65 protein-coding genes and 1 tRNA gene (2 of these 66 only partly in view) are annotated in these 56,412 nt (G+C 55.2%); 63 read left to right on the forward strand and 3 right to left on the reverse strand.

The features are described 5' to 3' along the window. Positions 1-781, forward strand: the 3' portion of a protein-coding gene (gene rsmI / locus ACO5Z0_RS04765; RefSeq protein WP_485649417.1) for a 16S rRNA (cytidine(1402)-2'-O)-methyltransferase. It extends 89 nt beyond the left edge of the window; only the last 781 of its 870 coding nucleotides appear in the window; the start codon falls outside the window, past its left edge; its stop codon occupies positions 779-781. A gap of 116 nt (positions 782-897) precedes the next feature. Here the strand turns inward: rsmI and ACO5Z0_RS04770 are convergent, their stop codons facing one another. After that, positions 898-1,149, reverse strand: a complete 252-nt coding sequence (locus ACO5Z0_RS04770; RefSeq protein ID WP_442672226.1) for an AbrB/MazE/SpoVT family DNA-binding domain-containing protein — start codon at positions 1,147-1,149, stop codon at positions 898-900. 337 nt (positions 1,150-1,486) lie between these two features. Between ACO5Z0_RS04770 and metG the strand changes: the two genes are divergently transcribed. The 3 genes from metG to ACO5Z0_RS04785 all read left to right on the forward strand — a co-directional run bounded on the left by metG (position 1,487) and on the right by ACO5Z0_RS04785 (position 5,162). Next, positions 1,487-3,448 carry a methionine--tRNA ligase gene (metG, locus tag ACO5Z0_RS04775; RefSeq protein WP_485649418.1) on the forward strand — a complete coding sequence of 654 codons (1,962 nt, stop codon included), beginning with the start codon at positions 1,487-1,489 and terminating at the stop codon, positions 3,446-3,448. Next, on the forward strand, positions 3,448-4,218 hold the full coding sequence (locus ACO5Z0_RS04780) for a TatD family hydrolase (protein ID WP_485649481.1): 771 nt from the start codon (positions 3,448-3,450) through the stop codon (positions 4,216-4,218). The genes metG and ACO5Z0_RS04780 overlap by 1 nt, the downstream gene beginning before the upstream one ends. Before the next feature lie 209 nt (positions 4,219-4,427). After that, positions 4,428-5,162 carry a G5 and 3D domain-containing protein gene (locus ACO5Z0_RS04785; protein ID WP_485649482.1) on the forward strand — a complete coding sequence of 245 codons (735 nt, stop codon included), beginning with the start codon at positions 4,428-4,430 and terminating at the stop codon, positions 5,160-5,162. 81 nt (positions 5,163-5,243) lie between these two features. On the opposite strand, the gene ACO5Z0_RS04790 is transcribed toward ACO5Z0_RS04785, so the two are convergent. Together ACO5Z0_RS04790 and ACO5Z0_RS04795 are read right to left on the reverse strand one after the other, a co-directional pair. Continuing rightward, positions 5,244-5,660 carry a hypothetical protein gene (locus ACO5Z0_RS04790; RefSeq protein ID WP_485649419.1) on the reverse strand — a complete coding sequence of 139 codons (417 nt, stop codon included), beginning with the start codon at positions 5,658-5,660 and terminating at the stop codon, positions 5,244-5,246. A 13-nt stretch (positions 5,661-5,673) separates the two neighbouring features. Then, complete coding sequence (locus ACO5Z0_RS04795; protein WP_485649420.1) at positions 5,674-6,507, reverse strand: Rpn family recombination-promoting nuclease/putative transposase; 834 nt, start codon at positions 6,505-6,507, stop codon at positions 5,674-5,676. Between the two features lie 126 nt (positions 6,508-6,633). Between ACO5Z0_RS04795 and ACO5Z0_RS04800 the strand changes: the two genes are divergently transcribed. The 59 genes from ACO5Z0_RS04800 to clpX all read left to right on the forward strand — a co-directional run. After that, positions 6,634-6,783: a hypothetical protein gene (locus ACO5Z0_RS04800; protein WP_485649421.1), complete on the forward strand. Its 150-nt coding sequence runs from the start codon at positions 6,634-6,636 to the stop codon at positions 6,781-6,783. After that, on the forward strand, positions 6,750-8,096 hold the full coding sequence (locus tag ACO5Z0_RS04805; protein WP_485649422.1) for an amino acid permease: 1,347 nt from the start codon (positions 6,750-6,752) through the stop codon (positions 8,094-8,096). Before ACO5Z0_RS04800 ends, ACO5Z0_RS04805 begins: the two co-directional genes overlap by 34 nt. A gap of 148 nt (positions 8,097-8,244) precedes the next feature. Then, a complete protein-coding gene (locus tag ACO5Z0_RS04810) occupies positions 8,245-11,232 on the forward strand; it encodes a glycosyltransferase (protein ID WP_485649423.1) in 2,988 nt (995 codons plus the stop codon). A gap of 27 nt (positions 11,233-11,259) precedes the next feature. After that, a complete protein-coding gene (locus tag ACO5Z0_RS04815) occupies positions 11,260-14,226 on the forward strand; it encodes a glycosyltransferase (protein ID WP_485649424.1) in 2,967 nt (988 codons plus the stop codon). 118 nt (positions 14,227-14,344) lie between these two features. After that, a complete protein-coding gene (gene rfbF, locus ACO5Z0_RS04820; RefSeq protein ID WP_485649425.1) occupies positions 14,345-15,118 on the forward strand; it encodes a glucose-1-phosphate cytidylyltransferase in 774 nt (257 codons plus the stop codon). Positions 15,119-15,142: 24 nt separating this feature from the next. After that, positions 15,143-16,243 carry an FkbM family methyltransferase gene (locus ACO5Z0_RS04825; protein ID WP_485649426.1) on the forward strand — a complete coding sequence of 367 codons (1,101 nt, stop codon included), beginning with the start codon at positions 15,143-15,145 and terminating at the stop codon, positions 16,241-16,243. 27 nt (positions 16,244-16,270) lie between these two features. Beyond that, positions 16,271-18,487 (forward strand): glycosyltransferase, encoded by a 2,217-nt coding sequence (locus tag ACO5Z0_RS04830; protein WP_485649427.1) that lies wholly within the window; start codon positions 16,271-16,273, stop codon positions 18,485-18,487. A gap of 13 nt (positions 18,488-18,500) precedes the next feature. Then, positions 18,501-20,636, forward strand: coding sequence for a glycosyltransferase (locus tag ACO5Z0_RS04835; RefSeq protein WP_485649428.1), 2,136 nt, complete (start codon positions 18,501-18,503; stop codon positions 20,634-20,636). 42 nt (positions 20,637-20,678) lie between these two features. Then, positions 20,679-21,647 carry an FkbM family methyltransferase gene (locus ACO5Z0_RS04840; RefSeq protein WP_485649429.1) on the forward strand — a complete coding sequence of 323 codons (969 nt, stop codon included), beginning with the start codon at positions 20,679-20,681 and terminating at the stop codon, positions 21,645-21,647. A 44-nt stretch (positions 21,648-21,691) separates the two neighbouring features. Further along, a complete protein-coding gene (locus ACO5Z0_RS04845; protein ID WP_485649430.1) occupies positions 21,692-23,308 on the forward strand; it encodes an aldolase catalytic domain-containing protein in 1,617 nt (538 codons plus the stop codon). Continuing rightward, positions 23,308-24,048: an SDR family NAD(P)-dependent oxidoreductase gene (locus ACO5Z0_RS04850; protein ID WP_485649431.1), complete on the forward strand. Its 741-nt coding sequence runs from the start codon at positions 23,308-23,310 to the stop codon at positions 24,046-24,048. Before ACO5Z0_RS04845 ends, ACO5Z0_RS04850 begins: the two co-directional genes overlap by 1 nt. 12 nt (positions 24,049-24,060) lie before the next feature. Then, positions 24,061-25,872 carry a thiamine pyrophosphate-binding protein gene (locus tag ACO5Z0_RS04855; RefSeq protein ID WP_485649432.1) on the forward strand — a complete coding sequence of 604 codons (1,812 nt, stop codon included), beginning with the start codon at positions 24,061-24,063 and terminating at the stop codon, positions 25,870-25,872. Then, positions 25,869-26,330 carry a VOC family protein gene (locus ACO5Z0_RS04860; protein ID WP_485649433.1) on the forward strand — a complete coding sequence of 154 codons (462 nt, stop codon included), beginning with the start codon at positions 25,869-25,871 and terminating at the stop codon, positions 26,328-26,330. The genes ACO5Z0_RS04855 and ACO5Z0_RS04860 overlap by 4 nt, the downstream gene beginning before the upstream one ends. Before the next feature lie 15 nt (positions 26,331-26,345). After that, positions 26,346-27,416 (forward strand): AroB-related putative sugar phosphate phospholyase (cyclizing), encoded by a 1,071-nt coding sequence (locus tag ACO5Z0_RS04865; RefSeq protein WP_485649434.1) that lies wholly within the window; start codon positions 26,346-26,348, stop codon positions 27,414-27,416. Continuing rightward, positions 27,409-28,494: a radical SAM/SPASM domain-containing protein gene (locus ACO5Z0_RS04870; protein WP_485649435.1), complete on the forward strand. Its 1,086-nt coding sequence runs from the start codon at positions 27,409-27,411 to the stop codon at positions 28,492-28,494. Before ACO5Z0_RS04865 ends, ACO5Z0_RS04870 begins: the two co-directional genes overlap by 8 nt. Continuing rightward, entirely contained in the window at positions 28,469-29,575 is a 1,107-nt protein-coding gene (locus tag ACO5Z0_RS04875; RefSeq protein WP_485649436.1) for an NAD-dependent epimerase/dehydratase family protein, read from the forward strand. The genes ACO5Z0_RS04870 and ACO5Z0_RS04875 overlap by 26 nt, the downstream gene beginning before the upstream one ends. 131 nt (positions 29,576-29,706) lie before the next feature. Next, positions 29,707-29,782 (forward strand) — tRNA-Thr (locus tag ACO5Z0_RS04880). Positions 29,783-29,869: 87 nt separating this feature from the next. Then, positions 29,870-30,751, forward strand: a complete 882-nt coding sequence (locus ACO5Z0_RS04885) for an Rpn family recombination-promoting nuclease/putative transposase (RefSeq protein ID WP_485649437.1) — start codon at positions 29,870-29,872, stop codon at positions 30,749-30,751. Between the two features lie 252 nt (positions 30,752-31,003). Further along, a complete protein-coding gene (locus tag ACO5Z0_RS04890; protein WP_442673311.1) occupies positions 31,004-31,249 on the forward strand; it encodes a L7Ae/L30e/S12e/Gadd45 family ribosomal protein in 246 nt (81 codons plus the stop codon). Between the two features lie 111 nt (positions 31,250-31,360). After that, positions 31,361-31,738: a 30S ribosomal protein S12 gene (gene rpsL / locus ACO5Z0_RS04895; RefSeq protein ID WP_006191709.1), complete on the forward strand. Its 378-nt coding sequence runs from the start codon at positions 31,361-31,363 to the stop codon at positions 31,736-31,738. A 43-nt stretch (positions 31,739-31,781) separates the two neighbouring features. Next, on the forward strand, positions 31,782-32,252 hold the full coding sequence (gene rpsG, locus ACO5Z0_RS04900) for a 30S ribosomal protein S7 (protein WP_006191712.1): 471 nt from the start codon (positions 31,782-31,784) through the stop codon (positions 32,250-32,252). 39 nt (positions 32,253-32,291) lie between these two features. Further along, the gene (gene fusA / locus ACO5Z0_RS04905) at positions 32,292-34,370 is read left to right on the forward strand and encodes an elongation factor G (RefSeq protein WP_442676770.1); all 2,079 of its coding nucleotides are present in this window, start codon (positions 32,292-32,294) and stop codon (positions 34,368-34,370) included. Positions 34,371-34,389: 19 nt separating this feature from the next. Next, entirely contained in the window at positions 34,390-35,577 is a 1,188-nt protein-coding gene (gene tuf / locus ACO5Z0_RS04910; protein WP_442676771.1) for an elongation factor Tu, read from the forward strand. 215 nt (positions 35,578-35,792) lie between these two features. Beyond that, a complete protein-coding gene (rpsJ, locus tag ACO5Z0_RS04915) occupies positions 35,793-36,104 on the forward strand; it encodes a 30S ribosomal protein S10 (protein ID WP_442673314.1) in 312 nt (103 codons plus the stop codon). A gap of 15 nt (positions 36,105-36,119) precedes the next feature. Then, positions 36,120-36,779 carry a 50S ribosomal protein L3 gene (gene rplC, locus ACO5Z0_RS04920; protein ID WP_442673315.1) on the forward strand — a complete coding sequence of 220 codons (660 nt, stop codon included), beginning with the start codon at positions 36,120-36,122 and terminating at the stop codon, positions 36,777-36,779. A gap of 23 nt (positions 36,780-36,802) precedes the next feature. Further along, positions 36,803-37,426 carry a 50S ribosomal protein L4 gene (gene rplD / locus ACO5Z0_RS04925; RefSeq protein ID WP_442673316.1) on the forward strand — a complete coding sequence of 208 codons (624 nt, stop codon included), beginning with the start codon at positions 36,803-36,805 and terminating at the stop codon, positions 37,424-37,426. Continuing rightward, positions 37,426-37,707, forward strand: coding sequence for a 50S ribosomal protein L23 (rplW, locus tag ACO5Z0_RS04930; RefSeq protein ID WP_442673317.1), 282 nt, complete (start codon positions 37,426-37,428; stop codon positions 37,705-37,707). Before rplD ends, rplW begins: the two co-directional genes overlap by 1 nt. A 25-nt stretch (positions 37,708-37,732) precedes the next feature. Continuing rightward, on the forward strand, positions 37,733-38,557 hold the full coding sequence (gene rplB / locus ACO5Z0_RS04935) for a 50S ribosomal protein L2 (protein WP_442673318.1): 825 nt from the start codon (positions 37,733-37,735) through the stop codon (positions 38,555-38,557). A gap of 52 nt (positions 38,558-38,609) precedes the next feature. Next, entirely contained in the window at positions 38,610-38,891 is a 282-nt protein-coding gene (gene rpsS / locus ACO5Z0_RS04940) for a 30S ribosomal protein S19 (RefSeq protein WP_009645084.1), read from the forward strand. Between the two features lie 23 nt (positions 38,892-38,914). Then, entirely contained in the window at positions 38,915-39,247 is a 333-nt protein-coding gene (rplV, locus tag ACO5Z0_RS04945; RefSeq protein WP_442673319.1) for a 50S ribosomal protein L22, read from the forward strand. A gap of 16 nt (positions 39,248-39,263) precedes the next feature. Continuing rightward, on the forward strand, positions 39,264-39,935 hold the full coding sequence (gene rpsC / locus ACO5Z0_RS04950) for a 30S ribosomal protein S3 (RefSeq protein ID WP_442676423.1): 672 nt from the start codon (positions 39,264-39,266) through the stop codon (positions 39,933-39,935). Continuing rightward, positions 39,935-40,384, forward strand: a complete 450-nt coding sequence (rplP, locus tag ACO5Z0_RS04955; protein WP_006191729.1) for a 50S ribosomal protein L16 — start codon at positions 39,935-39,937, stop codon at positions 40,382-40,384. The genes rpsC and rplP overlap by 1 nt, the downstream gene beginning before the upstream one ends. Next, positions 40,374-40,592, forward strand: coding sequence for a 50S ribosomal protein L29 (rpmC, locus tag ACO5Z0_RS04960; protein WP_442673374.1), 219 nt, complete (start codon positions 40,374-40,376; stop codon positions 40,590-40,592). The genes rplP and rpmC overlap by 11 nt, the downstream gene beginning before the upstream one ends. Before the next feature lie 28 nt (positions 40,593-40,620). Further along, positions 40,621-40,878 (forward strand): 30S ribosomal protein S17, encoded by a 258-nt coding sequence (gene rpsQ, locus ACO5Z0_RS04965; RefSeq protein WP_006191734.1) that lies wholly within the window; start codon positions 40,621-40,623, stop codon positions 40,876-40,878. Between the two features lie 33 nt (positions 40,879-40,911). Then, a complete protein-coding gene (gene rplN / locus ACO5Z0_RS04970) occupies positions 40,912-41,280 on the forward strand; it encodes a 50S ribosomal protein L14 (RefSeq protein WP_013740884.1) in 369 nt (122 codons plus the stop codon). A gap of 14 nt (positions 41,281-41,294) precedes the next feature. Further along, positions 41,295-41,627 carry a 50S ribosomal protein L24 gene (gene rplX / locus ACO5Z0_RS04975; protein ID WP_442676422.1) on the forward strand — a complete coding sequence of 111 codons (333 nt, stop codon included), beginning with the start codon at positions 41,295-41,297 and terminating at the stop codon, positions 41,625-41,627. Positions 41,628-41,648: 21 nt separating this feature from the next. Beyond that, positions 41,649-42,188, forward strand: a complete 540-nt coding sequence (rplE, locus tag ACO5Z0_RS04980; protein WP_442676421.1) for a 50S ribosomal protein L5 — start codon at positions 41,649-41,651, stop codon at positions 42,186-42,188. 17 nt (positions 42,189-42,205) lie between these two features. Next, positions 42,206-42,391: a type Z 30S ribosomal protein S14 gene (locus tag ACO5Z0_RS04985; RefSeq protein WP_009645105.1), complete on the forward strand. Its 186-nt coding sequence runs from the start codon at positions 42,206-42,208 to the stop codon at positions 42,389-42,391. 201 nt (positions 42,392-42,592) lie between these two features. Further along, positions 42,593-42,991 (forward strand): 30S ribosomal protein S8, encoded by a 399-nt coding sequence (gene rpsH / locus ACO5Z0_RS04990; RefSeq protein ID WP_442673371.1) that lies wholly within the window; start codon positions 42,593-42,595, stop codon positions 42,989-42,991. A gap of 18 nt (positions 42,992-43,009) precedes the next feature. Then, a complete protein-coding gene (gene rplF, locus ACO5Z0_RS04995) occupies positions 43,010-43,561 on the forward strand; it encodes a 50S ribosomal protein L6 (RefSeq protein ID WP_442673370.1) in 552 nt (183 codons plus the stop codon). A 28-nt stretch (positions 43,562-43,589) separates the two neighbouring features. Further along, positions 43,590-43,949 carry a 50S ribosomal protein L18 gene (gene rplR / locus ACO5Z0_RS05000; protein ID WP_009645159.1) on the forward strand — a complete coding sequence of 120 codons (360 nt, stop codon included), beginning with the start codon at positions 43,590-43,592 and terminating at the stop codon, positions 43,947-43,949. Positions 43,950-43,968: 19 nt separating this feature from the next. Then, positions 43,969-44,499, forward strand: a complete 531-nt coding sequence (rpsE, locus tag ACO5Z0_RS05005; RefSeq protein ID WP_006191759.1) for a 30S ribosomal protein S5 — start codon at positions 43,969-43,971, stop codon at positions 44,497-44,499. 12 nt (positions 44,500-44,511) lie between these two features. Beyond that, complete coding sequence (rpmD, locus tag ACO5Z0_RS05010; RefSeq protein WP_006191760.1) at positions 44,512-44,691, forward strand: 50S ribosomal protein L30; 180 nt, start codon at positions 44,512-44,514, stop codon at positions 44,689-44,691. Between the two features lie 25 nt (positions 44,692-44,716). Further along, positions 44,717-45,157 carry a 50S ribosomal protein L15 gene (rplO, locus tag ACO5Z0_RS05015; protein ID WP_442676420.1) on the forward strand — a complete coding sequence of 147 codons (441 nt, stop codon included), beginning with the start codon at positions 44,717-44,719 and terminating at the stop codon, positions 45,155-45,157. Further along, a complete protein-coding gene (gene secY / locus ACO5Z0_RS05020) occupies positions 45,158-46,414 on the forward strand; it encodes a preprotein translocase subunit SecY (RefSeq protein WP_442673368.1) in 1,257 nt (418 codons plus the stop codon). 13 nt (positions 46,415-46,427) lie between these two features. Next, positions 46,428-47,072 carry an adenylate kinase gene (locus ACO5Z0_RS05025; RefSeq protein ID WP_442673376.1) on the forward strand — a complete coding sequence of 215 codons (645 nt, stop codon included), beginning with the start codon at positions 46,428-46,430 and terminating at the stop codon, positions 47,070-47,072. A gap of 173 nt (positions 47,073-47,245) precedes the next feature. Then, positions 47,246-47,464, forward strand: coding sequence for a translation initiation factor IF-1 (infA, locus tag ACO5Z0_RS05030; RefSeq protein ID WP_009645081.1), 219 nt, complete (start codon positions 47,246-47,248; stop codon positions 47,462-47,464). 45 nt (positions 47,465-47,509) lie between these two features. After that, a complete protein-coding gene (gene rpmJ, locus ACO5Z0_RS05035; protein ID WP_005842139.1) occupies positions 47,510-47,623 on the forward strand; it encodes a 50S ribosomal protein L36 in 114 nt (37 codons plus the stop codon). 14 nt (positions 47,624-47,637) lie between these two features. Continuing rightward, on the forward strand, positions 47,638-48,012 hold the full coding sequence (gene rpsM / locus ACO5Z0_RS05040) for a 30S ribosomal protein S13 (RefSeq protein ID WP_006191768.1): 375 nt from the start codon (positions 47,638-47,640) through the stop codon (positions 48,010-48,012). A 16-nt stretch (positions 48,013-48,028) separates the two neighbouring features. Beyond that, positions 48,029-48,421, forward strand: a complete 393-nt coding sequence (gene rpsK, locus ACO5Z0_RS05045; protein WP_314619575.1) for a 30S ribosomal protein S11 — start codon at positions 48,029-48,031, stop codon at positions 48,419-48,421. 18 nt (positions 48,422-48,439) lie between these two features. Next, positions 48,440-49,033 (forward strand): 30S ribosomal protein S4, encoded by a 594-nt coding sequence (gene rpsD / locus ACO5Z0_RS05050; RefSeq protein WP_442673367.1) that lies wholly within the window; start codon positions 48,440-48,442, stop codon positions 49,031-49,033. A 63-nt stretch (positions 49,034-49,096) separates the two neighbouring features. Beyond that, on the forward strand, positions 49,097-50,056 hold the full coding sequence (locus tag ACO5Z0_RS05055; protein WP_442673366.1) for a DNA-directed RNA polymerase subunit alpha: 960 nt from the start codon (positions 49,097-49,099) through the stop codon (positions 50,054-50,056). A 14-nt stretch (positions 50,057-50,070) separates the two neighbouring features. Continuing rightward, the gene (gene rplQ, locus ACO5Z0_RS05060) at positions 50,071-50,409 is read left to right on the forward strand and encodes a 50S ribosomal protein L17 (RefSeq protein ID WP_442673365.1); all 339 of its coding nucleotides are present in this window, start codon (positions 50,071-50,073) and stop codon (positions 50,407-50,409) included. Positions 50,410-50,613: 204 nt separating this feature from the next. Then, on the forward strand, positions 50,614-52,011 hold the full coding sequence (locus ACO5Z0_RS05065; protein WP_442674087.1) for an NAD(P)/FAD-dependent oxidoreductase: 1,398 nt from the start codon (positions 50,614-50,616) through the stop codon (positions 52,009-52,011). Positions 52,012-52,108: 97 nt separating this feature from the next. Beyond that, on the forward strand, positions 52,109-52,954 hold the full coding sequence (locus ACO5Z0_RS05070) for a response regulator (protein ID WP_485649438.1): 846 nt from the start codon (positions 52,109-52,111) through the stop codon (positions 52,952-52,954). A gap of 4 nt (positions 52,955-52,958) precedes the next feature. After that, complete coding sequence (locus tag ACO5Z0_RS05075) at positions 52,959-53,423, forward strand: chemotaxis protein CheX (protein ID WP_442674086.1); 465 nt, start codon at positions 52,959-52,961, stop codon at positions 53,421-53,423. Between the two features lie 494 nt (positions 53,424-53,917). Continuing rightward, entirely contained in the window at positions 53,918-55,207 is a 1,290-nt protein-coding gene (gene tig / locus ACO5Z0_RS05080) for a trigger factor (protein ID WP_485649439.1), read from the forward strand. 51 nt (positions 55,208-55,258) lie between these two features. Beyond that, positions 55,259-55,867, forward strand: coding sequence for an ATP-dependent Clp endopeptidase proteolytic subunit ClpP (clpP, locus tag ACO5Z0_RS05085; protein ID WP_485649483.1), 609 nt, complete (start codon positions 55,259-55,261; stop codon positions 55,865-55,867). An 11-nt stretch (positions 55,868-55,878) separates the two neighbouring features. Further along, positions 55,879-56,412: the start of an ATP-dependent Clp protease ATP-binding subunit ClpX gene (gene clpX, locus ACO5Z0_RS05090; protein WP_442672967.1), read on the forward strand. It continues 738 nt past the right edge of the window; 534 of the gene's 1,272 nt are visible here — the first part of the coding sequence; it begins with the start codon at positions 55,879-55,881; its stop codon lies off the right edge, out of view.

Genomic DNA, 56,412 nt, shown 5'->3' on the forward strand with positions numbered 1-56,412 from the left:
GACGTTTCGCGCGGTGCGCATCTTGCAGGAAGCGCCGCTGATTGCGGCGGAAGATACGCGTCATACGCGAAAACTCCTTGCACGCTATGATATTCACACGCGCCTTACGAGCTATCATGAACATAATAAACTGGAGAAGGGCCCTCGGCTTGTGGACTTTCTTGTCGAAGGGCACGATCTCGTATGCGTCAGCGATGCGGGATTGCCCGGCATTGCCGATCCCGGCGGGCATCTTGCGGAACTCGCCATTGCTGCAGGCGTTCAGGTATCACCCTTGCCCGGAGCGAATGCCGCACTCTCAGCGCTTATATGCTCGGGACTCGATGCGCGACGCTTCACGTTCATCGGCTTTTTGCCGCGTACGGCGGCAAAAAGCCGTGAACTGCTGGCTGAAATTGCTGCACGGCAGGAAACCTTGATCTTTTATGAGGCGCCGCACCATCTGAAAAATACACTGAAAGCTCTGATTGCAGCCTTTGGCGCTTCACGTTCGGCTGTTGCCGCCCGCGAGTTGACGAAGCGCTACGAAGAATTTCGCCGCGGCACGCTTTCCGACATCCTCGCTCACTACAGCGAGGAAGAGCCGCGCGGCGAGTTTGTTCTCATCGTTGCAGGCGCCGAAGAGAGCGCCGTGAAAGAAAACGCGCTGACAGAAACGCCGAAGGAGCTTGTCACATACTTTATGGAAGAGGGAAGAACGAAGAAGGAAGCCCTGCGGGAGACGGCGAAACGTCTCAACATGAGCCGCCGCGATGTGTATCAGATATTGTTGGAAGAATAAAGCCCGTCCATTCCCCCCGTTTAGAGGGGATGGACGGGCTTTGATCTCTGCGTTCCATTTTGCATCGGGGGGCACAGCACGACAGGGAAACGGCTCTTCGTGCAGCGGAGGTGATTTTACGCTCCCTCCTTTAATTCCACCGCGCACTTTTTGCAGACGTTGCGACCTTTGAAAGGTATGACGTCATCGGCGCGACCGCAAAAAACGCATGCGCATGTCGGCTCATATTTTCTGAGCACGATGCGATCCTCGTCGGTGTAGATCTCCAAGGCGTCGCGTTCTGCGATACTGAGCGTGCGGCGCAGCTCGATCGGTATGACGACACGTCCCAGCTCGTCTACTTTTCTGACGATTCCTGTGGCTTTCATCGCTATCTCCTCCTTAGAAGCAGGCCAGCCAACTGCGGGGAAATAGTCATTCAACGTGCGAAAGCAGGGTTGAGTGATTATTTACATCTTTACAACACTCATATAGGAAAAACATTATTTAACTAAATCTGTATAGTTTTTCCTACTCCTTAGTATAGCACGACTTGGCAAATGTTTCAAGTGGGATAATTAAGAAAAAATAATAAATTGTTTGCGGGGGGGTGCAATGTTTTCCTCACAAGAAACATTATTGCTTGTACTTGCACTTGAGGAAGGATTTATTCTATAATAAGAAAAGTATGTGAATGCGGTATCATGCCGTCAAGGAGGCTTTTTCATGACAAGGAAATCATTCTATATAACGACGCCGATCTACTATCCGAGTGCGAAACTGCATATCGGACATGCGTACTGCACGACGATCGCCGATGCCGTCGCACGTTTCAAGCGATTGACCGAGCACGACGTCTTTTTCCTCACGGGAAGCGATGAGCACGGGCAGAAGATTCAGCAGAAAGCGCAAGAGGGCGGCGTGACGCCGATCGCTTACGTTGACAAGATCGTTGCAGGCTTTCAGGGGCTTTGGCAAAAGCTCCGCATCTCAAATGACGATTTTCTGCGCACGACTGAGAAGCGGCATGAGCGCGTCGTGCAGGAGATCTTTCGCCGCATTTACGAGAAAGGCGACATTTACAAGGGCAAGTACAAGGGGCTCTACTGTACGCCGTGCGAGAGCTATTGGACGGAGCGCCAGCTTGCAGACGGCAAGTGCCCCGACTGCGGTCGTGCAGTGGCAGAGGTCGAAGAGGATGCGTACTTTTTCAAGATGTCGCGCTACGCTGATCGCGTTTTGGCGTACATCGAGGAGCATCCCGACTTCATTCAGCCCGTGTCGCGCCGCAACGAGATGATCAACTTCATCAAACAGGGGCTTGAGGATCTGTGCATTTCGCGCACGTCGTTCGACTGGGGCATCCCCGTGCCGATGGCACCCGATCATGTCATCTACGTCTGGTTCGACGCCTTGACGAACTATCTGACGCCGATCGGCTTCCTCGACGATCCTGAGAAATTCGAGAAATACTGGCCCGCCGACATTCACCTCGTCGGCAAGGAGATCGTACGCTTTCACTCGATCATCTGGCCGTGTATCCTTATGGCGCTCGACCTGCCGCTGCCGAAGATGGTCTATGGTCATGGCTGGCTCATCGTCGACGGCGATAAGATGTCGAAATCGAAAGGCAACGTCGTCGATCCCGTACAGCTCATTGACGAATTCGGCGCCGACGCCATCCGCTACTTCCTGCTGCGTGAGATCAACCTCGGACAAGACGGCAACTTTTCGCGCGATGCACTCATTGGGCGCATCAACGCCGACCTCGCGAACGACCTCGGCAACCTCCTGCACCGCACGCTGAACATGATCGGCAAGTTTCAGGGCGGCGTCGTAGAAAAAGCGCTTGGTGAGAGCGAGATTGACCGTGCGTTCCTTGCTGAGGCGGAGAATACGATTGTCGCCTACGAGCGCGAGATGGAAGAGATGAAGCTGCAGAGCGCCATCAAGACGACGTGGGCGTTTATCAGCCGTGCGAACAAATACATTGACGAAACGATGCCGTGGACGCTCGCCAAGGATGCGGCGAAGAAGCAGACGCTTACGAACACGCTTTACAACCTCGCCGAGAGCCTGCGCCGTATCAGCGTTCTCATCGAGCCGTTTATGCCCGAGACAGCAGAGAAGATCTGGCGTCAGCTTGGCATCGAAGAGGAGTTCGCTGCCGTGCGTTTTGCCGATGTCCGCACATGGGGCGGTTTTGCCGCAGGGACGCAGGTAAAGACTCCCGAGCAGCTCTTCCCGCGCATTGACGTGGAAGCGGAGGAAAAGCCTGCGGAAGATAGGAAGAAAAGCCCTATGGAGAAGCCTCAAACGTCGCAGAGAAAGCAAAAGGAGCAAGCTGCGAAGAAAGCGGAAGCGAGCGACGGCATCGTTACGTTTGACGAGTTCAGTCGCGTCGATCTGCGCTCTGCCGAAATCCTTACGGCAGAGCGCGTGCCCGATACGGAAAAGCTCATGCGCCTTACGGTGAGCCTTGGCGCAGAAGAGCGCGAAATCGTTTCGGGCATCGCCGAGTTTTATGCGGCAGACGAGCTTGTCGGCAAAAAGGTCGTTCTCGTCGCAAACTTGAAGCCTGCGAAGATTCGCGGCATCCGATCGCACGGCATGATATTGTGTACGTCGAGCGAGGATGGGCTGCGGCTCGTCGAGCCTGCCGCACCCGCAGGGAGCAAGGTGAAATGATGGAGCTTATCGATACGCATGCACATCTTGACGGCGAAAAATTCGATGAAGATCGCGCCGCCGTCATCGACCGAGCCGTGAAAAGCGGCGTCATAAAGATCATCACGATGGGCGACAGCCTCGAATCCTCGGCGAGGAGCGCCGCGCTCACCGAGGAATTTGCGCCTGTCTATGCGGCGGTCGGCATCCATCCCGAAGAGGCGCAGCCGATGACGACGGCGACGGACGATCAGCTTGCCGCATGGGCAGTACAGGAAAAGGTCGTCGCCATCGGTGAGATCGGTCTCGACTACTACTGGGAAAAGGACGAGGAGAAGCGTGCGCTGCAGCGCAGCATCTTCGTGCGCCAACTCGATCTCGCGCGTCAGCTGCATCTGCCCGTCTGCATCCATGACCGCGAGGCGCACGGCGACATGCTGAAGATTCTCAAGACGGAAGGCAAGGGGCTTCGCGGCGTGCTGCACTGCTATTCAGGCAGTTGGGAGATGGCAGCGGAGCTGTTGAAGGGCGAATGGTACTTTGGTGTTGACGGTCCCTTGACGTACAAAAACGCCGCGAAATTGCCCGAGATCGTGCAGCGGCTGCCGGCGGAGCGTATTCTTATTGAGACCGATTCCCCATACCTTTCTCCTATGCCGTTTCGTGGCAAACGCAATGAATCGGCGCATCTTGTTTACATCGCGAAAAAGGCGGCGCAGCTGCGCGGCGAAAGCCTCGAAGCCTTTGCACGGGCAACGCGCGAGAATACGCGCGATCTCTACGGAATTTGAAAGAAAATTACATTTAATGTTATGCTAATAAATAAGTGGTGAACGCCTGTCACAAAAGGGCTTTCACCACTTCTCTTTTCCCTAAATATGGTGTTTAATTCCATCTAAGTGGGGCATATATTGACAAAGCGGGAAAAAGGTGCTAGAATAAGCGTGTCGTTAATTTTCTAAGGGGGGATTGAATGACTTTACGGAAACTAGCACTTTGCATGGTGCTGATTCTCGGAGTCGTATTCACGACAGGCTTTACGGATGCAATGAGGAGTGTCCTCATTGACGTTGACGGAAAGACCTTGGAGGTAAGCACCAGATACTCAAGCCCGGAGCTGATCTTGCATCAGGCAGGCGTTGAGATTAGGCACAAGGATGAGTTTCAGTTAAAGAAATCGGACAAAGAAGAGAAAATTATCGTGCAGCGTGCCGTGCCGGTCGTCATCGAGTTTGAGGGCGACAGGCAGAAGGTTTATACGACTCGTGAGCATGTGGGCGAAGTGCTCAAAGACTACGGATACGTTGGCGACCGCTTTTCGGCGGAGCTTGACGGGGCAACAAAACTTGAAAAGAATCTCAGCATTAAGATACACGATTTGGTCGCAGAACAAGAGAGAGAAGAAGCAGCAAGACGTGCCCAGTCTGTAGAAACATCGCGCGGCGCTATGCGCTATGTGCGTGAGTACGATATGGAAGCGACGGCGTACCTGCCGACCGATGGCGGCGGCAACGGCATCACAGCTTCCGGTATGCTCGCAGAGCGAGGTGTTGTAGCCGTGGATACGGACGTGATTCCTTTGGGAACGCGCCTTTACATCCCAGGTTACGGTATGGCCATCGCAGGGGATACGGGCGGAGCTATTTATGGCGAGCGCATCGACCTGTGTATGGAGTCCTACGGTGAGGCGATGGAATTCGGTCGCCGTTGGGTCAAGGTGTATGTGTTGGAATAACGACATAGAAAAAGAGGACGGTTGCGAAAACGACCGTCCTCTTTTCGTTGTCTATGGGGCTATCGCAAGCGTCTGCACATGTCAGAGCTTTTCGATATACGGGTCTTCGTGGAAGGCTTCAGCATGTTGGATCAGCCCTTTGAGCCGTTCGATGTTTTTCTTATGCAGAACGATGGCGAACTCGATGCGCGTCCGTTCCTCTTCCGTGAAGTCGCCCTTTTCATGTGATTTTTCAATGCGCTTGAGCCGTTCTTCTACGTCGGCAAGCTCGTCGGCGAGGAGTTTTTTGTCGTGCATGGCAAGTCCATAGACGGTGCGTAGCCCCTGTCGCACCTCGTATGCATAGCCATCTTCGTGTGTGACGGCCTCAAGCTCCTTAGCGATCTCGTAGATGATGTCGTAAGGGTTGTCCGCGCCGTTAATCATGCCGAGCATCTTCATTTTGATGTTTTCAAAGAGCGTGTAGTCGATATTTTCGTGGTGGATTTCTTCTGCCATAGCTGCCCCTCTTTCAGTCTCTGACAAGCGCTATATATTTCGCACGCTCGTCAGCGGGAATCTGCAGTACATCCATCGCTTTTTCCAGTGAGATTCCCATATTTTTCATCATATTGCGGATAGAGGAGACCACTCCCTCAGTTCTGCCTTTAACGATGCCGTGGTTTTCTCCTTCCTTGAAGCCAGCCTTTCTTTCTTCCATCATTTTCATCGCGAAAGTCATATAGCTCACCCTCTTTTCATTTTCTCGCTTGATTCTCTGAATCGCCTCGTCGATTTCCTGTACGAGCGGATCGTCGCATGCGTACCCGTTTACATAGTCGAGGAACGCTTTGACGCTTTCATCCACATCGTTCAACGTGCCTTTGGTGTTCAAAAAGATTTTTGTCGCGTCGTCGCAAAGCTCGATGGATCGCTCCTCTAGGCAGAGATTGCGGAAGGTGTAGATGTGCCGATTCTTACCAAAAGGATCAAAGGAACAGATGAAGATGATGATTGTTTTATTCAAGTCGTCATAGTCTGCGCCCTCTGCCAGTAGGTCGGCGTCGATCATCGACTGGTAGTAGCGCGTGCGTTTGCAAAGGTTCATTCCTTCGAGCATACGAACCTGCATTTCGATGTTGTAAACCGTCTCTGCATCATCGCGTACATAGACGTCCAAGCGGATGCCTTTGCCCTGATAGCGAGCGTTCATGGATTTTTCCGTCTCGAGATAGCGGATATCTTTGATTTCTACGCGAAGAATTCCTTGGAGCAGGTTCAGGCATATCGGTTTGATGCTCATGATGAGTTTGAACATATAATCGTCTTGAATCGTCAATTCTTCCCACGGCTTTATGCGATACATCCGCGTCACCTCTCAAATCGCTTCTTTTCTATATTCTACGGGGTTTTACGCCTTCTTGCAAGGCGGTTTTTCGTTTTTATTTACAGAGCAGGATACACCGTCTATAATGAAAGGAGCAATTTTGTTATGAAAGTCCGAGAAGTCAAGCCGAAGGCGCAGGCTGATTGGGTAACTTTCCGTAAGGTCGGCGCACTTTTGACCACGAAGGGGACGTTTGTGCGTGTAGTTTTTGAGGTGATATCATGCAAGGTCGAAAAGAAATGCAGCGCGGCTTGAAGAACCGTCATCTGCAAATGATCGCGCTCGGCGGCGCCATCGGCACGGGGCTGTTCTATGGCTCGGCATCGACGATCAAGCTCGCGGGGCCTGCCGTCATGCTCGCCTATCTGACGGGCGGCGTCGTCATTTTCCTTATCATGCGTATGCTCGGCGAGATGGCGGTCGAGGAGCCTGTGTCCGGCTCGTTCAGTCATTATGCCGCGAAGTATTGGGGGGCGTTTCCGGGCTTTTTTTCGGGCTGGAATTATTGGTTCAACTATGTCATCGTCAGCATGGCGGAGCTTTCCGTCATTGGGATTTACATGAATTATTGGCTGCCCGATCTGCCGCAGTGGCTCTCGGCGCTCGCCACGCTCGTCGTCATCACGTCGCTGAATCTCGCCGCCGTCAGGGCGTACGGTGAGATGGAATTTTGGTTTGCGATCGTCAAGGTCGCCGCCATCGTGCTGATGATTATTCTGGGGCTGTATCTCATCTTTTCCCAACCGGCGCCGTTTCCGATGAACTTCTCCAATCTTTGGATGCACGGCGGCTTCTTCCCGAACGGCGTATGGGGCATGATGCTTTCGATCACCGTCGTCATGTTTTCTTTCGGCGGCATTGAGCTGATCGGTATCACGGCGGGGGAAGCCGCCGATCCCGACCGCTCGATTCCGTGCGCCATCAATCAGGTGATCTGGCGCATTTTGATCTTCTACGTCGGCGCTATGGCGGTGCTTATGGCTCTTTGGCGCTGGGATGAGGTCGGCATGGAGGCAAGCCCTTTCGTGCAGATCTTCTCGAATGTCGGTATTCCCGCCGCCGCGCACATCTTGAACTTCGTCGTATTGACCGCCGCCGTCTCCGTCTACAACTCGGCGATCTACAGCAACTCGCGTATGCTCTACGGACTGGCTGCGGGCGGCGATGCGCCGAAGGCTCTCATGCGTCTCTCGCGTCAAGGCGTGCCTGTCGTCGGCATATTGATCTCCTCGGGTGTGACGCTTCTCGCCGTACTTTTGAATTACTTGTTCCCCGGGCGGGTGTTCATGCTCTTTCTCTCCATTGCTATGGCGTCCGTCATCATCAGCTGGGGTACGATCGTCATTACACATTGGAAATTCCGCTGTCTTTATGCGCGGGAAGGCCGCCGTGCGAAATTTCGTGCGCCGCTTTTTCCCGTCGTCAACTATATCTGCCTTGCGTTCCTCGTCATGATGTATTTCTTGATGACGCAGATTCCTGACATGCAGTTCGCCGCCTTCGTTCTGCCCGTCTGGCTCTTCGTGCTGTGGCTCGGCTATCGCAGGAGAAAGCGCGGCGATAGATAGAAAAAATTGGTTTTTATTATGCCTTTATGATATGATTAAAAGAAAATGCTGAAAAGTCGGAGAAGATGAGGTGAAGCGCCATTGTTCAAAATGCTCAGTATTTGGATGATCGGGGAATCGTTTTTCAAAAATGATGGGAGAGAAGCGCATGTGCCATAAGACGAGCATCATCATCTTGAGCTATAATACGTTGGAGCTTTTGCAGCTCTGCATCGCGAGTATACGCGAGTTTACGGAGGCGGGGACGTATGAGATCATCGTCGTCGAGAACGCATCGAAGGACGGCTCGATCGAGTGGCTGAAGGCGCAGACGGGGCTTACCTGTATTTACAACGAAGAGAATCAAGGCTTTCCCGGGGGCTGCAATCAAGGTCTGGAAATCGCGGCAGGAACGGAGCTTTTGCTCCTCAACAGCGATACCGTCGTCACGAAGGATTGGCTGAAGAATCTGCGCTTCGCCCTTTACAGCAGCCCGAAGGTCGGCGCTGTGAGCTGTGTGACGAACCATTGCTCGAATAATCAGCGCATCGACGTATCTTATGAAAGCATCGAAGCGATGCTCGCCTTTGCGGCAGATTACAACCGCTCGAATCCAGCCCTTTGGGAGAAGCGGACGAAGCTCGTGGGCTTTTGCTTTCTGTTCAAGCGAGAGGTGTTTGAGCGCGTGGGCTTCCTCGATGTCCGCTTCAATCCCGGCAACTATGAGGATGACGACTACTCGCTGCGCATCCTGCAGGCGGGCTATGATCTGCTTCTCTGCCGAGACACCTTTATTCATCATTACGGCGGAGCATCCTTTGAAAAGAAGCTCGCTGTACGAAATGCAGCAGAAATGAAAGAGCGCTATAATGCGGCTTTGATGAGAAATCACAAAATATTTTTTGAAAAGTGGCAGGCGCCTGAGGATTATTGGGAAATGGCTCCGGAAGAGCTGCTTCCTTATCTGCGGCGGCAAGCGCCGGAAGATGTCTCAGCCGCTTCGGCGGCGCAGACGATCGCCGTTCTCGTGCGCAGGACAAATGAGGAACGCTATGCGCTCTGCCTGAAATCCCTCTATGCGGCAAATATCCCCGCAGGCTACGCTTTGGAGATTTTCCCGCTGTCGATAGAGCGATCCTATGCGGCGCAGGTGAATGAAGTCCTTGCCCGCACAACGGCGAAGATCAAAATCTTTATGAGTGATGACGTCTGCCTGATCTCGCCTATGGCGATTGAGCAGTTGTTGGGGATATTCGAAGAGAACTCCGTCGGCATGGCGGGGATTCTCGGCAGCCGCTCACTCCCTGTGAACGGCAATCTCTTGGATGCGCCGGATCTTTGGGGCGGCGTCTGCATGCCGATGCAGGGGGATTTGGAAGAGATCCGCTTCGGAAGTCGCAGCGACGGGGCATTCGTGGAGGATGTGCGCTTTCTCTGCCCGTCTTTTTTCGCGACGCAGATCGATCTTGCTTGGGATGAGAGCTATGAAGGGCAGTATTATGCCGTGCTCGCGCATTGTCGTGCCGTGGAAGAGCGCGGCAGGAGAATCGTCGCGCCTTTGCCGCAGGAGATTTGGTGCGCCTATCAGATGGGGAATATATCCTTTGACGCGGACGAGGAAGATCGTTGTCGATTCTTCGCCGCATTTCATCCTTATTTGGGCAAATCGGCGCCTGTCAAAACGCAGCTTTCTCTCTATGCGTGCGGCAAAGATGCTGAGATCGAGGGCTGGCGCAGCTTTTGCCATCCCGAAGGAATCGCCGTCGGCAGTCGGACGAAGATTCATCGGACGGCACGGTGCGGTCTGCGCTTTGATAACTTTGAAGGAGAGCCGCGCATCGCTGTCGGCGAAGACTGCACGATCGGCGCATATTCTGCGCTGACGGCGGCGCATAGCATCACGCTCAAAAATCTTGTGACCGTCGGGGCGAATGTTCGCATCGCAGACTATATGTATGAAGAGGAGACGCTGGGACTTGGCGCAGATGATCGTAGGATCGCGGGACATGCGCATGGCGTCTCTGTCGGCTGTGCGGCGCAGATTGGCGCGAACACCGTTATCGAAGGCGGCGTCTCTGTCGGCTGCGGCGCATGTGTACGCGCGGGGAGCGTCGTGCGCACGAGCATCCCCGCCTATTGCATCGCTGAGGGGAATCCCGCGCATGTCATAAAGGCATTTTCCCCGCGCAGGGGAAAGTGGCTGGAGACGCCCGATGAAGCGGCGCTCGCGAGCCTTTTGGAAGAGCGTCGGCAGACGCCGCCGCTTCTGACCTTTGCCGTCATCACATATAACCGCAGTTCGTATCTTGGGAAGTCCCTCAAAAGCGTGCTGCGGCAAGTCGAGGATGATCCGCTCGTCGAAGTCCTCGTCTCGGACAATGCTTCGACGGACGATACGAGGGCGCTCGTGCTGGATCTGCAAAAGCGTTATAAGAATTTGCGCTATCACCGCAACGAGAAGAATGTCGCCGCCGAGGGAAACATCCATCGCGCGATCGAAGCGAGCCGAGGCGAATATGTGCTTGTGGCAGGCGATGACGACTACTTCCTCGACGGCGCTCTGCGTGTCCTTCTTGATAATATCCGCAAATATCGCGGCGTCGCGCTGCTTCATTTGAAGAAGGAAGCTGTGCCGCGCTGGGTGCGGCGCGGCAAGGGCGCTTTGGAATACCTCTCGTATGTCGGCTTTCTGATGACATGGATCAGCGGCGTCGTCATGCGGCGCGAACTCTATTTTGCCATCGAGGAGCCGCATAAGTACGATCATACGCGCCTGCCGCAGGTCTATTTGCAGTTGGAGATGCTGAAGCAGAATCCGGAATTTGCCGTGTGCTACGGACTTGTTTTGGAAGCGGATTCGGGCGATCACAAGGTATCGGGCTTCAATTTCGGTGAAGTGTTCATCAAAAACTATCTCGATGTATTGACGGCATCGGCAGATATTCCGTCGTATCTCTTGTCGCAGGAAAAGAAGCGGCTGGCGGAAGATATGATCTACGATCGCCTTCAAAAAATCACGAAGTATCATTACGGCTTGGCACTCGATGGAATCTTTGACATCGTGCGCGACTATTACGGTGAGGAGCCGTACTATGAAGAGATCGTGTCCGAGATGAAGAAGATTTTGCGAGATGGCGGGGCGGGAGAGTCGGCGTAGCAGAAGAAAGTGTTGGGAGAGAAAAGCATGAGCCATAAGACGAGCATCATCATCTTGAGTTACAATACCTTGGAGCTTTTGCAGCTTTGTATCGAGAGCATTCGTACATATACCGAGGCGGGGACGTACGAGATCATCGTCGTCGAAAATGCTTCCGAGGACGGCTCGGCTGCGTGGCTGAGGGCGCAAAAAGACCTTGTCTGCATCTATAACGAAGAGAATCAAGGCTTCCCCAAAGGCTGCAATCAAGGCTTAAAAATTGCTTCGGGAACGGAGCTTCTGCTTTTGAACAGCGACGTCATCGTAACGAAGGATTGGCTCGAAAACATGCGCCGCGCACTCTACAGCGCATCCTCGGTCGGCGCCGTGAGCTGCGTCACGAACAGCTGCTCCAACCGCCAGCAGATCGAGGTACCCTACAAAACCATAGAGGACATGCAGGCATTCGCTGCGGGCTACAATATTTCGAATCCCGCGCTCTGGGAAAAGCGAACGACGCTCGTGGGCTTCTGCTATCTCTTCAAGAGAGAGGTTTTTGAAAAGGTTGGCTTTTTGGATGAACGCTTCAGTCCCGGCAACTTTGAGGACGACGATTACTCACTGCGCATCTTGCAGCAGGGATATGATCTCCTCGTTTGCCGTGATACCTTCATTCATCATTTTGGACATGCGAGCTTCATGAAGGGGTATGGCGAGCAGGACTTGGAGGAAAAGCTCAAGCGCTCCAATGCACTGGTCGAGCGAAATCATGCGCTGCTTCAAGACAAGTGGCATATACCGGAAATGTATAAGCGCATGGACGCAGAGGAGCTGCGCCGCCTTCTGCAGGGACAAAACGGCGCACGCGAGGCGACCTCCGGACGCCCGCTGCCAAAAGAAAAGAAAATTGCGGTGCTTCTGCACAAGAGCCGCGAAGGACGCTATGAGATCTGCATGGAATCCCTCAGGAACATGAACTGGCCGGACGGATACGAAGCGGAACTCTTCGTGATCACGCAAGACAGACCCTATGCGGTGCAAGTCAACGAAATCATGACGGCAGCCGACGCCAAATACAAGATCTACATCAACGACGATCTATGCCTTGTCCATCCGCAGATGATCGAAGAAATGCTGAACCTCTTTCAAGATGACAGCATCGGCATGATCGGCATCTTGGGCAGCACATCGCTGCCCGTCAGCGGCAGCGTGATGGACTCGCCGTACAAGAGCGGCGCCGTCTATATACCGTCGGAAAAAGACCTCTCCGAACTGCGCTTCAATGAGACATCCGAAGCCGCAAACGTGCGCTTCCTGCTGCCGTCGCTCTTTGCGACCCAGCGAGACGTCCCGTGGGACGAAGCGTACGAAAAGCAATACTATGCCGTACTGGCATATTGCCGCGGCATGGAAGAGAGCGGCGTCCGCATCGTCGTGCCGCATCCGCAGGAAATATGGTGCACCTATCAGGAAAAAAGCATCGCATTCGACGCCAATGAAGCCGATCGGAAAACATACTTCAGCCGCCATCATCCCTATCTCGACGGCACGGAGCCGAAGGAAAAGAACACCCTCTATGCGTGCGGCGAAGAAAGCGAAGTTCCTTCGTGGCAGAAATTCACGCATCCCGAGAGCGTCTCCGTCGGCAAAGGAACGCAGATTCATGAGACTGCGCTCTGCCGGCTCGCTGCCGAGAACTTCGCCGGAAAACCGCGCATCGTCATCGGCGATCACGCAGCCATCGGCGCAGGAAGCACCATCACAGCAGCGCAATACATCGAGCTGGAAAACGCCGTGAGCATCGCAGAAAACGTCCATATCAAAGACTACCGCTTAGACGAAAGCGGCGTCGGTCTCTCTCCTGCCGACCGCGAGCTTGTTGTCGAAGGAAGCGGCGTCCATATCGAGCGCGGCGCACGTCTGGAAGAAAACGTCCTCGTCAAGGGAGCCGTGCGCATCGGACGCGGCAGCATCGTGCGTGCAGGAAGCTGCGTGCAGTCGGACATCCCAGCCTACTGCATCGCTGAGGGAAGCCCCGCGCAGGTCACCGCCGTCTTTTCGCCGAAGGCGGGGAAGTGGCTGCCCGCAGCAGGCGACAAGGCGAGGAAGAAACTGCTCGCAGAAAGGGAGAAAACGCCGCCTTTGCTGACCTTCGCCTTCATCACCTACAACCGCAGCCAATACCTGAAGAAATCGCTTCGCTGCGTGCTGCGTCAGATCGGCAACGATGCGCTGGCAGAAATCCTCGTCTCGGACAACGCATCGACAGACGATACGCGAACTTTCGTCGAAGAGATGCAAAAGACGTACAAGAATCTGCGCTACCACTGCAACGAGAAGAACGTCGGCGCGGAAGGGAACATCCATAGAGCCATCCGAGAAAGCAAGGGCGAGTACGTCCTTGTTGCAGGCGACGATGATTACTTTGTTGACGGCTCGCTCCATGCGCTTATTACGAACATTGTCCGCTATCGCGGCGTCGCGCTGTTTTATCTGGGCAATGCGAAGATTCCGCGCCGCGTATATACAGGCGCAGGCTGCCTGCAATATATCGGGCTTGTCAGCTACTATATGGCTTGGATCACCAGCGTCGTCATGCGGCGCGAACTCTACGCGCATATCTCGGAGCCGCAAAAGCATGATGCTTCGCACATACCGCAAGTCTACCTGCAAATGGAAATGCTGAAGCAAAGACCGAATTTCGCCGTGCTGCACGGAGCTTTTTTTGCAGAGGGCTGCGGAGATCATCAGCCGAAGGGCTATAATTTTGCAGAAGTATTCATCAAGAATTACTTTGACATCCTGACGGAGGCGGTGGACATCCCGCCGGCGCAGCTTGCGGCGGAAAAGAAACGGGTTTTGGAACAGTCGATTCTTCCGTGGTGCAGGAAAATCAAAGAAGATCATCTCGGATTGTCGTTGGACGGGCTTTTTGATATTGTCGCGGCATATTACGGCGAAGAGCCGTATTATGAACAACTCGTCGATCTGCTCAAGGAAATTCTGCGGGAATAGCTGCCGGCTTTAAGCGCAGGCGGTGCAGCGACGATAAAAATGCAGCGCATGATTCTGCTGCTTGCCTGCGGCAGACGATGGCTTCATCGACAGTGTGATCCATAAAGGAGTTGAAAATTTGAAAACAGTTCTTTTGGCGGGTGGCTTCGGCACGCGCATCACGGAGGAGTCGGAAAGACGACCCAAGCCTATGGTGGAGATCGGCGGTATGCCGATTCTCTGGCATATCATGAAGGGATACAGTCATTTCGGGTTCAATGAATTTGTTATATGCGCGGGTTACAAGCAGCACATGATAAAGGAGTGGTTTGCCGATTACTTCCTGCACACGTCAGATATCACGTTTGACTTTACGCAGGAAAACCGCATGATTGTGCACAACCAGCACACGGAGCCGTGGAAGGTCACGATCGTCGATACGGGACTCGATACTTTGACAGGCGGTCGTATCCGGCGCATCCGCAAGTATGTGGAGAATGAAACCTTCATGATGACCTATGGCGACGGCGTGGCGGACGTCGATATCGGAGAGCTTGTGCGCTTTCATAAGTCGCACGGCAAGGCGGCGACCTTGACGGCGATCATGCAGAAGCAGCAGAAGGGCGTCTTAGACATCGGCTTTGACAACTCCGTTCATGCGTTCCGTGAAAAGGCGATGGAGGACAGCGCACCGATCAACGCGGGGTACATGGTGCTTGAGCCATCGGTCTTTGACTTCATCGACGGCGATTCGACCGTGTTTGAGCAGAAGCCGCTGGAAGAGCTGGCGAAGAGAAGCGAACTCAAGTGCTATCTGCACAGCGGCTTCTGGCAGTGCATGGATACGCTGCGCGAAAAACTCCTGCTCGAAAAGCTCTGGCAGAATGACAAGGCGCCGTGGAAGCTCTGGTGAGGCGCGGGTCGTGGAGGTCGGTTCATGAGTAAAGGGCAAAAAACGATGCTGATGTGGGGGGCGGGCAATGTCTGCCGACACTTTTTGCAGCATTTGAAAAAGAATCTTCCCGTGCGGGGAATCGTTGACAGCCGGCAGGAATTGTCGAGCGGCACGATCTGCGGCATACCGATTTATGCGCCCGTGCGAGATGATGCGGCGAAAGAATTGAAGATACGACATGATGGGGGAGCACACGTTTGCCCCCCCCCGAAAGACACGCTGTTCGTCATAACGACATACGTTTATTATGTTACGGTGAAGAACTATTTGGAATCGTTGGGATTTGAGACAGCTTTCGCCTATGATTTTCGCGAGTATACGGATGTCGACTGGTCGGCTGTATGCCGCATACACTACGATGTTCCGTGGGAGAAAGACGACGCGAAGATCCGAGAGGCGCGAAGCATTTTTGCGGATGCGGCGTCCGTAAAGATTTTTGATGCGCTTTTGGAAAAGCGCAAGAAACGCATCTATGATTGCACCGATATCCGAAGCGCATATCCACAGTATCTGGAGATGGATCTCCTTCCTTTTGGACGAGAGGAGACGATCGTTGACTGCGGCGCTTTTCGGGGCGATGGACTGCGGCTCTTCGAGGAGCATCTGTCCTCGTGGAAGATGTTCCACTGCTTCGAGCCGGATGCGGATAATTTTCAAATTCTGCAAGAGGTTTGCAAGGGCTATGCACATACGACGCCGCATTGTGCCGCCGTCGGCGTCCATGACGGACCGGCGTATTTTTCGCAAGGGGCAAATGCCGGCGGTGAACTGAAGATGCAGGGAGAGGTCGGACAGAAGATCGAGGTCTGTCGGCTGGATTCGCTGCATCTGCCGGAAGTGACGTACATCACGGCGGACATTGAAGGATCGGAGATGGCTATGCTCGAAGGCGCACGGCAGACGATCGAAAGGCACTGCCCGAAGCTGGCGATATGCGCCTACCACAAGGCGGCGGACTTATGGGAGATCCCGCTGTGGCTCAAGAGGGTGAATCCCGCCTATAGGATTTGTCTGCGTCATTATGGAGAAACCGCCGTCGATACGGTCGCCTATGCGCTGCCGCCGCAGCAGCCGGTACATTAGCGAAAGGTTTGTTTGGGAGAGGGAAGTATGCGTCATAAGACGAGCATCATTATTCTGAGTTACAATACCTTGGAAATGCTGCAGCTCTGCATCGCGAGCATACGCGAATACACCGCCGCAGGGACGTATGAGATCATCGTCGTCGAAAATGCCTCGAAGGATGGCTCTGCCGAGTGGCTCAAGGAGCAGAGCGGTCTTAGGTGTATTTACAACGAGGAAAATCAAGGCTTTCCGAAAGGCTGCAATCAAGGCTTGGAAATCGCGGTGGGGACGGAGCTTCTGCTTTTGAACAGCGATACGATCGTGGCTGAGAATTGGCTGCATAATCTGCGCTGTGCTCTTTACAGTGATGCGAAGATCGGCGCCGTGAGCTGTGTGACGAATCATTGTTCAAACAACCAGCAGATCGAGGTTCCTTATCGAACGCTAGAAGAAATGCAGGCATTTGCAGCGAATTACAATGTGTCGAACCCTGTGCTTTGGGAAAGGAGGACGACGCTCGTAGGCTTCTGTTATCTCTTCAAGAGGGAAGTGTTTGAGAAAGTAGGCTTTCTTGACGAACAGTTCAGTCCGGGGAATTTTGAAGATGATGATTATTCCCTTCGTATTTTGCAGAAGGGATACGATCTCCTCGTCTGCCGTGATACCTTCATCCATCATTTCGGACATGCGAGTTTCCTGAACGGATACGGGGAGCAAGAGGCGGCGGAAAAAGCGAGACGTTCAAACGCCTTGATCGAGCGAAACAGTGCGCTGCTCCTGCAAAAGTGGCGGATTCCCACGACGTATAAAGTCATGAATCCGGAAGAGCTGCGCCCTCTTTTGCAGCGTCAAGCCGAATCGAACCTTGGCGAAGGAATCACCGTCGGCAAGGGGACGCACATTCATGAAACGGTGCGCTGTCGCTTCCTTGCGCCCCGCTTTGCCGGCGAGCCGCATATCGTCGTCGGCGATCACGCAGAGATCGGCGCGGGCAGCACGCTCACGGCGGCGCAATGTATTGAGATCGGAAATGCCGTAAGCATAGCAGAGAATGTCCACATCAAGGATTATGTCCTTGAGGAAAGCGGCGTCGGGCTTTCTTGCGCCGACTGCGAGGTCATCGCAGGGGAAAACGGCGTCCATATCGAACGAGGTGTGCGCATTGAGGAGAATGTCCTCATCCGAGGCAGCGTGCGCATCGGGCGCGGCAGCCTCGTGCGCGCGGGAAGCCTCGTGCAGACGGATATTCCCGCCTACTGCATAGCCGAGGGGCGCCCCGCACGCATCACGTCCGTATTCTCCCCGCAAGCGGGGAAATGGCTGCCCGCTGCCGGGGGCAAGATGCTCAAGCGGCTGCTCTCGGAAAGAGAAAAAACACCGCCCCTGCTGACATACGCTTTCATCACCTACAATCGCAGCCGCTATCTCAAGAAGTCGCTTCGCTGCGTATTGCAGCAGATCGGCAACGACGAACTCACGGAAATCCTCGTTTCGGACAATGCTTCGACGGATGATACGAGAGCTTTCGTTGAGGAGATGCAAAAGACGTATAAGAATCTGCGGTATCACTGCAATGAGGAGAATGTCGGCGCCGAGGGAAATATTCATAGAGCCATCGAGAAGAGCCGAGGCGAATATGTGCTCGTCGCGGGAGACGATGATTATTTTATTGATGGCGCACTGCATGTTGTCTTAAACAATATTGTCCGCTATAGGGGCGTCGGTCTGTTCTATTTAGGCAATGAAAATATTCCCCTTCGCGTATATGAAGGAAAGGGAAGCTCAGATTGGCTTCGTCTCGTGAGTTATTATATGGCATGGATTACCAGTGTTGTCATGAGGCGCGAGCTGTATGCGCAGATCCCTAAGCCGCATCGGTATGATGATACGCGTTTGCCTCAAGTGTATTTGGAATTGGAGATGCTGAAGCAAAGACCAAAATTTGCCGTGCTTCATGGAGCTTTTTTTGCAGATGAATCAGGCGATCATTCTCCGAAGGGTTATAACTTTGCTGAAGTTTTCATCAAGAATTACTTCGACATATTAACTGCGACGGTGGAAATTCTTCCAGCGCAGCTCTCGGCAGAGAAAAAATGGGTCATGGAAAAGTCGATTCTTCCGTGGTGCAGGAGAATTAAAGAGAACGGTCTGGAGTTGTCGCTGGATGGAATATTTGACATCGTCCGCGAATATTATGGCGAGGAGCCGTATTATCCGCAAATTGTCGAAAGTCTCGAAAGCATTCTGCGCGGTGTGCGTTGAGGAGGAAATCGTCTTGAAGAACGAAAAAAAGATCGCGTTCCTTGTACGCAAGTCGGATGAAGTGCGCTGCGCCGCTGCCTTGGAATCCTTGCAGGCGCTCCGCCTGCCGACGGGATATGAGGCGGAGCTTTTCACGCTGGCGGCAGAGGAGCCGTATGCGGCGCAGGCGAACAAGGCGCTGACTCTTTCCGATGCGAAGTTCAAGATTTATCTCAACGATGACATCCGACTCGCAGAGCCGGATGTGCTTGGAGAACTTCTGCAAATTTTTGAAGATGAAAGCATCGGCATGGTCGGCTTTCTTGGCAGCGCTTCGCTTCCTGCGAGCGGCAATCTCATGGAATCGCCGTATGTATGCGGCGCAGCGTATGTTCCGTCGGAAGAAGGGCGCAGAGATTTGCGCTTCGGGCGGGGGACGGTCGGAGAATGCAGGACGGTGCGCTTCCTTGCACCGTCGTTTTTTGCGACGCAGCGGGATCTCTCTTGGGATACGTGTTATCAAAGGCAATATTACGCTTTGCTGGCGCATTGCAGGCGGTTTGAGCGAGAAGGGGACCGCATCGTCGTGCCGCTCGCGAAAGAGCCGTGGTGCGCCTATCAGGAGCGTGCGATATCCTTCGATGCCGATGAGAGCGAGCGCAGGAAGTTTTTTGCGGCGCATCATGCCTATTTGACGGATGATGTTCCGGACGAGACGCAGATTTTGTATGCGTGCGGCGCCGGCTCTTCTGTCGAAGGGTGGCGGGAGTTTTCTGCGCCCGAGGCGGTCTCTGTCGGCGCGGGGGTGAAGATTCATCGGACGGCGCTTTGCCGCATGGCGTACGAGGATTTTGCCGGTGAGCCGCGCATCGTTATCGGCGATGCATGTGAGATTGACGCCTACAGCACGTTGACGGCGGCAAGGCGCATCGTGTTGGAGAATTTTGTAACGCTTGCTCCGAATGTTCATCTTATAGAGAAGGTCCATTCGGGGGGGGCGTTTGCACTTTCGTCGTGCGGCAGATCTTTAGACGAGCGCGGTATGCGCATCGGGCGAGCGACGAAGATTGCGGCAAACGCCGTCGTCAAGGGAGCCGTGCATATCGGGCGCGGGTCGTTGGTAGAGGAAAATGCCGTCGTCGTCTCCGACATCCCCGACTATTGTGTGGCTGCGGGCAATCCGGCGCGCGTGGTGCAGGCGTTTTCCGTGCAAGCGGGGAAGTGGCTTCCTGTCAAGGACGAGGCGGCGTTGGAAGAGATCGTCGAGGAGAGACGAAAAGCGCCGCCTTTGCTGACGTATGCCGTCATCACCTACAACCGCAGCGAGTATCTTGCCAAGTCGCTCGCATGTGTGCTTGAACAGGTCGGCAATGACGACCTCGTTGAAGTCCTCGTCTCTGACAATGCTTCAACGGACGCGACGAAAGATGTCGTGCGCAGGCTGCAGAAAAAGTATCGGAATCTGCGCTATCACTGCAATGAAAAAAATGTCGGGGCGGAGAAGAATATCCATTGCGCCCTGCGGGAGAGCGCGGGAGAATATGTGACGGTGGCGGGCGATGATGACTACTCCTTCGACGGCTCTTTGCAGGATCTTTTGAGCGCTGTCGCAGCGTATCGAGGCGCGGCATTGTTTCATCTCGTGAATCGGGCGATTCCGCTGGATGTCCGCAAGGGCAGCGGAGCGGCGGCTTACGTCGGGCAGGTCGGCTACTTCATGACGTGGCTCAGCGCCGTAATCATGCGGCGGGATCTGTACCATGCGATCAGAGATCCCGAGAAGTATGACTATACGCGGCTGCCGCAGGTCTATTTGCAGATGGAGATGCTGCGGCAAAATCCTGATTTCGTCGTACTCACGCGGCGCTTTTTCCGCTTGGGGACGGGAGAGCATGGCGGCAGTGACGATCAGTTTGCCGAGACGTTTATTCGGGATTATCTCAAGATTTTGACGGCAGAAGCGACGATTTCGCCGGACGTGCTGTCGGCAGAAAAATGGCGGCTGATGGAAGGGAAAATTCTTCCTACATGCGAAAGAATCCGAGCGGAAGGCAGGGCTTTATCTTTCCGACAAATTTTCGATATTATTGACGAGTATTACGCGAAAGAGCCGTATTATCCGCAGATTGTTGATAGGCTTCGGAAGATATCGCCGGATGTCTTTATTTGAGCCTGTCGGTGCGCATTTCAAGAAAGAAGGATGACGGACACGATGAAACTGGAAAAACTCTATGATTTGTACCAAGAGGGGAAGGCGCCGAAGCGTCTCTATTGGGAGCTGGCGCGCGAGCGGCTTGTGCCTCTCTTGGAGGTGCAGCAGATCGTCAAGAAAAATCCCTATTGCAGGAGCGTCGAGATCCGCGAGGACGGCATCGTGCTCAAGACGCAGGATATTGCGCTCTTCTTCGACATGACGCAGAATATCTGCCGTGCGGAGACGATTCTCATCGGCACGGAGGGCGAGGAGATCGACTTTATGAGCCGCTTCATCCCGACAAATGCCGTGATCTTCGACATCGGTGCGAACGTCGGGCGCGTGAGCCTGGGGCTGGCGAAGGCGCATGAGGATGCGGTGATCTATGCCTTTGAGCCGGTGGCGGACACCTTCTGCGGCTTGGAGAAGAATCTTCGTCTGAATGCGTGCGAGGAGCAGATCAAGGCGCATCACATGGGCTTCTACAGCGAGAGCGGCGACCTCAAGTTCTTTGTGCCTGCGGCGAACGAGGCGGCGTCTTTGCGTCCCGTCACCGATACATACTACTTCAAGGAAGGCGATCAGGGGCAGGGCGAGCGCAGGGATCGCTTGGACGAGGTCGTCTGCCCTGTCGATACGCTCGACCGCTTCGTTAAGGCGAACGGCATCACGCGCATCGATTTCATCAAGTGCGACACGGAGGGCGCCGAGAAGATGGTCTTCGCTGGCGGCGCACATGTGTTCAGCGAGCTGCGCCCCGTCGTCTATACGGAGATGCTTAGAAAGCACGCGGCGCGATTCGACTACCATCCGAACGAGATCATCGAGATGTTCAAGGGCTGGGGCTATGCGTGCTATACGTCAGAAGGAGAGAAGCTGTTTCCTTTTGCAAAGATGGATGAGACGACGCAGGAGACGAATTTCTTCTTCCTGCATGGCGAGAAGCATCGGGAACTTCTGGATAAATATGCCGATGGAAGCGTGTGATGAAAATGCGCTATGATTCTGCAAGATGACGGGAGGGATTTGCCTTGGGAGAACGGCTGCTGCTTGACTGTACGCTGCGTGACGGCGGCTATGTAAACAATTGGGAATTTGGTTACGATCAAATCGTGGAAATTTTTAATCGGCTCGTAAGTTCGGGCGTGGAGTTTATCGAGGTGGGTTTTCTCGATGAAAAGAGCACCTTTGATCGCGGACGTACCGTCCTGCCCGATACGGCTTCTGTCAATCGGATGTTTGAAGGGGTGGATAAAGGAAGCTCGCTTGTTCTCGGCATGATCGACTACGGCGCCTGCGGTATCGAGCGTTTAGAGCCGTGTGAAGAGACGTTCCTCGACGGCATTCGCGTGATTTTTAAGGAAGCGAAGATGAAGGAAGCTCTGGCTTTTTGCGCCGAGGTCAAGAAGCTCGGCTACAAGGTCTTTGCGCAGATGGTTTCCGTCACGACGTATACGGATGAGAAGCTCATTGCGTATGCGAAGCTCGTCAACGAGGTCATGCCCTATGCGACGTCGATGGTTGATACCTATGGCTTGCTCGATGAGGAGCATCTGCGCCATATTTATGATATCCTCGACGAGAATCTCGACGAGAGGATCTGTGTCGGCTATCACGCGCACAACAATTTCCAGCTTGGCTATGCGAATGCGAAGTATTTTCTTTCGCTTGATTCGAAGCGGGGGCTTCTGGCAGACGGCACGCTCTACGGCATGGGCAAGAGCGCGGGCAACGCGCCGCTGGAGCTTCTGCTGATGTTCCGCAACGACAAGCAGGGGGCGGGCTACCATGTGACGCAGGCGCTTGAAGCTATTGACAATGTCATCATGGAGATCTACCAAAGGCAGTATTGGGGTTATAATCTTTTCTACTACATCGCATCTTCGATGCACTGTCACCCGAATTATGTGAGCCGCCTCATGAATAAACGCACCTTGTCGGTCAAGCAGATTCGCGATATTTTGAAGACGCTTGAGCCGGCGAAAAGTCTGCTTTATGACGAGGCATACATCGAGAGGCTTTATCGCGAGTACCAGAGCATCGAATGCGACGATCGGGAGACTCTTTGCATTTTGAAAGAGAAGCTGGGCGCGCGTCCCTTGCTGCTCCTTGGTCCTGCCCGCAGTATGGAGAAGGAGCGTGCGAAGGTGAAGCGGTTCATCGAGGAGAGGAAGCCGCGCGTCATTGCCGTGAACTACGCGCCGCCGACCATCGAGGTTGACGCCATCTTCATGGCGAAGTCGAAGCGCTATATCCAGCTCTTCAGTGATTTGCAGCGCAACATCAACCGCGAGAAACCGATCATCGCGACGTCGAATATGACGAAATCAGAGGGGACCTTCCCCTATGTGCTCAACTACAGCTCGCTCATCGATAAAGACGCCGAGATCATAGACAACGCGCTCGTCATGATCTTGAAGGCGGTTCTTCGCATGGAGATCCCTGCCGTGACGCTCGCGGGCTTCGACGGATATTCGAAGCGCAGCCGCAATTATTTCGATGAGAACAAGGAATACCGCGTCGACGGCAGCCGCGCCGAATACCTGAACAAGTACATCAGCGGCTTTTTGCACAGCATCAGCGACAAGGTGCATATTGATTTCATCACAAAGACGCGCTACGAGTGGCAGGGAAAGGACGGCGAGTGATGGAGCGTCTTGCAGGCAAGATCGCGCTCATTACGGGCGCGACGTCGGGCATCGGCTATGCGGCGGCGCATCTCTTTGCCGATGAGGGCGCATACGTCATCGCTGTGGGCAGAGATGCGGAGCGCGGCGCGTCGCTCGTCGCTGAGCTTGAGGAGAAACGGGCGGGACGCGCACGCTTCATCGGTGCGGATGTGACGGATGCCGACGATATTGCGCGGCTTTTTGACGTCGTGCAGGAAGCGTGCGGGCGGCTCGACGTCCTTTTCAACAATGCGGGCGTTTTCGTGACGCGGGCGATCGATGAGATCGACGAGGCGGCATGGGAGCGCGTCTTTCGTACGAATGCGAAGGCGGCGATGGATATGACGGCGGCGTTTTTGCCGCTCCTGCAGGAATCGAAGGGCGTGATTTTGAACACGGCTTCGATCGGCGGTCTGCCCTATCATATCGCGGGAAGCAAGACGTACCTCTACGCTTCGTCGAAGGCGGCGCTGATTCAGTTCACGAAGCTCTGTGCGCTGAATTTTGCGCCCGATGTGCGCGTGAACTGCCTCGCGCCCGGCATCACGGACACGCCGATCTACACGAATCGCGACTTTTCGCGCTTTTCGGGCATACCGATGGGGCGCGTCGCCGACGCTCTCGAGGTGGCGCGTGCTGCGCTCTTTCTCGTCTCGGATGAGGCTTCTTACATCACAGGCGCGGTGCTGCCCGTTGACGGCGGTGCGTCGCTGAAGTAGCGGAGGTGTTTCATGAAGGTCAAGGTATCGGACTATATCGCGGATTTTCTTGTCAAAAAAGGCGTTACGCATATATTTACCGTCGTCGGCGGCGGCGCCATGCACCTCAACGATTCTCTCGGGCACCATGAGAGGCTCACGTCGATATACTGCCACCATGAGCAGGCGGCGGCGATGGCGGCGGAAGCCTATGCGCGTGTGGACGGGCGCATGGCGGCGCTCTGTGTGACGAGCGGCCCGGGCGCGATCAATGCCCTGAACGGCGTCGCAGGCGCTTATCAGGATTCGATTCCGCTGCTCGTGCTTTCGGGGCAGATGAAGTCTTCGCTGACGGTGCGCGCAAGCGGTCTGCCGCTTCGCACGCTGGGCGGGCAGGAGTTCGACATCGTATCGGCTTTGGACAATATGACGAAGTATCGGGAGATGGTCGTAGAGCCGCAGAGGATTCCCTACGCGCTTGAAAAGGCTTATGCTTTGGCGAAGAGCGGTCGTCCCGGTCCTTGTTGGCTCGATCTGCCGCTCGACGTGCAGGGCAGTCTCATCGACGCTGATTTGCCGGCGGGCTATGAAGTTCAAGCGTGCGAGGTGTATGCAGATGTTCTTGCGGCTGCGCATCATGTGCTGGAAAAGCTTAGAAGCGCCGAACGCCCCGTGCTCTACGCGGGCAACGGCATCCGCCTCGCGGGGGCGACGGATCTTGTCGATGCGCTGGCGCGGCGGCTCTCGATGCCCGTCGTCACCTGCTGGGACAGCATCGACCTCATCGCGGACGAGCATCCGTACTACTGCGGCAGGGGCGGTACGATGGGTGACCGTGCAGGCAATTTCGCCGTGCAGAACAGCGATCTTCTGCTCTCGATCGGCAGCCGCCTGAGCATTTATCAGGTCGGCTACGATGTGCGTCTTTGGGCGCGCGCGGCATACACCGTCGTCAATGACATCGACGCCGCCGAGCTGAAAAAGCCGACGATCCGCGTAGATTTCCCGGTGTGCGCCGATGCGGCGGAATTTATGCATGCGCTTTTAGCGGCAGCAAACGAGGCGCCGCCGAAGGAAAACCCTGCGTGGCTCGATCAGTGCCGCAGGTGGAAGCGCGATTATCCTGTTGTACAGCCCGCGCAGAAAACGGCACGGGGCAAGGCGAATGTCTATGCGTTCATGGACGCTTTGAGCCGGGCGCTTCCCGCAGGGAGCGTTACCGTCGCGGCGAACGGCTCGGCGAGCGTCGTGGGCAGTCAGTCGTATGTCATCAAGGCGGGCAGCCGCTTCCTCATGAACTGCGGCATCTCGTCAATGGGCTACGGTCTGCCTGCCGCCGTCGGCGCGGCTGTCGCGAGCGGTGAGAGCGTCGTCTGCATCGAGGGCGACGGCAGCATCATGATGAATTTGCAGGAATTGCAGACGGTCGTCACGAACCGTCTGCCCGTCAAGATCTTCGTCATCAATAACAACGGCTACCATCAGATTCGCCAGACACAGCGGAATGTTTTTGGCGGCGCTCTCGTCGGCGTCGGTCCTGAGAGCGGCGATCTCGGCTTCCCTTCGTTTGAAAAAATCGCGGCGGCGTTCGATATGCCCTATATCGCGATTTCTTCCAATAAGGAACTCTGCGGGAAGATCGGCGAGGCGCTCAGAGAACCGAGCTATGTACTCATAGAAGTGTTCGTGACGGAAGATCAGAAGTTCGAGCCGAAGTCTGCGACGAAGCGTTTGCCCGACGGACGCCTGACAAGTCCGCCGCTGGAAGATCTCGCGCCCTTTTTGCCGCGCGAGGAATTGGCGCGCAATATGTATATTCCGCTCATTGAACCGGAGGAAGTATGAAAGAGAATAAGATCAACTTGCGGCATACAGGCATTTATGTCAAGGATTTGGCGCGTATGGCAGCTTTTTATCGTGAAGTTTTTCAAATGTATACGATTTGCGAAAACATCCAGCAGGCGGATACGCTGCTTGCCGATCTTTTTCGGGCGCAGGATGCGCGTGTTAAGATCACGAAACTCATCACCGAGCAGGGCAAGGTGAACGGCAACGGCGATATGCTTGAATTGATCGAAGTGCTCGTACCCGAAGAAAAAGCGGAAAAGACGCCGCAGCCGATTGCTGCGGGGCTGCACATCGCCTTCGGCGTGCGCGATATAGAAGCGACGCGCACGGCTATTCTCGCACGCGGCGGTATCTCAGTGACGCGCGTGCATGATATGGGGCACGGCAATCTGTGCTGCTTCTGCCGCGACCCCGAGGGGAACTGGATCGAGCTGATTGCGCACAACGAGGTGTAGGAAGGGAGAGACGGCATGAAGATCAAGTCGGCGTTCAAGGAATACCGCGTGGATTTTTGCAGAGATTTGTCCTTGCTGAAGGATTTGGCAGCGGCGAAGGATACGTTTTTTGTGCTTGACCGTACGGTTTACGGGATTTATCAAGATCGTCTGCCCGATTTGCCGGAGGAGCGGCTTTTCCTACTGGACGCCGTCGAGGAGAAAAAGGATATGGCGGCGATGCTCGCGATCTGTGAGCGTATGACGGAGATGAGCGCCAAGCGCAACTCGCATCTCGTATCTTTGGGCGGCGGCATCACGCAGGATGTTACAGGCTTCGTCGCTACCGCGCTCTATCGCGGCATCCGCTGGACGTTCTTCCCGACGACGCTTCTTGCCGCCTGCGACAGCTGCATCGGCGGCAAGTCGTCGCTGAACTATAAGGGATTCAAGAACCTACTCGGCTCCTTCTATCCGCCCGATGAGATTCTCATTTACCCCGAATTTTTCCGAAGCCTTACCCCGAAGGATTATTGCAGCGGCTTGGGCGAAGTCGTGAAGTTCAACGTCATCGCGGGTGCGGCGGGCATCGACGCTATGGAGCGCGATATTGCGGCGATTCTCGCGCACGATTACGAGAAGCTGCTGCAATATGTGAGGACGTCGCTTGCGTTCAAGCGCGGCTTCATCGAAGAGGACGAGTTTGATCGCGGGGCGAGGGTGCTGCTCAATTACGCGCACACCTTCGGTCATGCTTTCGAGAGCGTCAGCGGCTACGAGATTCCGCATGGCTCCGCCGTCGCGCTCGGCATGATAACGGCGAATGCGATATCGGTCGTGCGCGGTTTCATCGAAGAGGCGTATGCGGCGCGTATTGCGGCGCTCTGTATGAAGATCCTCAAGCATATCCCCCGGTGCGAGGCGTGGTTCTCCCCTGCAGGCATTATCGCCGCCATTCACAAGGACAAGAAGCAGACGAGTGAAAGGATCACGGCGGTGCTTTTGAACGAAGCGCATGAGCTTAAGGTCTATCGCGATGTTGAAGAAGAGGAAATCAAGCAGGCGCTCAAGCATCTGCTGCAATATTGGAGGAATCGCTGTGAGTAAGGAAGTCGTGCCTTTTTCCGAGGCATATCAGAAGAACCGCCTGACGCTGCGCGAGGTCGTGCCGCTCGCGGTGCCGCTCTGCGTCTGCATCGAACCGACGAACATCTGCAACTTCAAGTGTCTGATGTGCTGGCAGAGCACGACCGAATATACGAAGCACGGCGGTCCCTTCGGCAATATGACGGATGAGCTGTTTGACAAGCTCTTAGAGGACATGAAGGACTTCTGCCGCCATCAGGGCAAGAAGATCAAGCTCATCAAGCTCTATTCGACGGGAGAGCCGCTTCTTCACAAGGGCGTCTGCCGCATGGTGAAGAAAATCAAAGAAGCCGACGTCTGTCACGAGATGGAGATCACGACGAATGCTTCGCTTTTGACGAAGGAAGTGGCACAGGAGCTTGTCGCTCTCGGACTTGACTATCTGCGGGCGTCCATCTACTCCGTGCGCACGGACGGACAGGCGCGCATTACGCAGTCGCGCGTCACGCCGCAAGAGATTCGTGAGAACATCGCCTATTTGAAGAAATACCGCGACGAGAAGGGTGCGAAGAAGCCGTTTATATGTGCGAAGATCATGGACACGCACGGGGAGGAGAACGAAGAGTTCTACCGCATGTACGAGGATGTTTCCGACGAGCAGCTGATCGATACGCCGTGGATCCTGCCGAAGCTGGAGGAAAACGCCCTCGATCGTCTCTACGGCAGCGAGGAGAAGGGCGAAGAAGCGCAGGCAGCGTACTTGGCGCAGGCGCTCTACAAGGAGCGCAAGGTCTGCCGCTACCCGTTCACGCACATGACTGTGCGCAGCAACGGCGACGTCGTCGTCTGCTGTACGGACTGGTCGCGTGACACTCTGGTCGGCAGCATCTGTGACAATACGCTGGAAGAGGTATGGAACTCCAAGAAGCTCTACGATTTTCGCTGTATGCAGCTCAAGACGAAGGGGGCGCATCATGCGCTTTGCGCGACGTGCGAGATTCCGCTGAAAGATACGAGCGAGGACAATCTGGATGATTTCCCCGTAGAAAAGCTCCATTATTGGGGGGAAGCCGATGGAAAACAGGGCATTTCTAAATAGCCGCGTCATCGAAGAGGACATGCAGGATATTTATGCGCGGGGGTTGGATTGGCAAAGGCTTCGCGGCAAGACGCTTTTGCTCACGGGAGCGACGGGTATGCTCGCTTCGTATGTCGCGTTTTTCCTCATCTATTTGAACGAGAAGCACGCGATGAACATGCGGCTGCTTTTTCATGTGCGCAGTGAGGAAAAGGCGCGTCTGCGTTTCGGCGAGTATACAGATAAACCATATACTTCGCTTGTCTGTCATGATCTATGTGAGCCTTGGCGTGTGGATGAGCGCATCGACTTCATCATTCACGCCGCGAGTCTTGCAAGTCCTGCGTATTACAAGACGATGCCTGTCGAGGTCGCCGAGCCGAACGTGCTCGGCGCCTATCACCTCCTGCAGCTGGCGCGGAAACAGGGCGTCGAATCTTTCCTCTTTTTCAGCAGCGGCGATGTTTACGGCAAGATCGCGGACGGTGCAGGCGAGATTCACGAGGATGACTTTGGCGCGGCAGATCCGCTCGACCTTCTGAGCTGCTATGGCGGCAGCAAGCGCATGGGCGAGACATGGTGCCGGCTCTTCTTCGTCGAGCACGGCGTGCGTGCGAAGATTGCGCGTATCGCGCACACATACGCGCCGACGATGGATGTCGAGGCAGATCCGCGCGTATTCTCATCGTTCATGAAGTGCGTCAAGGACGGCACGGATATCGTCATGCACAGCGACGGCAGCGCACGCCGCCCCTTCTGCTATATCGCCGATGCAGTCGCGGCGTTTTTCCTCATCCTCTTCGAGGGCGAGGCAGGTGAGGCGTACAATGTGTCGAACGACAGGACTTTCTTGAGCATTCGCGAGCTTGCAAAAAAACTCGTGAAGCTTCGTCCCGAACTGGGACTGAAGGTCATCGCGAAGGAACGTCCGAAAGACGCGGTGTATCTGGAGAACAACTTTAACAAGGCGAACCGCCCCAGCGCCGACAAACTTCGCACACTCGGCTGGCAATGCCGCTTTGACGCGGCGACAGGCTTCGCGCGTGTCTGGCGCTATTTGCGCGAAAAAGAAAGGCAAGGACAGAGCGAATCGTGTAGATAAATGGCAAGGGATTTTGAAGAATTTCGTTTGCAGACGAAAAAGCTTAAAAAAAGTGTTGACAACAAATCGGCGAAGCCGTATAATAAATTTCGTCAGTCACGCAGAAACTGCGAGCCGAACGAAATGCAAATGCTGATGTAGCTCAGTTGGTAGAGCAGCTCATTCGTAATGAGCAGGTCGTAGGTTCAAGCCCTATCATCAGCTCCACTTGAAATTGTGCCTCCCTTCGGGGAGGTTTTTTTGTTGCTTTGTATCGTAAAAATTCGTACAATAAAGGAGAGAGGATGTGACGATATGGACGACTATAGGATCAAGCCTTGGGAAGAGCTGACGATTCGTGATGACTACATGTTCAAACTGGTCATGAATTGCAGACGTATCTGCAAAAAGATGCTCGAAGGGACGCTTCGCATCAAGATTAAGAAGATACATTATGTAGAAACAGAAAAATCCATAGCGTCACATTACCAAAGCAAGGGAATCCGATTGGATGTTTATGTCAAGGATGAGCAGAATACCGTCTACAACATCGAGATGCAGATTCGTCGCCTTCAAGGCGATGCTCTGTTCAAAAGGACGCGCTACTATCAATCGATGATGGATGTTGATCTGCTTGCAGCAGGAGCAGACTATGATGAGCTGAATAAGACGATTATCATCTTTATTTGCGCCTTTGATCCTTTTGGTGAAGAGCGTTATATCTACACGTTTGAAAACCTCTGTACGGAGAATAAGGAGCTCAAGCTGCGCGATGGGACGAAAAAGATTTTTCTCAATACGAAGGGGAGATTCGGTGACATTGACAGCACGATCAAAGCCTTCCTGCAATATGTCGACGGTGTAGTTACAGACAATGCTCTTGTACAGGAGATCGAAAAAGAAATTCAAAAGGTCAAACTGGAAGAAGGAGAGAGGGTGAACTATATGACGTTTGCGATGAAAATGATGGAAGAGCGCAAGGAAGGACGTCGAGAAGGACGTCGTGAAGGGCGTCGTGAAGGGCGTCGGGAAGGACAGCGTGAAGGTCGGCTTGAAGGTCAGCGAGACGAACGTGTGGCGATTCTCCGCCGCTTGGTTACGCAATCGCAAATCCCTGTCGAGCAGGCGCTTGATATGATCGGCATACCGCGTGAGGAGCATACTTCTTACAAGAATCTTCTGCGTGTGATGTCATGAGGGTGTTGTTTTCGTAGGAGAAACAGTAAGGGGCGTTCGTGCAATACCATGCGAATGAAAATGAGCGGGGACTTTTCTGCGGAATGTCTCCGCTTATTTTCTATGGCGATGATGGAATATGTTTTTGACACACAAGGCGGCGTGTGCATGAAAACATCGGTAAAATAAAGTGTTGACATGGGTTTCTGCTTTTGTTAATATATATAGGTGCTTGAGCACTGAGCGGAAATCGTGCGTTAGGAGGGAAACTGCATGACGTTGGAATCGCTGAAGGATGCGGTGCGGGTCATCGGGGTCAAGCAGGTCACGAAAGCCGTGCAGAAGGGGCAGGCGGATGCTGTTTTTTTGGCGGACGATGCGGACGGTCGTATGACGGAACCGCTTCTGCAGCTTGCCGAGGAGATGGGGGTACCCGTCGTGCATGTTCCTACGAAGCAGGCGCTCGGTGAGGCTTGTTCCATCAAGCGAAGCGCTGCTGCGGCTGTTCTTAGGCAGTGAGCGCAGCCTGTCGGTAAATGCTTCGCCTGCCGCAAGGCGAGCAGCTTAAAGAGCTGCGGCGGAGTAATTATAAATAATAAATCCTCAATATGAAGAAAGGAGGTGCATCAAATGCCTACAATCAATCAGTTGGTTCGCAAGAGCCGCAAGAGTATGCAGGAGAAATCGAATGCACCGGCACTGAAGAATTGCCCGCAGAAGCGCGGCGTCTGCACGAGGGTCTACACGACGACTCCGAAGAAGCCGAACTCGGCGCTCAGAAAGGTCGCCCGCGTTCGCTTGACGAACAGCATCGAGGTGACGGCATACATTCCCGGTATTGGTCATAATCTGCAGGAGCATAGCGTTGTCTTGATCCGCGGCGGCCGTGTCAAGGATCTGCCTGGCGTTCGCTACCACATCATCCGTGGTTCGCTGGATACGGCAGGTGTTCAGGATCGCGGTCAGGCGAGATCGAAGTACGGCGCGAAGCGCGCGAAGAAGAAGTGAGATGCTTTTTCTAAGAAAAAGATTATAGCCAGGAGGGGTAAGTATGCCAAGAAAAGGTGCCGTACCCAGACGTGACGTGTTGCCGGATCCGGTATACAAGTCCAAGACGGTTACAAAGTTTATCAACAAGGTGATGCTCTCGGGCAAGAAGAGCGTCGCCGAGCGCGTCGTTTACGATGCGTTTGAAACGATCCGCGCCAAGACGGGCAAGGATCCGCTGGAAGTTTTTGAGACGGCTCTGAAGAATGTCATGCCGGTTCTCGAGGTGCGCGCTCGCCGCGTCGGTGGTGCGAACTATCAGGTGCCGGTCGAGGTTCGTCCGGATCGCCGCATGACGCTCGGCATCCGCTGGCTTGTGAACTACGCAAGGCTGCGCGGCGAGAAGACTATGGATGAGAGGCTTTCGGGCGAGCTCATGGACGCGGCGAACAATACGGGCGCGGCGATCAAGAAAAAAGAAGATACGCATAAGATGGCTGAGGCTAATAAGGCATTCGCTCATTATCGTTGGTAATCCCAAGCAGTATCTTACGAATTTAAGGAGCGATAATAAGTGGCAAGAGAGTTTTCTCTGGAAAAAACTCGCAACATCGGCATCATGGCACACATTGATGCCGGAAAAACAACGACGACAGAGCGCATCCTTTTTTATACGGGCATCACGCATAAGATCGGCGAAGTTCACGACGGCGCTGCCACGATGGACTGGATGGCACAGGAGCAGGAGCGCGGCATCACGATCACGTCGGCTGCGACGACCTGCCATTGGAAGAATCATCGAATCAACATCATTGATACGCCCGGCCACGTTGACTTCACGGTTGAGGTGGAGCGCTCGCTGCGCGTGCTTGACGGCGCTGTCGCCGTTCTGACGGCAAGGGGCGGCGTCGAGCCACAGACGGAAACGGTCTGGCGGCAGGCGGAGAAGTACAATGTCCCGCGCATGGCTTATGTCAACAAGATGGATATCACAGGCGCGGATTTCTTCAACGTCATGAAGATGATGCAGGAGCGCCTGCAGGCAAACCCGGTGGCAATCCAGCTGCCGATCGGCTCGGAGGATACGTTCTCCGGCATCGTCGATCTCATCAAGATGGAAGCTATCATCTATGAGGACGATCTCGGAAAGGTCGCCGACGAGGTGGCGATTCCCGATGATATGAAGGATCTCGCTGACGAGTATCGCGACAAGCTCCTCGAAGCCGTTGCTGAAGAGGATGACGAGCTCATGGAGAAGTATCTCGGCGGCGAGGAGATCTCGGAAGATGAGATTCGTAAGGCGATCCGCAAGGCGACGATCGCCTGCAAGATGACGCCTGTCACCTGCGGATCTTCGTACCGTAACCGCGGCGTGCAGCCGATGCTCGACGCGATCGTCGATTTCATGCCGGCGCCGATCGACATCCCTGCGATCAAGGGCGTCGATCCTGATACGGGCGAGGAAGATCACCGCGATTCGACGGACGACGGCCCCTTTGCGGCGCTTGCGTTCAAGATCATGGCGGATCCTTACGTCGGCAAGCTTGCATTCTTCCGCGTTTACTCGGGCACGCTTTCTTCCGGCTCCTACGTCTTCAATTCGACGAAGGGCAAGAAGGAACGCATCGGTCGCATCCTGCAGATGCACGCGAACCATCGCGCCGAGCTGGATACGGTCTACAGCGGCGATATTGCCGCTGCCGTCGGCTTGAAGGATACGACGACGGGCGACACGCTCTGCGATGATTCGAAGCCGATCATTCTGGAGTCGATGGAGTTCCCCGACCCGGTCATCTCGGTCGCGGTTGAGCCTAAGACGAAGAACGATCAGGAGAAGATGGGCATCGCCCTGCAGAAACTGGCGGAAGAGGATCCGACATTCCGTGTGCGCACGGATCAGGAGACGGGACAGACGATCATCTCGGGCATGGGCGAGCTGCATTTGGAAATCATCGTCGACCGTATGCTGCGCGAGTTCAAGGTCGACTGCAACGTCGGCAATCCGCAGGTCGCGTATCGCGAGACGATAAGGAAGCCGGCGAAGGCGGAAGGCAAGTTCGTCCGTCAGTCGGGCGGTCATGGTCAGTACGGTCATTGCTGGCTCGAACTCACGCCGCAGGAGCCGGGCGAGGGCTTCACGTTCGAGAACAAGATCGTCGGCGGCGTCATTCCGAAGGAGTTCATCAACCCGATCGAGAACGGCGTGCGCGAGGCTATGGACAACGGCGTCATTGCGGGCTATCCGATGGTCGACGTCAAAGTCACGGTCTACGACGGCTCGTACCACGAAGTCGACTCTTCTGAAATGGCGTTCAAGATCGCAGGTTCGATGGCGTTTAGAAACGGCGCCGAGAAGGCGAATCCGGTGCTTCTTGAGCCTTATGTGAAGGTCGAGGTCATCGTACCGGAAGAGTACATGGGCGATGTCATGGGCGACATCAATTCGCGCCGCGGTCGCATCGACGGCATGGAAGCGAGAAACGGCGCCCAGGTCATCAATGCGTTCGTCCCGTTGTCCGAGATGTTCGGATATTCGACGGATCTGCGCTCCAAGACACAGGGTCGAGGGAACTACTCTATGGAAGTTTCTTACTATGATGAAGTTCCTAAGAATATAGCCGAGGCTATCATCGCCAAGAACAAGGGCGAGTAACGAGGGAGGAAAAAACAATATGGCTAAGCAGAAGTTTGAGAGAAACAAGCCGCATGTCAACATCGGTACGATCGGTCACGTCGATCACGGCAAGACGACGCTGACGGCAGCCATCACGAAGGTCCTGTCCAAAAAAGGCATGGCGCAGTTTGAGGACTACGCGGACATCGATAAGGCTCCGGAAGAGAGAGAGCGCGGCATCACGATCAATACGGCGCACGTTGAGTACGAGACGGAAAAACGTCACTACGCGCACGTCGATTGCCCGGGCCACGCTGACTACGTCAAGAACATGATCACGGGCGCGGCGCAGATGGACGGCGCGATCCTCGTCGTCAGCGCTGCCGACGGTCCGATGCCGCAGACGCGCGAGCATATTCTCTTGGCTCGCCAGGTCGGCGTTCCGGCGATCGTTGTTTTCCTCAACAAGGTCGATCAGGTCGACGACCCTGAGCTCCTCGAACTCGTCGAGATGGAAGTCCGCGACCTTCTCACGCAGTATGAGTTCCCCGGCGACGACATTCCGGTGATCGCAGGCTCGGCTCTCAAGGCTCTTGAGGATGATGCGGAGATGGAGAAGAAGATTCTCGAACTCATGGATGCTGTCGATGAGTACATCCCGACGCCGACGCGCGATACGGAGAAGCCTTTCCTCATGCCGGTTGAAGATGTCTTCACGATCACGGGCCGCGGCACGGTCGCGACGGGCCGCGTCGAGCGCGGTGAGCTGAAGCTCAACGATACGGTCGAGATCGTCGGTCTCGAAGATGAGACGAAGTCGACGGTTGTCACGGGCATCGAAATGTTCCGCAAGATGCTTGATACGGCTGTCGCTGGCGACAACATCGGCGCTCTCTTGCGCGGCGTCGATCGCAAGGACATCGTCCGCGGACAGGTTCTCGCGAAGCCCGGCTCGATTAATCCGCACACGAAGTTCAAGGCGCAGGTCTACGTCCTCAAGAAGGAAGAGGGCGGTCGTCATACGCCGTTCTTCACGAACTATCGTCCGCAGTTCTACTTCCGCACGACGGATGTCACGGGTGTTGTTCGTCTGCCGGAAGGCACGGAGATGGTCATGCCTGGCGACAACGTCGAGATGCAGGTCGAGCTCATCACGCCGATCGCCATCGAAAAGGGTCTGCGCTTCGCTATCCGTGAGGGCGGTCATACGGTCGGCGCCGGCCGCGTGACGGAGATCGAGGGCTAAGACGTCAACTTCATAAGGGCTTTTATAAGGGCTGCGGTCTCGCAGCCCTTTATAAAAGCTTTATGTATTTATCTCATCACAGGAATCACTGACAAGTTCAGCGTTTTCTTATTGCTCCCATGCGATGACGCGGCAGATGGCTCGGCATGAGCCGAGGGAACTGCTGCGGAGAAATGTTTGGGCCACGGAGTCCGGACGACAAGGAGGAAAACACATTGTCAAAACAGCAGAAAATCCGTATTCGTTTGAAGGCTTACGACCACAAGGCTCTCGACCAGAGCGCGGTTAAGATCGTCGATACCGCCAAGAGGACGGGCGCTCGTGTGTCGGGACCGATCCCACTCCCCACGGAGAAGAACATCTACACGATCCTGCGTTCCCCGCATGTCAACAAGGATTCGCGCGAGCAGTTCGAGATGCGCACCCATAAGCGCCTCATCGACATCCTCGATCCTTCGTCCAAGACGGTGGACGCATTGATGCGCCTTGACCTGCCGGCCGGGGTGGACATCGAGATCAAGCTGTAAGGGGAGGTGGAATTTATGTCGAAAGCTATTTTGGGAAGAAAACTTGGCATGACGCAGATCTTTACGGAAGAGGGCACTGTCGTTCCCGTCACGGTCGTCGAGTCCGGCAACAATGTTGTCATCATGAACAAGACCGTGGAGAATGACGGCTACAACGCTGTCCAGATCGGCTTCGGCGAAGTCAAGGAGAAGAGGGTCACGAAGCCTCTGAAGGGTCACTTCGCTAAAGCAGGGGTCGCTCCTGTACGCTTCATCCGCGAGATGCGTCTGACTGATGCTTCGGAATATAATGTCGGTGACACCATCGGCGTTGACATATTTGCTGCCGGCGACCTCGTCGATGTGACGGGCACTTCGAAGGGCAAGGGCTTCGCCGGTACGATCAAGCGCCACAACTTCGCGCGCGGTCCTATGGGGCACGGCTCGAAGTCGCACAGAGAACCCGGCTCGACGGGCGCGATGATCAGCGGTCATGGCGGCCGCGTCTTGAAGGGCAAGAAGCTCCCCGGCCAGATGGGTCATGCGAGGGTTACGGTGCAGCGTCTCGCCGTCGTCCGTGTGGACGCGGAGCGCAACCTCATCCTCATCAAGGGCGCAATCCCCGGCCCGAAGAAGGGTCTTGTCGTGGTTCGCGCCACGGTCAAGCCGGACAAGCCGAAACAGGCGGGAAAATAATCTGGAAGGAGGATTGCTAACTTATGCCAAAAGTAGCAGTTTATAATAGCGCAAACCAGCAGGTTGGCGATATCGAATTGAATGACAGCGTCTTCGGCGTGGAGATGAATGCAGGTCTTGTACATCAGGCGGTCGTCATGCAGCTCGCATCGCGCCGTCTCGGTACACATGCCACGAAAACGCGCGGTCTCGTGAGGGGCGGCGGCAGGAAGCCGTGGAGACAGAAGGGCACGGGTCGTGCGAGAAGCGGCTCGACGCGCTCGCCGCTCTGGGTTGGCGGCGGCACGGTGTTCGGCCCTCAGCCGCGCTCGTATGCTTTCCGTATGCCGAAGAAGCAGCGCCGCCTCGCGATCAAGTGTGCGCTCTCGGACAAGGTGGCGAGCGGTGATTTCATCGTTCTCGACGACCTGCAGTTCGACGCCCCGAAGACGAAGAGCGTCGTCAAGATGCTCAGCGATTTTGGCGTCGAAGCGAAGAGCCTCATCATCACGCTCGATGAGAACGAGAATGTCGAGCGTTCTTCGCGCAACATCCCCGGCGTCAAGGCGATCAACACGATGGGTCTCAACGTCTACGATATTTTGAACCATACGAAGCTCTTCATCACGAAAGCTGCGATAGAAAAAATCGAGGAGGTGCTCGCATAATGGACGCACGCGATATCCTCATCCGCCCGCTGATCACGGAGAAAAGCACACAGCTCATGGAGGAAGGCAAGTATGTCTTCGTCGTTGCCAAGAAAGCGAACAAAATCGAGATCGCCAAGGCAGTCGCGGAAGTTTTCAACGTGAAGGTCGCGAACGTGAACACGGTCAACGTCAGCGGCAAGGTAAAGCGCATGGGACGTTTCGTCGGCAAGCGCTCGGACTACAAGAAAGCGATCGTGAAGCTCGCTCCGGGCGAGACGATCGAGTTCTTCCAGGCATAAAATCGAGCAAAGGAGGTAAAGAGAAGTGGCAATCAAAAGTTTCAAACCCTATTCCGCAGGCCGCAGGTTCATGACGGTCGCATCGTTCGATGAGATCACGACGGACAAGCCGGAAAAATCCCTCGTCGAGAGCCTCAAGAGTCATGGCGGACGCAACCAGCAGGGGCGCATGACGGTGCGTCATCAGGGCGGCGGTCATAAGCGCCGCTACCGCATCATCGACTTCAAGCGCACGAAGGACGGCATCCCCGCCCGCGTCGCGACGATTGAGTACGATCCGAACCGCAGCGCACGTATCGCCCTTTTGAACTACGCGGACGGCGAGAAGCGCTACATCCTCGCGCCGAACGGACTCAAGGTCGGCGACAAGGTGGAGTCGGGCGCGGAAGCGGATATCAAGGTCGGCAACGCGCTTCCGATCAAGAATATCCCCGTCGGCACGATGATCCATAACATTGAGATGAAGATCGGCAAGGGCGCACAGCTCGCAAGGAGCGCCGGCAGCGCCGTGCAGCTCATGGCGAAGGAAAACGACTACGCACTTTTGCGTCTTCCCTCGGGCGAGCTTCGCAAAGTGCATATCAACTGCCGCGCGACGATCGGTCAGGTCGGCAACTTGGAACATGAGAACATTACGATCGGCAAGGCGGGACGCAATCGCTGGCTCGGCAAGCGTCCGGAGAATCGCGGCGTAGCGATGAACCCGAACGACCATCCGCACGGCGGCGGCGAAGGAAGAAGCCCGGTCGGCCGCAAGCATCCGGTCACGAAATGGGGCAAGTGCGCGATGGGCGCCAAGACGCGCCGCAAGAAGGCGTCGGACAAGCTCATCGTACGCGGCCGCAAGTAATTCGTGGATGGCAGGCAGTACATTGGCTGCCTGAGCGGAAGGAGGATATATTTTGTCGAGATCAGTAAAGAAGGGACCTTTCGTGCAAGAAAGTCTCGTGAAGAAAATTGACGCGCTCAACGCGGCGAACGACAAGAAGGTCGTGAAAACGTGGTCGAGAAGTTCTACGATCCTGCCGGATTTCGTGGGTCATACGATCGCCGTACACGACGGCCGCAAGCACGTTCCTGTATATGTGACGGAAGACATGGTTGGACATAAGCTCGGGGAATTCGCTCCGACGCGCACGTTCAAAGGCCATGCCGGCGAAGAGCGCAAGACTTCGCTGAGATAAGAGCGAAAGGAGGCATTTCCCCTTTGGAAGCAAAAGCTACAGCTAAGTATGTACGGATTGCGCCGCGCAAGGTACGTGTCGTCATGGATCTCATCCGTGGCAAGGACATCGCCTCGGCTTTCGCAATCTTGAAGTTCACGCCGAAGATCGGCGCGGACGTCATAGAGAAGGTATTAAAATCCGCCGTTTCCAATGCTGAGAACAATTTCGACATGAATGTCGACAAACTCTACGTTAAGACGGCGTATGTCGATCAGGGCCCGACACTCAAACGTATCCACCCGCGTTCCCGTGGGCAGGCGTTCAAGATCTTGAAGCGCACGTCTCACGTCACCGTCGCCGTGGAAGAAAGATGAGAAGGAGGGAAAAGGTTTGGGTCAGAAAGTAAATCCGAACGGCATCCGCATCGGCATCGTCAAGGATTGGGATGCAAAATGGTACGCAGACAAGGACTTTGCAGACAACCTGCATGAAGATATCAAGATCCGCAAGTATTTGAAGGACAGTCTCGGCGCTGCCGGCGTCTCGAAGATTGAGACGGAGCGCTCGAAGAACCGCCTGAAGCTCACGATCCATACGGCGAAGCCCGGCATGGTCATCGGCCGCGGCGGCTCGGGCATCGAGCAGATCAAGGAAGGTCTCAAGGGCAAGACGGACAAGACGGTTGACATCAACATCGCCGAGATCCGCCAGCCCGATCTCGACGCGACGCTCGTCGCCGAGAACATCGCACAGCAGCTTGAGCGCCGCATCGCGTTCCGCCGCGCTATGAAGCAGTCGGTTGGCCGCACGATGCGTCTTGGCGCCAAGGGCATCAAGGTCAAGGTTTCGGGTCGCTTAGGCGGCGCGGAAATTGCCAGAAGCGAAGCGTATCGCGAGGGAAGCATCCCGCTGCACACGCTGCGCGCCGACATTGACTACGGCACGGCGGAAGCCCGCACGACGTACGGACGCATCGGCGTCAAGGTTTGGATATTCAAGGGCGAAATCCTTCCGGAGAAGAAGCAGTCGCAGAAGGCTGCTGCTGAAGGGAGCGAGGCTTAATGTTATTACCGAAGAGAGTCAAATACCGCAAGCAGTTCCGCGGCCGCATGAAGGGTAAGGCGCATCGCGGCAACACGGTCAGCCACGGTGAGTTCGGCCTTGTGGCTCTGGAGCCGGCATGGATCACGAACCGTCAGATCGAAGCCGCCCGTATCGCCATGACGCGCTACATCAAGCGCGGCGGTAAGGTCTGGATCAAGATCTTCCCCGACAAGCCCGTTACAGCGAAGCCTGCCGAGACGCGCATGGGCAGCGGCAAAGGTTCGCCTGAGTACTGGGTCTGCGTCGTCAAGCCCGGCCGCGTGCTCTTTGAGATGAACGGCGTGTCGAAGGAAGTTGCCATGGAGGCCATGCGTCTCGCAGGCCACAAGCTGCCGATCCGCACGAAGTTCGTCACGCGCGAGGAGTCACTGAAAGCAGCAGAGGGCGGTGAAGTAAATGAAGGTTAATGAGATACGCGACTTGAATGCCGGGGAGCTTGGCGAAAAGCTTGCTTCGCTCAAACAGGAGCTGTTTAACCTCCGTTTCCAGCACGCTACCGGTCAGCTGGAGAATCCGATGCGTATCAAGGAAGTCAAGAAGTCAATCGCACGCGTCAAGACGGTGCAGCGTGAGCTTGAACTTGGAAGTCAGGACATTTGCTTGGCAAAACATTGATTGATATGCAGAGGAAGGAGGCTCTTTGATGAGCGAGAGAAATGAACGCAAGACGAGAGTCGGCAAGGTCGTAAGCGACAAGATGGATAAGACCGTCGTCGTCGCCGTTGTCGACATCGAACAGCATAAATTGTATAAAAAAGCCGTCAAGAAGACGGTGAAATTCCAGGCGCACGACGAAAACAACGAGGCGCATGTCGGCGATACGGTGGCTCTGATGGAGACGCGTCCGCTCTCGAAGCACAAGCGCTGGAGAGTCGTGAAGATCGTCGAGAGGGCGAAATAATCTCGCCGCTATCTCGAAAGGGAGGTTCATACATTGATTCAACAGCAGACCATGCTGAATGTTGGCGACAATACGGGCGCGAAAGAGATCATGTGCATCCGCGTGCTCGGCGGCTCGTACCGCAAGTATGCCAACATCGGTGATGTTATCGTGGCTGCCGTCAAGGCAGCGGCCCCCGGCGGTACGGTCAAGAAGGGCGACGTCGTCAAGGCTGTCGTCGTCCGCAGCGTCAAGGGCATTCGCCGTCCGGACGGCTCTTTCATCCGCTTTGACGAGAACGCCGCCGTGCTCATCAAGGAAGACAAGACGCCGAGAGGAACCCGTATTTTTGGCCCTGTGGCCAGGGAGCTGCGCGAGAAGGATTTCATGAAGATCGTTTCCTTGGCTCCTGAAGTTCTTTGATAGGAGGCGCTATTTTGTCACAGGTGAAACTGCACGTAAAGAAAGGCGACACGGTCGTCGTCCTCGCAGGCAAGGATAAGGGCAAAGAGGGAAAGATCGTCGAGGCTCTGCCGAAAAAAGGCAAGGTCATCGTCGAGGGCGTGAACAAGGTGAAGCGCCATACGAAGCCGAGCCAGAAGTATCCGCAGGGCGGCATCATCCAGAAGGAAGCCCCGCTGAACGCCTGCAAGGTCATGCTCGTATGCCCCGCCTGCAAAAAGGCTGCGCGCACGGGCAAGAAGGAAGTCAATGGCAAGATGGTTCGCGCCTGCAAGAAGTGCGGCGAAGTCATCGACCAGACGAAATAATCGAGGAAGGAGGAGCACGGTTTGGAAAGATTACAGGAAAAGTACAAGAATGAAGTTGTGCCGGAGCTTACGAAGAAGTTCGGCTACAAGAACATCATGCAGCTTCCGAAGATCGAGAAGGTCATCATCAACATGGGCGTCGGCGAAGCTGTCGGCAATCCCAAGGCGCTTGACGCCGCCGTCAGCGATCTGACGATCATCGCAGGTCAGAAGCCGATTCTGACGCGCGCGAAAAAGTCGCTTGCGGCTTGGAAACTCAGGGAAGGTATGCCGATCGGCACGAAGGTCACGCTGCGCGGCACGCGCATGTACCAGTTCCTCGACAAGTTCATCAACGTCGCCCTGCCGCGCGTCCGCGACTTCCGCGGCGTGAGCAGCACGGCATTTGACGGTCGCGGCAACTATGCGGTCGGCCTCAAGGAGCAGCTCATCTTCCCCGAGATCGAGTACGATAAGATCGACAAGCTGCGCGGCATGAACATCGTCATCGTCACGACAGCGGAAAAAGACGAAGAGGCGCGTGAGCTTTTGAAGCTCATGGGCATGCCCTTCAAGGCTTGAAGAAGGAGGTATGAACTGTGGCAAAGAAATCAATGATCGAAAAGTGGAGCCAGCAGCCGAAGTTCAAGGTGCGCCAGCACAACCGCTGCAAGATCTGCGGTCGTCCGCATGGCTACATGAGAAAGTTCGACATGTGCCGCATCTGCTTCCGTGAGCAGAGCTACAACGGCGCCATTCCCGGCGTGACGAAAGCCAGCTGGTAAACTACACGCACAAACGTCCGCTTCGTGGACAAAAGTGCGCCGCCCTTACAGAAGCCTAACCAATCGGTCTGCGCCTATGGCTTGACCTCTTGGGGCTTTATGGTAAGGAACCGCCCCGAGGGGCGAAAGTGAAAGGAAGCCGTCCCGCACCTTTGGCGCGGCGTCTTCCTCGAAAAGAATGAAAGGGAGGATATCGGTTTCATGGTAATGACTGATCCTATTGCAGATATGCTGACGCGCGTTCGCAACGCGAACTCCGTTTACCACTCCAAGGTGGAAATTCCCGCTTCCAAGATCAAGAAGGCGATTGCCGAGGTCTTGAAGGAAGAGGGTTTCATTAAAGACTACACCTTCACGGCAGACTCCAAGCAGGGCATGTTGACGGTTTTCCTCAAGTACGGCCCCGCACGCGAGAAGGTCATCACGGGCATCAAGCGCATCTCGAAGCCTGGTCTCCGCGCTTACGCGAAGCACGATGAGCTGCCGCGCGTCCTCGGCGGACTCGGCGTCGCCATCATTTCCACATCGAAGGGGATTATGAGCGACAAGGAAGCCCGCAAGGCCGGTCTTGGCGGCGAAGTCGTCGCCTATGTCTGGTAAACGTCTGGAGGTGAAAAGATGTCGAGAATTGGCAGAGCACCGATTGAGATTCCCGCTGGCGTAACCGTCAAGATTGAGGAAGTCAATAAGGTGACAGTAAAGGGTCCGAAGGGCGAGCTTTTCCGCGAGCTTCATCCGGACATGAAGATTACGGTCGAGGGCAGTGTCCTCACGGTCACGCGTCCGTCGGACGATAAGATGCATCGCTCCCTGCACGGTCTCACGCGCACGCTTTTGAACAACATGGTCGTCGGCGTGACGGAAGGCTTCAAGAAAACGCTGGAGATCAACGGCGTCGGCTACCGTGCTGCGAAGCAGGGCAAGAATTTGAACCTTTCCTTGGGTTTTTCCCATCCCGTCATCGTCGAGCCGCCCGCAGGCATTACGCTTGACGCGCCGAGCGCGACAAGCATCGTCGTTTCGGGCATCGACAAGGAAGCTGTCGGAGCCATCGCCGCGAAGATTCGCAGCTATCGTCTGCCTGAACCGTACAAGGGCAAGGGCATCAAGTACGAAGGCGAGCACATTCGCCGCAAGGTCGGTAAGGCCGGCGCGAAGGCGAAGAAATAAGGCAGCTTAAAGGGAAGGAGTGACCATAGTGCTGATCAAGGCAGATAAGAACAAGGCAAGGCAGAAGCGCCACCTGCGCGTGAGGAACCACGTTTCGGGCACGGCAGAGCGCCCACGCCTCAACGTATACAGAAGCCTCGCGAACATCTACGCGCAGGTGATCGACGACGAAAAGGGCGTGACGCTCGTCTCGGCAAGTTCGAAGGACAAGGGATTCTCGAACTACGGCGGCAACATTGAAGCCGCGAAGGCTGTCGGCGCCGCTGTCGCGAAGCGTGCACTCGAAAAGGGTATCACCGAGGTTGTCTTTGACCGCGGAGGCTACATCTACCACGGCCGCGTCGCAGCGCTCGCGGAAGCAGCGCGCGAGGCAGGCCTTAAATTCTGACTTGCAAGGAGGTAAATGAATGGCTAGAATGGACAGGAACCATGACAGGGACCGGGACAGAAACAACGAGACTCCTGAATTTGAGGAGAAGGTCGTTTACATCAACCGCGTCGCTAAAGTCGTCAAGGGCGGCCGCCGTTTCTCCTTCAGCGCCCTCGTCGTCGTGGGCAATAAGAAGGGCAAGGTCGGCGCAGGTCTTGGAAAGGCGAGCGAAGTGCCCGAGGCGATCCGAAAGGGCATCGAGGACGCGAAGAAGAATCTCATCGAGGTTTCTTTGAAGGACACGACGATTCCGCACGAGATGATCGGCATCTTCGGTGCAGGCCGCGTGCTCTTGAAGCCCGCCGCCAAAGGTACCGGCGTCATCGCGGGCGGTCCTGCGCGCGCCGTCTTGGAACTTGCGGGCATCCGCGACATTCTCACGAAGTCCTTGGGATCGTCGAATCCGAACAACATGGTTCGCGCCACGGTCAAGGGTCTCGAGCAGCTCAAGCGCGCCGAAGCGGTCGCTGAACTGCGCGGCAAGACGGTGCAGGAACTCTTAGGGTAAGGAGGAAGTTCGATGGCAAAGGTCAAAATCACTCTTACGAGAAGCCTCATCGGTCGTCCCGAGACGCAGAGAGCCACCGTTCGTTCGCTCGGACTTCGTAAGCTCAACTCGTCGGTCGAGCGTGAGATGAACGATGCGCTGAAGGGGCAGATCCACAAGGTCGAACATCTCGTGAAGGTCGAGAATATATAAGAAAGAACAAGGAGGTGCAAGCAGTATGAAGTTACATGAATTGTCCCCGGCGGAAGGCTCCAAAAAGACGCGCAACCGCGTAGGCCGCGGCATCGGCAGCGGCAACGGCAAGACCGCAGGTCGCGGGCACAAAGGTCAGAATTCGAGGAGCGGCGGCGGCGTCCGCACGGGCTTCGAAGGCGGACAGATGCCGATCTACCGCAGGCTTCCGAAGCGCGGCTTCAACAATGTGTTCCGCAAGATCTATGCGGAAGTCAACGTCGAAACTTTGAACCGCTTTGACGACGGCGCTGTCGTCGATCCCGTCGCACTCGTTGAAGAGGGCATCCTGAAGAATGTCTGTGACGGCATCCGCATCCTCGGCAAGGGCGAGATCACGAAGAAACTCACGGTTCGCGCCAACGGCTTTACGAAGTCGGCGGAGGAGAAGATCAAGGCGGCAGGCGGCCAGATCGAGGTGATCTGATTGTTTTCAGCCCTTGCGAACGTCTATAAGATTCCGGAGCTAAGACAGAAGGTCATCTTCACGCTCGTCATGTTCGCCGTGTTTCGTCTCGGTACGCACATTCCTGTACCGGGCGTTGATCCGTCGGCGATCGAGCAGCTGTTTGCTACGGGCAACTTGTTCGGCCTGTTGGATCTCTTTTCCGGCGGTGCGTTCAGCAAGTTTTCCATCTTTGCGATGAGCATCACGCCGTACATCAACGCGTCAATCATCATGCAGCTTCTCACGGTTGTCATTCCGACTTTGGAGCAATGGTCCAAAGAAGGGCAGGAAGGGCACAAGAAAACGACGAAGGTCACACGCTACCTGACCGTAGCTCTCGCCTTTTTCCAAGCCATCGGCATGTCGATTGGCTTGAAGCAGGCGATCTTGAATCCCAACCCCGTCTCCATTCTGATCATCGCGATCACGTTGACGGGAGGCACGATATTCCTCATGTGGATCGGCGAGCAGATCACGGCGAACGGCGTCGGCAACGGCATATCGCTCATTATCTTTGCCGGTATCGTCGCGGCATTGCCGAAGAATCTCGGCACGATCTACAGCTACTTACAGGCGGGGACGATCAGCTATTTCAACGCATTCGTCTTTGCCGTCATCGCTCTCTTGATGATCGTGTTTGTCATTTACATCCAAGAGGGCAATCGCAGAATTCCGATTTCCTACGCAAAAAGGGTTGTCGGAAAGAAAACGTATGGCGGAAGTTCCAGCCATATCCCGCTGAAGGTCAACCATGCGGGAGTTATTCCAATCATCTTTGCGTCATCCGTGCTGATGTTTCCAGTAACCGTCGCCCAGTTTATTGAAGTTCCCTGGGTGACCACACTCGCCGGTTATTTTGCGTGGGGCACACCGCTGCAGACCAGTATCTACGCGCTGCTCATCATTTTCTTCACGTACTTTTATACCGCGGTTACTGTAAAGATATCGGATATGGCAGAGAATCTGAAAAAATACGGTGGTTTCATCCCCGGCATACGCCCGGGCAAACCAACGGAAGAATATCTCGATACTGTCATGACGCGCATCACGCTGGCAGGCGCGTTCTTCCTGGCTTTCATCGCAGTGCTGCCGAACCTCGTCGCGGGCGCGACCCACATCGAGGGCGTGTACTTCGGCGGCACGGCATTGCTCATCGTCGTCGGGGTTGCACTGAACACGATGAAGCAGATCGAGTCTATGGTGGTCATGCGCCATTATCAAGGTTTCATGAAATAGGAGGAGTCCTTTGATGCATATCCTGTTAATGGGCCCGCCGGGCGCCGGCAAAGGCACGCAGGCGGCCAATCTCGTGAAAGAGTTCGGCATCCCGCACATCTCGACGGGCGACATGTTCCGCGCCGCCGTGAAAGAGGGGACGGCGCTCGGGCTGCAGGCGAAGGCCTGCATGGACGCCGGTAAGCTCGTGCCGGACGAGGTCACGATCGGCATCGTAAAGGAGCGGCTCGCGAAGCCCGACTGCAAGAAGGGTTTCATCCTGGACGGCTTCCCGCGTACGGTGGAGCAGGCGGACGCCCTTTCGGGCATTCTGAAAGAGCTGGGGCTTTGCCTCACCGCTGCTCTAAACATCACGGTGCCGACGGCGGACCTCATCGAGCGCGCCGTCGGACGCCGCATCTGCAAATCCTGCGGCGCTACCTACCATGTGAAGTTCAATCCGCCTGCGAAGGACGCGGTTTGCGACGCCTGCTCCGGAGACCTCTACCAGCGCGCTGACGACAGCGAGGAGACGATGAAGAACCGTCTTTCCGTTTATGAGGCGCAGACAAAGCCCTTGATCGACTACTATGAGAAGGCGGGCGTCTACAAGGAGATCGACGGCAGACAGACCATCGACGCCGTCAAGGTCGCCATGCTCGCTGCTTTGAAGGGCTGAGGCTGCGTGTCTGGGAGCCACCGAGCGATAAAGACGCTAGAGCGTCACGGCGGGGCGAACGAAAGCGTCCCGAAAAATACGATGTTGGGCATGGGCATTTCCCGATGCGGAACGCTCCTTTCACGGAAGATGGACAGCTTTCGCCCAACCCAATTTCAGAGAGGGAGAAGCTCATGTCAAAACAAGATGTAATCGAAGTCGAGGGCAAAGTGCTGGAAGCGCTGCCCAACGCGATGTTTCAAGTCGAGCTGGAAAACGGTCACGTCGTCCTGGCGCATGTCTCGGGGAAGATCCGCATGAATTTCATTCGCATTCTTCCCGGCGACAAGGTCACGATTGAGCTTACGCCTTACGATCTGACACGCGGCCGCATCACCTATCGTTTTAAGTAGACGCAGCCGCTTTTTCGGCAGGCAGCGCAGAAGGAGGCAATGTCAATGAAAGTCAAGCCGTCCGTCAAACGGATTTGCGAGAAATGCAAAATCATCAAACGCAAGGGCCGCGTCATGGTCATTTGCGAAAATCCGAAGCATAAGCAGAGACAAGGTTAAGGAGGTGCTTTTTTATGGCACGTATCGCCGGTGTGGATTTACCGCGTGACAAGAGAATCGAGATTGCTTTGACATATATCTACGGGATCGGTCTGACGACATCCCAGAAGCTCCTGAAGTTGGCGGGCGTCAATCCTGACACGCGCACGCGCGACCTCACGGAAGATGAAGTCGTGAAACTGCGCGACGTCATCGACAAGGAAGCGATCGTCGAGGGCGATCTTCGCCGTGAGCGTCAGATGGCGATCAAGCGTCTCGTCGATATCGGTTGCTATCGCGGCCGCCGTCACCGCTTGGGACTTCCCGTGCGCGGACAGAACACGAAGAACAACGCCCGCACGCGCAAAGGCCCCAGAAAGGCCATCGCAGGCAAGAAGAAGGACAAATAAAAGGGAGGGTCATTGAGTGGCAGTAAAGAAAACGACGCGGACGAAAAAAAGAGACCGCAAGAACATTGAATTTGGCGTTGCACATATCAGCTCCACCTTCAACAACACGATCGTCACGCTGACGGACAAGAGCGGCAATGCCCTCTCGTGGGCGAGCGCCGGCGGCCTCGGCTTCCGCGGCTCGCGTAAGAGCACGCCGTTCGCCGCGCAGATGGCGGCGGAAGTCGCAGCGAAGGCTGCGATGGAGCATGGCTTGAAGCAGGTCGAGGTCTACGTCAAGGGACCCGGCGCCGGCCGTGAAGCAGCGATCCGCTCCCTGCAGGCGACGGGGCTTGAAGTCAACATGATCAAGGACGTCACCCCGATTCCGCACAACGGCTGCCGTCCGCCGAAGCGCAGAAGAGTTTGATGGAGGTGCAGAAGAAATATGGCTATTGACAGATCCGCAACCCTCAAGCGGTGCCGTTCGCTCGGCATCGAGCCGGGTATGGTCGGCATCAGCCGCCAGTCCAAGCGTCAGCCGCGCCGCCAGAACCGCAAGGTCAGCGAGTACGGTATACAGCTCAAGGAAAAGCAGAAGGCGAAGTTCATCTACGGCGTCTTGGAAAAGCAGTTCCGCAAGTATTATGAAAAGGCAAAGACGATGCCGGGCGTCACGGGCGAGAATCTCCTCGGTCTCCTTGAGCGCCGCATCGACAACGTCGTATTCCGTCTCGGTCTTGCTAAGACGCGCCGTCAGGCTCGTCAGCTCGTGACGCACGGTCACATCCTTGTCAACGGCAAGCGTCTCGACATTCCATCCGCGCTCGTCCGCGCCGAAGATGAGATCACGATCGACGAGAAAAGCCGTGCGAACGCTTTTTTCAAGGCGCTCGCCGAGAATTATAAGCCGCTGAACCTCCCTGCGTGGCTCACGGCTGACGGCGCAAAACTCAGCGGTACGGTTACGCGCTATCCGAGCCGCGATGAGATCGACGTCCCCGTCAACGAGCAGGCGATCGTCGAGCTGTACTCCAGATAATCTCTTGCCGGTACTTACCGATATGATCGACTGCATGAGAACAATGGAGGAGGGTTATCCCGGATGATCGAGATCGAAAAGCCAAAGATCGAGATAGTAGAAATCAGCGAAGATAATCGTTATGGGAAGTTCGTCTGCGAGCCTTTGGAGCGTGGCTACGGCACGACCCTCGGCAACAGCTTGCGGCGCATCCTCTTGTCATCTCTGCCGGGCGCTGCGATCACCTCGATTCGCATCGACGGCGTACTGCACGAGTTTTCCACCATCCCGGGGGTTCGGGATGATGTGACGAACATCGTGCTGAACCTCAAGTCGCTCTGCCTCAAGATGCACAGCGAAGAGCCGCGCGTTCTTCGTCTCGACGTCAAGGGCGAGAAGGAAGTCACGGCGGCGGACATCATCACCGATCCCGACGTCGAGATCTTGAACCCCGATCTTCATATCGCGACGCTCAATGAGGACGGTGAAATCCATATGGAGATGACCGTTGAGCGTGGAAAAGGTTATGTGGCAGCGGAGAAGAACAAGAAGCCCGATCATGTCATCGGCGTCATTCCGATCGACTCTATCTTTTCCCCGATCCAGCGCGTCAACTACACCGTGCAGGACACGCGCGTGGGCAACGTCACCGACTACGACAAGCTCATTCTCGATGTCTGGACGGATGGCTCCATTCGCCCCGAAGAGGGCGTGAGCCGTGCGGCGAGCATCCTCATCTCGCACTTCAAGCTCTTTCAGAGCATGGCGGGCATTCCTGAGGAAGAGGAAGAAGAAGAAGTCGCACTGCCTGAGCCGGAAGAGCCGGATGCTTCCAAGGTGCTCGAAACGACCATCGAAGATCTTGACCTTTCCGTTCGCTCCTTCAACTGCTTGAAGCGCGCGAATATCAACACGGTCGCCGATCTCGTATCGAAGACCGAAGAGGATATGATGAAGGTCAGGAACCTTGGCAGGAAGTCTTTGGAAGAAGTCAAGAAGAAGCTCGAGGAATACGACTTGACATTGAAGAAAGAAGAAGAATAAGAGAGGGAAAAACCATGAGCTATAGAAAATTAGGGCGTAATTCGAGTGCCCGCAAGGCACTCTTCCGCAGCATCTTGGCATCCTTCTTCAAGCATGAACGCATCGAGACGACGGAAGCGAAGGCGAAGGAAGTCAGAAGCCTCGCCGAAAAGCTCATCACGCTGGCAAAGCGTGGCGATCTTGCCGCTCGCCGTCAGGCGATTGCCGATATTGGCGATGAAGAAGCAGTCAGGAAGCTCTTTAACGATATTGCAGGCAAGTACACGGAGCGTCCGGGTGGCTACACGCGCATCCTGAAGCTCGGTCCCCGCCGCGGAGATGCCGCGCCGATGGCGCTTTTGGAGCTGGTCTGAGAATACGAAAGAGAAGCAGGGATATGGAGAGAAGCCGCAAGGCGACTCTTCGTATCCCTGCTTTTTGTTGTGCTGTTTGCCTCTGCGGATTTAATGAAACCCCACGCTTTATGCAACGAATCCCTTGCATAAAGGAAGTTCTTCCTATATAATACCAATTGTAGAAGAGTGAATTTTCGCATCCGGCAGACGGGAGGCGACAAGGTGAAAAAATACGATGTCGCTATTGTGGGCGCGGGACCGGCGGGCGTTTTTGCAGCGTACGAGCTGGCAGAGAAGAAGCCCGATCTTTCCATCGTCGTCATAGAGAGCGGCAACGATATATACCATCGCTGCTGTCCGATTTCAGCGGGCAAGGTTAAGAGCTGCATCGGCTGCAAGCCTTGCAGCATCATGCGCGGTTTCGGCGGCGCGGGCGCCTTTTCCGACGGCAAGTACAACTTCACGACACAGTTCGGCGGCTGGCTTGGCGAGTATATCAGCGCGGCGGAGGTCATGCGTCTCATTGAGTATGTCGATGCGATCAATATGCGCCACGGTGCGCCTGCGAAAGTGTTCAGCACGAAGGGCAGCCGCATCGGCAAGCTTGCCTTGGAGCATGATCTTCATCTTTTGGAAGCGAGCGTGCGCCATCTCGGCACGGAAAACAACTTGAAGATGCTCGAAAAAACTTACGAGTACATGAAAGAGCGCGTTGAGTTCCGTTTCGGTGCGTCCGTCAAGAACATCCTATCCGACGGCGAAGGGGAAAATGCCCTGGCGTTGGAGAGCGGCGACCGAATCGCCGCTGAGTATCTCGTCGTCGCGCCGGGGCGTTCGGGCGCCGAATGGTTCTCCGAGGAATGTCGGCGGCTGCGCGTCGAGCAGAAGAACAATCAAGTTGACGTCGGAGTGCGTGTCGAAGTGCCTGACGAGATCTTCGATCACATTACCTCGGACGTCTATGAAGCGAAGCTTGTCTACCGTACGAAACGCTACGGCGATTCTGTGCGCACTTTTTGTATGAATCCGCACGGGCATGTCGTCATGGAAAATACGGGCGGTATCATGACGGTCAACGGTCACTCGTACAGCGACCCGAAGATGCAGAGCCGCAACACAAATTTCGCCCTCTTGGTGTCGAACCACTTTACGGAGCCGTTCAATGAGCCGCATAAGTATGGCAAGAGCATCGCTTCTTTTTCCAACATGCTCGGCGGCGGCATCATCATGCAGCGTTACGGCGACCTCGTTCAAGGCAGGCGCACGAACGCGCACCGTATGAGCCACAGCTTCATGGAGCCGACGCTCCATGCGACCCCGGGCGATCTCTCGCTGATTTTGCCTAAGCGCCATCTTGACAACATCATGGAGATGGTGCAGGCGCTCAATGCGGTTGCGCCGGGCATGACGAACGACGACACGCTGCTCTATGGCGTCGAAGTTAAGTTCTATAGTTCACGCATCGTGCTTTCCAACGAGCTTGAAACGCGTCTTAAAAATGTCTTTGCCGTCGGCGATGGCGCCGGCGTCACACGCGGTCTTTCGCAGGCGGGTGCAAGCGGCGTTCACGTCGCCCGCGTCATCCTCTCGCGCATGGGCGCAGATAGAGAAAATGCTTAATCTTTTAATGACTTTAGCCGATAGGATAAATGTAGAGGGATATGTTCTCTTATCGGGCGGAAAGAATAGGGTGAGCTTAGTGAATAAAGTTAAAATTATGATTGTCGACGATTCGCGCGTCAGTCAAGCGATGCTTGAGGGCATCCTCACGAAAGCGGGTTTTGATGTCTGTGCCATCGCGAGCAATGCCGCCGAGGCTGTCGAAAAATATAAGGAAACGCGTCCGGCTGCCGTGACGATGGATATGAATCTTCCAGACGCCAACGGCATTGAGACGAGCCGCCGCATCCTCGCGATCGACCCGGACGCCATGATCGTCATGATCAGTGCAATGAAGGATGCGAGCCTCATGACGCAGGGGCGTGAAGCGGGGATTCATGCGTTCCTGCAGAAGCCCGTGAAGCCCAATGAGATCATCGATATACTGATTATTCTTTGCCAGAAGAGGACTGGCGCCATCGCCATGCTGCGCGACTCTTATGTAGAAACTTTCGCACAGGCGTTCCAACGCAGTTTGTTCAGTCTGCTCGGGGTGGAGAGCGAGGTGGAGGTCTCCATCGATGAAAGCCCCTATCTGACGATTCAAGGCATCGCCGTCATCATCGGTCTTACCGGAGCGCCGATGGGACGCGCCGTCGTCCACATGGATGCAGAAACCATGCGCCGCTTCGCGCTGCGTATGCTCGCGATGGAGGAGCATGACGACATTGCGGAGGACGAGATCAACGATTCGGTCGAAGAGTCGGCGAACATCATCGTCGGACGCGGCGTCTCGAAGGTCAATGATATCTTTCGCGATAAGGAAATGCGCTTGACGCCGCCGGGTACGATCAGCGGCGCGAATATCCGTATTGCCAACCCGAAACTCACGTCGTTTGAGGTTGTCGCTAAAACGGACATCGGCGATATTTGCCTGAATCTTGGATTTGCGGAAGGGGAGTAAAAGTATGGATGCAAAATTGGTCAATCCTTTTATTGACGCTTTTACCGCCGTCATGCCGCAGATCGGCTTTCCTGAGCCAAAGCGCGCCAAGGTCACGGTCAAGCAGAAGAACGCCGTAAGTCTCGGTGTTTCCGTCATCGTCGGCTTCACGAAGCAGATTCGCGGCAACGTCGTTTACAACATGACGGAGGATACGGCGAAGTTCATTGCTTCCACAATGATGATGGGTATGCCCGTCGACAATTTCGACGAGATGGCGCAGAGCGCGATTTCTGAATTAAGCAATATGCTGACAGCGAACACGGCGACGCATATCGCGGGATTGGGGCTGGAAGTTGACATCTCTACGCCTTCGCTTTCCATCGGCGAGGACTTCCAGATCAAGATCAGCAGCTCGGGCTACCTTGCCGTTGATATGGATCTCGGGGGACGTGTCGTCGAGCTCGATATATCCGTTGCGACGACATAAGGGCGTTTACTGTGAAAGTCTAAGAAGCCGAGCCAAAGGCGCAGGCTGATGGGGTAACTTTCCTTAAGGCGTGAGGATATATGTACAGCGTGCTTCTTTGATAGTGCCATCGCAAGAAACGGGCTAGAAAGTGCATCATGCCGTTTCGCGTGACGGCTGAATATATGTCCTGAAAGTTTACGCGCGGCAGTACTTTGTCTGTCGCTGGAATATAAGAACAATGATGCTTCAGCTCATCCGCATGGATGGGCTGTTTTCATATAAGGAGAGCAGATTCACTTGTGCGCCTGCATCGTTCCGCCAAAGTTTGGCAGAACGATGCGGCAATTAAACTTGCAATCTTCCCTTTTATGGGACATTGGGTAAAGTGCTTGTATTTCCCATTTGAGTATGGTATCATGGTTAGTATGGCAAAATGGGGTTGGAGAGGGATTCTCTGCGTTCCCCCATAAAAATATCAAATGAAGGAATACTTTAGGAGGTTATCTTATATCATGAAGGCTACCGCAGAGAAGATGGACAATCACGAAGTCGTTCTGACAATAGAGGTAGAAGCGGACGTCTTGAAAAAGGCGGAAGCAAAGGCTTGCAAGGACCTTGCGAATCGCGTGAGCATTCCGGGGTTCCGCAAGGGCAAGGCGCCGCGCCACATCATCGAGCAGCGCGTGGGCAAGCAGGCGATTCTTGATACGGCGTTTGAGTCTGTCGCGGATCAGGCGTTTGGCGATGCTTTGGAAGAGCAGGACATGTCGCCCGTTTCGCGCCCCGACATCGAGGTTGTGACGCTCGAATCCGACAAAGACGTCGTGTTCAAGGCGCGCTTCACGGCGAAACCTGAGGTTGCGCTCGGCGAGTACAAGGGTCTCAAGGTTGAGAAGAAGGTCGAAGAAGTCACGGACGAGGACGTTGATAAGGAAATCGAGAGTATGCGCCGCCGCCGCAGTCAGATGGTCGACGCTGCTGAAGGTGCAGAGGTCAAGAAGGGTGACCTCGTGACGCTCGATTTCAAAGGCTTTGTTGAGGAAAAGGCTTTCGAGGGCGGTGAAGGCAAGGATTATCCCCTTGAAATCGGCTCGAATCGCTTCATCCCCGGCTTTGAGGATCAGCTCATCGGCATGAAGGTCGGCGATGCGCGCGATGTAAACGTGACGTTCCCCGAGGAGTATCATTCGAAGGAACTCGCCGGCAAGCCTGCGAAGTTCGAGTGCAAGATTCACAGCATCAAAGAGCGGCAGATGCCCGAGCTTGATGACGATTTCGCCAAGAAGGTCAGCAAGTTCCAGACCGTCGAGGAGCTTCGCGCCGATATCCGCAAGAACTTGGAACATGCAGCGCAGCAGAAAGCGGATAATGATTATAATGTCGCCGTCATCGAGAAGGCGACGGGGAACATCACGGTTGACATCCCTGCGGTCATGATCGAAAACCGTGTGACGATGATGATTCAGGAAATGGCGATGCGCCTTGAGCAGCAGGGTATGCGTCTGGAGCAGTATTTGCAGTACGCCGGCACCGATCTCAACCAGATTCGTGAACAGTATAAAAAAACGGCGGAGGAGAATGTCAAGACGGATCTCATGCTTGAAGCCGTAGCGAAGGCGGAAGGGATCAAGGTCGACGGCAAGGATCTCGATGCTGAAGTTGCGGCGATGGCTGTGGCTTATGGCGCGACGCCGGCGCAGGTCAGAAAGGTCGTCAAGGAACAGGGCCGCATCGGCGATCTCATGACGACGGTTCTCAGAAAGAAAACATCACAGTTCATTTTGGACAATGCCGCGAAGTGATTTTCGCTTCGGTAATGTCGGTCTAAACGGGGGGATAGCATGAACAGCTATATGAACAGTTATGTTCCCATGGTGGTTGAGCGGTCGAACCGCGGAGAGCGTGCATACGATATTTATTCGCGCCTCTTGAAAGACCGCATCGTCTTTGTCGGCGGACCGATCGACGACAATGTGGCGAACGTCGTCGTCGCACAGCTCCTTTTCCTTGAATCCGAGGATCCTGACAAGGACATTCATCTTTATATTAACAGCCCAGGCGGCGTCGTGACGGCAGGTCTTGCCATCTACGATACGATGCAGTATATCCGTCCCGATGTTTCGACGATCTGCATCGGGCAGGCGGCGAGCATGGGTTCGCTTCTGCTGACGGCAGGAGCGAAGGGCAAGCGCTATGCGCTTCCTTTAGCGCGCATTATGATTCATCAGCCTTTGGGCGGCGCACAGGGACAGTCGACGGACATCCAGATCCAGGCGAAGGAGATCCTGCGTCTCAGAGAGGTAGGAAACGACATCCTCGCCAAGCATACGGGGCAGCCGCGTGAAAAACTCATCGCCGATACGGAGCGCGACAACTTCATGACGGCGCAGGAGACGAAGGAATACGGCCTCATCGACGAGGTCATCACGCGTCCTGTCAAGATTGAGAAGCCCAAGGACTAAGAGGTGGTATCATGTTGAAGTTTGGGGATGAGAAGGGGCAGCTTAAGTGTTCCTTCTGCGGCAAGTCGCAGGAGCAGGTCAGAAAGCTCGTGGCAGGCCCCGGCGTCTACATCTGTGATGAGTGTATCGAGCTTTGCAACGAGATCATTGAGGAAGAATTCAGCGAAGATATCGAAGTCGAGCTTAAAGATGTGCCGAAACCGAAGGAGATTCGCCAGATCCTCGATCAATACGTGATTGGGCAAGAGGAAGCGAAGAAGTCGCTTGCTGTTGCCGTCTACAACCACTACAAGCGAATCAACCGTACGCAGGGGAAGACGGACGAGGTCGAGCTGCAGAAGTCGAATATTCTGATGATCGGTCCGACGGGCAGCGGCAAGACGCTTTTGGCTCAGACGCTTGCCAAGATCCTCAATGTGCCGTTTGCCATTGCAGACGCGACTTCCTTGACAGAAGCCGGCTATGTGGGAGAGGATGTGGAGAACATCCTCTTGAAGCTTATACAAGCGGCGGACTACGATGTAGAGAAAGCGGAGAAAGGTATC

The organism is Selenomonas sp. (assembly GCF_057272215.1).

Excerpts from the sequence above, each read along its gene's own strand:
- ACO5Z0_RS04855 (WP_485649432.1), top strand. The coding sequence starts at position 24,061 with ATGAAGGTCAAGGTATCGGACTATATCGCGGATTTTCTTGTCAAAAAA.
- tig (WP_485649439.1), top strand. The coding sequence starts at position 53,918 with ATGAAGGCTACCGCAGAGAAGATGGACAATCACGAAGTCGTTCTGACA.
- ACO5Z0_RS04885 (WP_485649437.1), top strand. The coding sequence starts at position 29,870 with ATGGACGACTATAGGATCAAGCCTTGGGAAGAGCTGACGATTCGTGAT.
- ACO5Z0_RS04860 (WP_485649433.1), top strand. The coding sequence starts at position 25,869 with ATGAAAGAGAATAAGATCAACTTGCGGCATACAGGCATTTATGTCAAG.
- ACO5Z0_RS04785 (WP_485649482.1), top strand. The coding sequence starts at position 4,428 with ATGGTGCTGATTCTCGGAGTCGTATTCACGACAGGCTTTACGGATGCA.
- ACO5Z0_RS04890 (WP_442673311.1), top strand. The coding sequence starts at position 31,004 with ATGACGTTGGAATCGCTGAAGGATGCGGTGCGGGTCATCGGGGTCAAG.
- clpP (WP_485649483.1), top strand. The coding sequence starts at position 55,259 with ATGAACAGTTATGTTCCCATGGTGGTTGAGCGGTCGAACCGCGGAGAG.
- metG (WP_485649418.1), top strand. The coding sequence starts at position 1,487 with ATGACAAGGAAATCATTCTATATAACGACGCCGATCTACTATCCGAGT.
- ACO5Z0_RS04815 (WP_485649424.1), top strand. The coding sequence starts at position 11,260 with ATGAGCCATAAGACGAGCATCATCATCTTGAGTTACAATACCTTGGAG.
- ACO5Z0_RS04865 (WP_485649434.1), top strand. The coding sequence starts at position 26,346 with ATGAAGATCAAGTCGGCGTTCAAGGAATACCGCGTGGATTTTTGCAGA.
- ACO5Z0_RS05025 (WP_442673376.1), top strand. The coding sequence starts at position 46,428 with ATGCATATCCTGTTAATGGGCCCGCCGGGCGCCGGCAAAGGCACGCAG.
- rpsH (WP_442673371.1), top strand. The coding sequence starts at position 42,593 with ATGGTAATGACTGATCCTATTGCAGATATGCTGACGCGCGTTCGCAAC.
- rplF (WP_442673370.1), top strand. The coding sequence starts at position 43,010 with ATGTCGAGAATTGGCAGAGCACCGATTGAGATTCCCGCTGGCGTAACC.
- rpsG (WP_006191712.1), top strand. The coding sequence starts at position 31,782 with ATGCCAAGAAAAGGTGCCGTACCCAGACGTGACGTGTTGCCGGATCCG.
- ACO5Z0_RS04850 (WP_485649431.1), top strand. The coding sequence starts at position 23,308 with ATGGAGCGTCTTGCAGGCAAGATCGCGCTCATTACGGGCGCGACGTCG.
- rplP (WP_006191729.1), top strand. The coding sequence starts at position 39,935 with ATGTTATTACCGAAGAGAGTCAAATACCGCAAGCAGTTCCGCGGCCGC.
- rpsL (WP_006191709.1), top strand. The coding sequence starts at position 31,361 with ATGCCTACAATCAATCAGTTGGTTCGCAAGAGCCGCAAGAGTATGCAG.
- ACO5Z0_RS05075 (WP_442674086.1), top strand. The coding sequence starts at position 52,959 with ATGGATGCAAAATTGGTCAATCCTTTTATTGACGCTTTTACCGCCGTC.
- rpmC (WP_442673374.1), top strand. The coding sequence starts at position 40,374 with ATGAAGGTTAATGAGATACGCGACTTGAATGCCGGGGAGCTTGGCGAA.
- ACO5Z0_RS04805 (WP_485649422.1), top strand. The coding sequence starts at position 6,750 with ATGCAAGGTCGAAAAGAAATGCAGCGCGGCTTGAAGAACCGTCATCTG.
- ACO5Z0_RS04795 (WP_485649420.1), bottom strand. The coding sequence starts at position 6,507 with ATGTATCGCATAAAGCCGTGGGAAGAATTGACGATTCAAGACGATTAT.
- ACO5Z0_RS04840 (WP_485649429.1), top strand. The coding sequence starts at position 20,679 with ATGAAACTGGAAAAACTCTATGATTTGTACCAAGAGGGGAAGGCGCCG.
- rpmD (WP_006191760.1), top strand. The coding sequence starts at position 44,512 with ATGGCAAAGGTCAAAATCACTCTTACGAGAAGCCTCATCGGTCGTCCC.
- ACO5Z0_RS04770 (WP_442672226.1), bottom strand. The coding sequence starts at position 1,149 with ATGAAAGCCACAGGAATCGTCAGAAAAGTAGACGAGCTGGGACGTGTC.
- rplO (WP_442676420.1), top strand. The coding sequence starts at position 44,717 with ATGAAGTTACATGAATTGTCCCCGGCGGAAGGCTCCAAAAAGACGCGC.
- ACO5Z0_RS04790 (WP_485649419.1), bottom strand. The coding sequence starts at position 5,660 with ATGGCAGAAGAAATCCACCACGAAAATATCGACTACACGCTCTTTGAA.
- infA (WP_009645081.1), top strand. The coding sequence starts at position 47,246 with ATGTCAAAACAAGATGTAATCGAAGTCGAGGGCAAAGTGCTGGAAGCG.
- ACO5Z0_RS04875 (WP_485649436.1), top strand. The coding sequence starts at position 28,469 with ATGGAAAACAGGGCATTTCTAAATAGCCGCGTCATCGAAGAGGACATG.
- ACO5Z0_RS05070 (WP_485649438.1), top strand. The coding sequence starts at position 52,109 with ATGATTGTCGACGATTCGCGCGTCAGTCAAGCGATGCTTGAGGGCATC.
- rplC (WP_442673315.1), top strand. The coding sequence starts at position 36,120 with ATGTCGAAAGCTATTTTGGGAAGAAAACTTGGCATGACGCAGATCTTT.
- ACO5Z0_RS04825 (WP_485649426.1), top strand. The coding sequence starts at position 15,143 with ATGAGTAAAGGGCAAAAAACGATGCTGATGTGGGGGGCGGGCAATGTC.
- ACO5Z0_RS04780 (WP_485649481.1), top strand. The coding sequence starts at position 3,448 with ATGGAGCTTATCGATACGCATGCACATCTTGACGGCGAAAAATTCGAT.
- rplQ (WP_442673365.1), top strand. The coding sequence starts at position 50,071 with ATGAGCTATAGAAAATTAGGGCGTAATTCGAGTGCCCGCAAGGCACTC.
- rplW (WP_442673317.1), top strand. The coding sequence starts at position 37,426 with ATGGACGCACGCGATATCCTCATCCGCCCGCTGATCACGGAGAAAAGC.
- rpmJ (WP_005842139.1), top strand. The coding sequence starts at position 47,510 with ATGAAAGTCAAGCCGTCCGTCAAACGGATTTGCGAGAAATGCAAAATC.
- ACO5Z0_RS04830 (WP_485649427.1), top strand. The coding sequence starts at position 16,271 with ATGCGTCATAAGACGAGCATCATTATTCTGAGTTACAATACCTTGGAA.
- ACO5Z0_RS04810 (WP_485649423.1), top strand. The coding sequence starts at position 8,245 with ATGTGCCATAAGACGAGCATCATCATCTTGAGCTATAATACGTTGGAG.
- tuf (WP_442676771.1), top strand. The coding sequence starts at position 34,390 with ATGGCTAAGCAGAAGTTTGAGAGAAACAAGCCGCATGTCAACATCGGT.
- rpsQ (WP_006191734.1), top strand. The coding sequence starts at position 40,621 with ATGAGCGAGAGAAATGAACGCAAGACGAGAGTCGGCAAGGTCGTAAGC.
- ACO5Z0_RS05055 (WP_442673366.1), top strand. The coding sequence starts at position 49,097 with ATGATCGAGATCGAAAAGCCAAAGATCGAGATAGTAGAAATCAGCGAA.
- rpsE (WP_006191759.1), top strand. The coding sequence starts at position 43,969 with ATGGCTAGAATGGACAGGAACCATGACAGGGACCGGGACAGAAACAAC.
- rplD (WP_442673316.1), top strand. The coding sequence starts at position 36,803 with ATGCCAAAAGTAGCAGTTTATAATAGCGCAAACCAGCAGGTTGGCGAT.
- ACO5Z0_RS04800 (WP_485649421.1), top strand. The coding sequence starts at position 6,634 with ATGAAAGTCCGAGAAGTCAAGCCGAAGGCGCAGGCTGATTGGGTAACT.
- rpsD (WP_442673367.1), top strand. The coding sequence starts at position 48,440 with ATGGCTATTGACAGATCCGCAACCCTCAAGCGGTGCCGTTCGCTCGGC.
- rpsM (WP_006191768.1), top strand. The coding sequence starts at position 47,638 with ATGGCACGTATCGCCGGTGTGGATTTACCGCGTGACAAGAGAATCGAG.